Source organism: Embleya sp. NPDC055664 (genome assembly GCF_053618075.1).
In genome coordinates this window covers 348,847-406,517 of the sequence record NZ_JBSHGZ010000006.1, presented here as the reverse complement: position 1 = coordinate 406,517, position 57,671 = coordinate 348,847, and the positions used below count along the sequence as shown (strand labels likewise).

Genomic DNA, 57,671 nt, shown 5'->3' with positions numbered 1-57,671 from the left:
GGAGGAGTTGGAGTACGGCGCGTTGACCCGCGCCGCCGAGGGCTCGCTGCGGTTGCTCGCGGCCGAGCCGGGCGCGGTGCGTCGGGTCGTGCTCGCGGCGGACGTGCCGGATGCGCTGGTGGCCGAGCGGGCGCAGGACGGCCCGGGCGCGGTCCTGGTCGACGCGCGGGTGCCGCGCAAGCGGATCGCGGCGGTGCACATGGACACCGCCGACGCGGAGGAGGCGGTCGCCGCGGCGCTGGCGGGCGGGCTCACCGACGAGCTGATCGAGGTCACCGAGGAGCACGAGCTGCTGTGGTTCGCGACACAGGAGCTGGCCGACCTGCTGTGACGGCCGGCAGGGCACAATCAAGGTCCATGACGAATCGGAATCCGCACCTGGTTTGGGACTGGAACAGCACCCTGTTCCACGACTTGGACGCGATCATCGAGGCCACCAACGCCTCGTTCGCGCTGATCGGACTGCCGCCGATGACGCTGGAGCGCTATCGGGAGCTCTACTGCGTGCCGGTGCCGAAGTTCTACGAGAAGGTCGTCGGCCGGGTCCCGGACGCGGACGAGTGGACCCGTCTCGATCAGGCCTTCCAGGAGGTCTACACCCTGCACAGCGCGCGCTGCGAACTCGCCGTCGGCGCGGACGAGCTGCTGCATGCCTGGCAGCGCGAGGGCGGTACCCAGTCGCTGTTGTCGCTGACCGCGCACGAGGCGTTGATGCCGTTCGTGCGCCGGTTCGGGATCGAGGAGCGGTTCGTCCGGGTGGACGGGCGGGTGGGTCCGCCGGGCGGCGGCAAGGCCGAGCACCTGGTGCGGCACCTGGCCGCGCTGGAGCGGGACCCGGCCGACGTGGTGCTGATCGGCGACGCCGCCGACGACGCGGCGGCGGCGCTGCACGTGGGCGCGCGCGTGGTGCTGTACGCGGGCGGCTCGCACGCGCGGGCCGGTCTGGAGGGGGTCGGGGTGCCCGTGGTGGACTCGCTCGCCGAGGCGGTCGAGCTCGCGCGTGGATACGTGCGCTGACCACCCTCGCGCATCGATTGTCCGGTTCGTGGGCACTGCGCATCCATGGATGCTGTGACCCGGGTGCCCCGGCCGAGCAACGAACCCGTCCACGGCTACGCGCCGGGCAGCCCCGAGCGGGACCGCCTGCGTGAGCGGCTGGCCGAGTTGTCCGCCGTACCCGTGGACCTGCCGCACACCATCGGCGGCGAACACCGGATGGGCGCGGGCAAGCGTGTGCAGTTGGTGCAGCCGCATCGGCGTGCGGGCGAACTGGGCACCCTCGCCAACGCGACCCACGACGACGCGCGGGCCGCGCTGACCGCGGCGAAGGAGGCCGCGCCCGGGTGGCGCGCGCTCGACTTCGACGACCGGGCGGCGATCATCCTCAAGGCGGCCGACCTGCTCGCCGGGCCGTGGCGCGAGACCATCGCCGCCGCGACGATGCTCGGTCAGGGCAAGACGGTGCAGCAGGCGGAGATCGACGCGCCGTGCGAGCTGATCGACTTCTGGCGGTTCAACGTCGACTTCGCCCGGCGGATCCTGGCCGAACAGCCGATCAGTTCCCCCGGGGTGTGGAACCGGCTGGACCACCGGCCGCTGGAAGGCTTCGTGTACGCGGTCACCCCGTTCAACTTCACCGCCATCGCCGGCAACCTGCCGACTGCGCCCGCGCTGATGGGCAACGTGGTGTTGTGGAAGCCCTCGCCCACCCAGGCGCTGGCCGCGCACCACCTGATGCGGCTGTTGGAGGCGGCCGGGCTGCCGCCGGGGGTGATCAACCTGCTGCACGGCGACGGCGTGGCGGTGTCCGACGTGGCGCTGGCCGACCCGGACTTCGCGGGGCTGCACTTCACCGGGTCCACCGCGACCTTCAAGCACCTGTGGCGGGGCATCGCCGACAACCTCGACGCCTACCACGGCTATCCCAGGATCGTCGGCGAGACCTGCGGCAAGGACTTCGTGGTCGCGCATCCCAGTGCCGACCACGACGTGTTGCGCACCGCGCTGGTGCGCGGCGCGTTCGAGTACCAGGGCCAGAAGTGTTCGGCCGCGTCGCGCGCCTACATCCCGCGCTCGATCTGGGAGAGCGAGTTCCGCGACGCGTTCCTGGCCGAGGTGGACGGGTTGTCGATGGGCGACGTGACCGACCTGAGCCACTTCATGGGCGCGGTGATCGACGAGCGCGCGTTCGCCAAGCTCAAGGCGGCGATCGACCGGGCACACGCCGCCGACGGCCTGCGGGTGCTCGCGGGCGGGACCTACGACGACGCGGTGGGTTGGTTCGTGCGGCCCACCGTGGTGCTCGCCGAGGATCCGTGGGACGAGGTGTTCACCACCGAGTACTTCGGGCCGTTCCTGGGCGTGCACGTGTACGAGGACCGCGACTGGGACACGATGCTCCGGCAGATGGAGTCGGCCGCGCCGTACGCGCTCACCGGCTCGGTGATCGCCCGCGATCGGCGCGCGCTGGCGCACGGCACCGACTTCCTGCGCTTCGCGGCGGGCAATTTCTACCTCAACGACAAGCCCACCGGCGCGGTGGTGGGGCAGCAGCCGTTCGGCGGCGCGCGGGCGTCCGGCACCAACGACAAGGCCGGCGCGATGCAGAACCTGATGCGCTGGACCAGCACCCGCACGATCAAGGAGACGTTCGACCCGCCGACCGACTACCGCTATCCGCACATGGGCTGAGTGCGCGTGCCAGGGCTCAGGCCGGTGCCTTGGCGCGCAGGACCTGGACGAACTCGCGCATCCAGGCCGGGTGGTCGACCCAGCCGCGGGCGGAGACCAGGGTGCCGTCGACGACGGCCTCGCCGTCCACCCAGGTGGCGCCCGCCGCCCGTACGTCCGGCGCGATCGCCGGGTAGGCGGCGGTGCGGCGCCCGTTCAGCACCCCCGCGGCGGCGCTGACCAGCGGCCCGTGGCAGATCTGCGCGACCGGCTTCTCGGCCGCGAAGAAGTGCCGCACGATGCGCTGCACCACCGGGTTGTTGCGCAGGTACTCCGGGGCCCGGCCGCCCGGCAGCACCAGGGCCACGTAGTTCTCCGGCCGCACCTCCACGAAGGCGAAGTCGGCCGGCCACGTGTAGCCGGGCTTCTCGGTGAACGTGTCGTAGCCGTCGACGAAGTCGTGCACGACGAAGTTGAGCTTCTTGCGCGAGGGCCCGGCCACGTGCACGTCGTAGCCCTCCTCGCGCAGCCGCTGGTACGGGTAGAGCACCTCGAGCGATTCCGCCGCGTCGCCCGTGATCAACAGCACCTTCTTGGCCATGACGATCGTCTCCCCACCGAGTTCGTCCGCCCGCGTCGTGTCGTTGCTCCCGCACCACGGTGCCCCGAGCGTCCGCCCCGGGGCAATGGGCAATCGCCGGCGCTTCGGAACCGCGTGGCTCAGGGCAAGGGCGGTACGGGGTGTCCGGGCATAACCGAAAATTACTTACAGGGTGATCCGAGATCCCCTCTCGGCGGCCGAGGACCACGCGAGTAGCCTGACGATGCGGCGACGCCGTGCGGGTCGCGGGCCGAGACGACGGAGTCCCGGAACCACCACCGACGCGCCGACGTCGCCTGAAACAGGTACTCGCGACAAAGCGGGTACCGGCAGTACACGGCCGGGCACGCCCGGGGACGGCAATGGTCACGCAACGGCGCGCGACAGGAGCGGCAGCATCATGCAGAGCAAGCTGGACGAGGCGAAGGCGGAGCTTCTCGCCCGAGCGGCGGACGCGGCACGGGCGGCATCGTCACAGCACGGAGGCGGCGGGCCCGAGGGCCCGAACCGGGTGGACCTCGATGTCCTCCTGTCCCGCTACTACCGGCACACCGCACCCGACGACCTGATCGACCGCGACCCGGTCGACGTATACGGTGCGGCGATCTCGCACTGTCGACTCGCGGCGCAGCGCCCCCAGGGCACCGCGCGGGTCCGGGCGTACACGCCCACGGTGGAGGAGAACGGCTGGGCGTCGGGGCACACCGTGGTCGAGGTGGTCACCGACGACATGCCCTTCCTGGTGGACTCGGTCACCAACGAACTCTCCCGCCAGGAACGCAGCATCCACGTGGTGATCCACCCGCAGCTGATCGTCCGGCGCACCATCGCCGGCGAACTGCTGGAGATCGTGGACACCACCGACGCACACGGGGTGCCCGAGGACGCGCTCGTCGAGTCCTGGATGCACATCGAGATCGACCGGGAATCCGACCGCGAGGACCTGCGCGCGGTGGAGAGCGGGTTGCAGCGCATCATCAGCGACGTGCGCGAGGTGGTCGAGGACTGGGCCAAGATGCGCGACACGTCGCTGCGGCTGGCCGACGAACTCGCCAACGACCCGCCGGCGACGCTGCCGGAGGAGGAGATCGGCGAGGCGTGGGAGCTGCTGCGCTGGCTCTCCGAGGATCACTTCACCTTCCTGGGATACCGCGAGTACGACCTGGTCTGCGAGAACGACGAGGACGTGCTGCGCGCGGTGCCCGGCACCGGGCTCGGCATCCTGCGCGCCGACCAGGACCTGTCGGCGTCCTTCAGCCGACTGTCCACCCAGGCCCGGGCCAAGGCCCGGGAGAAACAGCTGCTGATCCTCACCAAGGCCAACTCGCGGGCCACCGTGCACCGCTCGGCCTACCTCGACTACATCGGCGTGAAGAAGTTCGACGCGGCCGGCAACGTGATCGGCGAGCGGCGCTTCCTGGGGCTGTTCAGCTCCGCCGCCTACACCGACAGCGTGCAGCGCATCCCCGTGGTGCGCCGCAAGGTGCACGCTGTCCTGGACAAGGCCGGCTTCCCGCCGGTCAGCCACGACGGCCGGGACCTACTGCAGATCCTGGAGACCTACCCGCGCGACGACCTGTTCCAGATCGCCGTCGACGAACTGCACGACATCGTGATCAGCGTGCTCTACCTCCAGGAGCGGCGCCGGTTGCGGCTGTTCCTGCGCAAGGACGAGTACGGCCGGTTCTACTCGGCCCTGGTCTACCTGCCGCGCGACCGCTACACCACCGAGATCCGGCTCAAGATGCAGGACATCCTGCTCGCCGAGCTGGCCGGCTCCGTCGTCGACTACACCGCGCGCAACACCGAGTCCGTGCTCGCCCGCCTGCACTTCACCGTGCGGGTGCCCACCGGCGCCGAACTCGGCGACCCGGACGTGGACTACATCGAGCGCCTGCTCTCCGAGGCCACCCGCTCCTGGATCGACGACTTCGGCGAGGCCCTCGTCGCCGAATGCGGCGAGGAGAGCGCGTCCGAACTGTCCCGCCGCTACGCGCACGCGTTCAGCGAGGGGTACAAGTCGGACTTCCCGCCGCGGACCGCGGTCGCCGACCTCAAGCGGGTCGAGGAACTGACCCCCGAGGCGGACTTCACGCTCCACCTGTACGAGCCGATAGGAGCACTGCCGGGCGAGCGGCGCTTCAAGATCTACCGCATCGGCGACTACGTCTCGCTGTCCGAGGTGTTGCCGATCCTGCAGCGGATGGGTCTGGAGGTCGTCGACGAGCGGCCCTACGAGCTGCACCGCGCCGACGGCACCGTGGCGTGGGTGTACGACTTCGGCCTGCGTTACGACGCCTCGGCGATGTACGGGCAGCCCGAGGACGTCAAGGAGCTGTTCCAGGACGCGTTCTCGGCGACCTGGACCGGGCGCGCGGAGAACGACGGGTTCAACGCGCTGGTCTTCCGGGCCGGGCTGACCTGGCGCCAGGCGATGGTGCTGCGCGCCTACGCCAAGTACCAGCGGCAGGCCGGGGTCACCTTCGGGCAGGACTACATCGAGGGCGTCCTCGTCTCCAACCCGCACACCACCCGACTCCTGGTGAACCTGTTCGAGGCCCGCTTCTCGCCCGGCCACCAGCAGGCCGGCACCGAGTTGGTGGACGGCATCGTGGAGGCCATCGAGGGCGCGCTCGACCAGGTCGCCAGCCTGGACGAGGACCGCATCCTGCGCTCCTTCCTGGCGATGATCAAGGCCACCCTGCGGACCAACTTCTTCCAGCACCGCGAGGACGGCGAGGCGCACGACTACCTCTCGCTGAAGTTCGACCCGCTCCAGATCCCGGACCTGCCGGCGCCGCGGCCCCGGTTCGAGATCTTCGTCTACTCGCCCCGGGTCGAGGGCGTGCACCTGCGCTTCGGCGCGGTCGCGCGCGGCGGGCTGCGCTGGTCCGACCGGCGCGAGGACTTCCGCACCGAGATCCTGGGCCTGGTCAAGGCGCAGATGGTCAAGAACACGGTGATCGTGCCGGTCGGCGCCAAGGGCGGCTTCGTCTGCAAACAACTGCCCGACCCGAGCGACCGCGAGGCCTGGCTGGCCGAGGGCGTCGCCTGCTACCGCACCTTCATCGGCGCCCTGCTCGACATCACCGACAACCTCGTCGACGGCGAGGTCGTGCCGCCGGCCGACGTGGTGCGCCACGACGGCGACGACACCTACCTGGTGGTGGCCGCCGACAAGGGCACCGCGACGTTCTCCGACATCGCCAATGCGGTGGCCGAGTCGTACGGGTTCTGGCTCGGCGACGCGTTCGCCTCCGGCGGCTCGGCCGGCTACGACCACAAGGGCATGGGCATCACCGCCCGCGGCGCGTGGGAGTCGGTCAAGCGGCACTTCCGCGAGTTGGGCCACGACACCCAGACCGAGGACTTCACCGTCGTCGGCATCGGCGACATGTCCGGCGACGTGTTCGGCAACGGCATGCTGCTGTCCGAGCACATCCGGCTGATCGCCGCGTTCGACCACCGGCACATCTTCCTGGACCCGAACCCGGAGGCGGCGGCCTCCTTCGCCGAGCGCCGCCGGTTGTTCGACCTGCCGCGCAGCTCGTGGGCGGACTACGACACGAGCCTGATCTCGGCCGGCGGCGGCGTGTACCCGCGCACCGCGAAGTCGGTGCCGATCAGCGCGCAGGTGCGCGAGGCCCTCGGGCTGCGCGAGGGGCTTGTGCGGCTCACCCCGGCCGAGTTGATGAAGGCGATCCTGCAGGCCCCCGCGGACCTGTTCTGGAACGGCGGCATCGGCACCTACATCAAGTCGAGCGGCGAGTCGCACGCCGACGTCGGCGACAAGGCCAACGACGCCATCCGGGTCAACGGCGCCGACCTGCGGGTCAAGGTCGTCGGCGAGGGCGGCAACCTGGGCTGCACCCAGCTGGGCCGGGTCGAGTTCGCACTCGCGGGCGGCCGGATCAACACCGACGCGATCGACAACTCGGCGGGCGTGGACACCTCGGACCACGAGGTGAACATCAAGATCCTGCTCAACCAGGTCACCGCCGCCGGCGACATGACCGGCAAGCAGCGCAACGAACTGCTCGCGCAGATGACCGACGAGGTCGGCCACCTGGTCCTGGCCGCCAACTACGGCCAGAACTGGGCGCTGGCCAACGCGGTGGCACAGGCGTCCAGCCTGCTGCACGTGCACATGCGGTACATGCGCCGGATGGTCCGCGACGGGCACCTCGACCGGGAGATCGAGTTCCTGCCGACGGATCGTCAGCTCCGCGAGCGGCAGCAGAACGGGCAGGCGATGACCCAGCCCGAACTGGCCGTGCTCCTGGCCTACACGAAGATCGTGATGGCCCAGGACCTGATCGCCTCCGACCTGCCCGACGACCCGTTCCTGGCCCGGGAGTTGCACCGCTACTTCCCGAGCCCGCTGCGGGCGAGGTTCGTCGAGCAGATGGACCGGCACCCGCTGCGCCGGGACATCATCACCACCGTCGTGGTGAACGAGGTGGTCAACCTCGCGGGCATCACGTTCATGTTCCGCATGCGCGAGGAGACCGGCGCGTCGGCGGAGGAGGTCGCCCGGGCGCACATCACCGCGCGGGAGATCTTCGGCGCGGACCGGATCATGGGCGCCATCGCGGCACTGGACAACAAGGTCCCGGCCGAGATGCAGACCACCCTGCGGCTGCACAGCCGGCGACTGATCGAGCGGGCCACCCGCTGGTTCCTGGGCAGCCGGCGCGAGATCGACATCGCCGCGCAGGTGGAGCTGTTCCGCGACGGCGTGGCCGAGGTGGTCGCACACCTGCCCAAGGTGCTGCGCGGCTCGGACCTGGCCTGGATGGACGGGCTGTACGAGCAGTTCACCGCGGCGGGCGTGCCCACCGAACTGGCCACCGCGGTGGCCGGGATGTCCTCGGCGTACGCGGCCCTGGACATCGTCGAGGTGGCGACCGAATCCGATCGCGGTGTGGTCGACGTCGCCCAGGTGTACTTCGACATCGCCGACCGGCTGCCGATCGCGCACCTGCTCGACCGGATCATCGAACTGCCGCGCAGCGACCGGTGGAAGTCGATGGCGCGGGCCTCGCTGCGCGAGGACCTGTACGCGGCGCAGGCCGGGCTCACCGCCGACGTGCTCGCCTCCGGCGAGCCGCAGGACACCCCGGAGCTGCGGTTCAAGGCGTGGGAGCACAAGAACGCGCCGGTGCTGGTGCGGGCGCGGTCCACGCTGGAGGAGTTGCAGGAGGCGGAGAGCTACGACCTGGCGACGTTGTCGGTCGCCATGCGGGTGATCCGCACGCTGCTGCGTACGGGCGCCAAGAGCTGACCGACGCGAACGACCGCCGGCCCGGAACCCCGAGGGGTTCCGGGCCGGCGGCCTGTGGTGGGTGTGTTCCGCGAGCCTTCTATGGTTCGAGCATGAGCAGTTCGTGTCGGCTGCGCTCGCGCACGGCCCACCAGCACGGCAGATAGACCACCGCCGGCACACCGGCCACCAGGATCGACCACGTCGGGCAGGCCATCAGTATCGCCACCAGCGCGACGAACACGTGGATCAGGCCCACCGCGGCCGCACGTCCCAGCGCGCCGGTGCCGCGCCGCAGCGCGTCGCGCACTCCGACCACGCCGAAACCGCACATCACGGCGATGCCCGCGCACAACACCGACGCGACCAGCAGCAGATCGCCCAGCCCCTCCAGGCTCTTGCGGTCGTCGCGCACCGCGAACGACATCACCGCCAGGGTGCCCGCGCCCACGCTCATCAGCAGTGTCTCGACGGCCAACGCGATCAGCAGCGTGCGGAGAAAACCGATCCGACGACTTCCCCTCATTGTTCCCCCGAAATGACGTTTTGCCCCCCGTTTGATGCGCCCCCGAACCGGTTCCGCAACAGGGGTGGCACCCTACGCCTTCGGACGATGCCACACGGAATCGCGTTCCCGACGGCGGTATCCGTAACGAGTCCGGCACGAAACGCCGAGGCCGCGAGGCGGTTGCCCGGAAGTCACCGGGCCGCCCCGCGGCCGTCGCGCACCGGTCGACTACTTCACGGCGCCCGCCATCACGCCCTGCACGAAGTAGCGCTGGAAGCCGAAGAACACGAGCACCGGGACGATCAGCGACAGGAACGCGCCGGGGGCCAGCACGTCGATGTTGGCGCCGAACGCCCGGGACTGCGACTGCAGGGCCACCGTCAGCGGCGCCGATTCGGTGTCCGCGTAGATCAGCGCGATCAGCATGTCGTTCCACACCCACAGGAACTGGAAGATGCCGAGCGAGGCGATCGCGGGCAGCCCCAGCGGCAGGATGACCCGGAAGAAGATGGTCAGATCCGTACCGCCGTCCATCCGCGCGGCCTCGAGCAGATCGCGCGGAATGCCCGCGAAGTAGTTGCGGAGCAGGAACACCGCGAACGGCAGGCCGAAGGCGACGTGGAAGAGCACCACCCCGGTGATCGTGCCGAAGAGCCCGGTGTCCCCGTACAACTTCGAGATCGGGATCAGCGCCACCTGCACCGGCACCACGAGCAGCCCGACCACGACCAGGAACAGCCAGTCCCGACCGGGGAATTCCAGCCAGGCGAAGGCGTAGGCGGCGAGCGAACCGATCAGGATCACCAGCAGCGTGCTGGGCACGGTGATCCAGATCGTGTTGAGGAACGCCCGGGTCATGTCCTTGTTGTCGAGCAGCTTGTCGTAGTTCGAGAAGGTCAGGTCGCTCGGCTTGCCGAGCACCTTCCACCACCCGGACTTGCTCATCTCCTGCGGATCGCGCAGCGAGGACACCAGCAGGCCGAACGTGGGCATCAGCCAAAACAGCGCGATCAGTGCCAGCAGGACCGCCGCCAGGCCGCCGCCGGTGCGGCCGACGATCCGCGAGGCGAGGCCGCGCTTGATCCCCATCTCCGGTCGTTGCGGCGGGGCGGGCTTCGTCAGGTCGGGGGCCGCGGGCGCGCTCACCGGTTCTCCCTTCGGAAGCGACGGATGTTGAACAACATCGCCGGCAGCACCAGCAGGAACAGCAGGATGCCGATGGCACTGCCCAGGCCCTGGTTGTTGCCGCCGCCGAAGGAGGCGATGTACATCTGCAGGGCCAGGACGTTGGCCTCCTTCTGCGACGAGCCCAGCGAGATGATGTACACCAGGTCGAAGATCTTCAGCACGTTGATCACCAGGGTGACCATCACCACCACGAGCACCGGCGCGAGCAGCGGGATGGTGACCCGGCGGAAGACCTGCCACTCGGTCGCGCCGTCCACCCGGGCCGCCTCCAGCGCGTCCCGGGGGATCGCGGCCAGGCCCGCGGCGATCAGCACCATCGCGAAGCCGGCCCACATCCAGATGTAGGCGCCGATGATCGCGGCGGTGATCAGGTTCGGCCCGAGCCAGTCGTAGCCGGCGAACGACTTGGCGAAGTTGGACGCGGCCAGGCGCAGTTGCACCGGGCCGTCCTTGGCGGCGGACGCGGGCAGGGTGAACGAGCCGTCCTTGCCGGTGGTCGCGCTCGCGACGGTGTGTCCGCCCCGGACCGCCTCCACCTTCACGCCCGGCAGCCCCTTCTCGCCCGGGTCGACCACGCCGGGTTTGCCGGCGTTGCCCTTGCTGAAGTCGACCCAGACCACACCACCCAGGCCGCCGGCGGGCGGCACGCCGGGCCGGGCGTTCTGCGCGTCGCCGGGGATCTTGTTCGCGGGCAGCGCCACCAGCGGCAGCAGCGCGGTGCCGTCGGCCGCGGTGCCGGCCTTGGTCACGAAGCCGCCGCCCTGGGGGGTGAGTACGGCGTCGTTGCGCGGCCGGGCGCCGGGATAGGGCGCGCCCTCGCTGAACACGTCGTGCACGCTGGTCAGCACCGCGTTGGCCACACCCTGGTCCGGGTCGCGGTCGTACACCAGCCGAAAGGTGATGCCGGCGGCCAGCATGGACACCGCCATCGGCATGAACACGATCAGCTTGAACGCGGTGGCGAAGCGCACCCGTTCGGTGAGCACCGCGAAGACCAGGCCGAGCGCGGTGACCGCGGCGGGCACCACCAGGACCCAGATCAGGTTGTTCTTCAGCGCGGTGAACGTGTTGTCGTCGGTGAACAGTTCCTTGTAGTTGTCGATCCCCACGAAGTCCGACCAGCCGTCCGCGCCGAACAGGCTGCGGATCAGCGACCACACGATCGGATAGGCGACCAGGACGGCGAGCATGACGACGGCCGGCAGCAGGAACAGCCAGCCGAGCAGGGTGCCCGAACCGAGCCCGCGCGTCTCGCGCGCGGGCGTCGGCTTTGTCTTCTCGGGCACCGCGACCTGTGCGGGTGCCTTGTCACTCATGGCCGTCGATCACCCGGCCGAGTAGGCCTTGGCGGCGTCCGCCTCCAGCTTGGCCTGCGCCCCCGCGACATCGGAGGGATTGCGCAGGAAGTCCTGGAGGTCGCGCCACTCGCCTTCGCCCTTGGTGCCGCCGAACGCAGCCGGCGCCTGGTCGGAGAGGTCGAAGCGGAAGTCCTCGCCCGCCGCGATCAGGTTCTTCGCGATCCCGCGCGTGGTGTCGTCGCGGTAGGCCGCGAAGTCCAGGTTCTTGTTCGGCGAGAGGTAACCGCCCTGCTGCGCCCACACCTTGGCCGCGTCCGGCGAGGCCAGATACTTCAGCAGCGCCTGGGCGCCGGGGGAGTCCTTCATCGCCACCGCCACGTCGCCGCCGGTGACCACCGGCGCCTTGCCGGTGCCGACCGCGGGGAAGCCGAAGAACTTCGCGTCGGCGCCGATCTTGGCCTTGGTGTCCTTGATGATGTTGGTGCCGATGAAGTCGCCGCCCGCGATCATGCCCGCCTTCGGCGGATCGCCGAACGCCTGCGGTACGGACGCGGGGAACTCGGTCTGGAGCACGCCGCCGGAGCCGCCGGGGAACCAGTCGCTCTTGCCGAAGACCTGGGCCAGCGTCTCCAGCGCGGTCTTCACCGAGGGGTCGGTCCACGGGATCTTGTGCTTGGCCAGTTGGTCGTACTTCTCCGGGCCCGCCTGGCTCAGGTAGATGTTCTCGAACCAGTCGGTGAGCACCCAGCCGTCGGCGCCGCCGATCGCGAACGGCGGTGTGCCCGAGTCGGAGATCAGGCCCGCGTTCTTGAGCAGGTCGTCCCAGGTCTTCGCCTCGGTCGCGCCGGCGTTCTCGTAGACCTTGGCGTTGTACCAGATCAGCGACTTGTTGGCGCCCTTGTAGTACACGCCGTAGAGCTTGTCCTGGTAGGAGCCGAGCTTTTGCCACTGGCCGGAGAAGTTGGCCTGCACGCTCTGCTGGACGTCCGGCGCGAGCGGCTTGATCCAGCCCTTTTGCGCGAACTGCTGGAGTACGCCGGGCTGGGCCAGGAACGCCACGTCCGGCGGCGCGTTGCCCTCGACCCGCTGGCCCAGGAACGTGGAGGCGCTGTCGCCGGTGGGGATGAACTCGGTCTTGGCCCCCGTACGCTTCTCGAAGTCGGCGAGCACCTTCTTGAACGCGGCCTGTTCGTCACCGGTCCACACCGCCGCGACGCTCACCGTGGTGCCGTCGAGCCTGGGTACCGGCGCACCGCCGCCGCTCGGCGTCGAGTCGCTCTTCTTGTCCTTGCCGTCGCCGTCGTCGCTGCAGGCCGCGAGACCCATGGCGAGCATCGAGGCGACCGCCAAGGCGCCCACAAGCCGCTTCACGCATCCTCCGTAATGGACAGACCCGTCTCCGGGTCGAAGAAGTGCAGCCGGTCGGTCGCCACCCGCATCACCACGCCCGCGCCCTCGCGGGCGCTGGTGCGCGGGCCGAAGCGGGCCACGAGTTCGGAGTGCGCCGCGTCCGGATCGGGCACCTGTTCCTCCGCGCCGACGTCGCGCGCCAGCTCCTGGACGTCCTCGGTCACCGCCGGCGGCGCGTCCACGCTCACGTGGACCAGCACCTCGGAACCCATCGCCTCGACCAGGTCGGCCTCGGCCCGCAACACCGCGCCCGGCGCGGGCTCGGCGCCCTCCAGGGCGGCGTCGTGCAGGTCCTCGGGCCGAATGCCGACGATCAGCGACCGCCCGGCGTATCCGGCCAGGGCCGGCCGGGCGGCGAGCACCTCGGCGGGCACGGACAACCGCTGACTGCCCACGCCCACCGCGAAGTCGCCCGCCTTGTCGCGGGTCAACTCGCCGGTGAGCAGGTTCATCGCGGGCGAGCCGATGAAGCCCGCCACGAACAGGTTGACCGGGTGGTCGTACAACTCCTGGGGTGGCGCGACCTGCTGGAGCACCCCCTTCTTCATCACCGCGACCCGATCGCCGAGCGTCATCGCCTCGGTCTGATCGTGCGTCACATACAGCGTGGTGACGCCGAGTTCGCGGGTCAGCCGGGCGATCTGGGCGCGCATCTGCACGCGTAGCTTCGCGTCGAGATTGGACAGCGGTTCGTCCATCAGGAACGCCTGGGGCTCACGCACGATCGCCCGGCCCATCGCCACCCGTTGCCGCTGTCCGCCGGAGAGTTGACGCGGTTTGCGGCCCAGGTGCTCGGCCAGTCCCAGCGTCCGCGCCGCCCGGTCGACCCGCTCGCGGATCTCCGCCTTGGGCAATTTCCGCAATCTGAGCCCGAATCCGATGTTGTCCCGCACGTTCAGATGCGGATACAGGGCGTAGCTCTGGAACACCATCGCCACGTCCCGATCCCGCGAGGGGATCCGGTTGACCACCCGATCCCCGATGCTGACCGTGCCCTCGCTGATCTCCTCCAGGCCGGCCACCATGCGTAACGCGGTGGTCTTGCCACATCCGGACGGACCGACCAATACCAGGAACTCCCCGTCCGCAACGGTCAGATCGAGCGAGGTGACCGCTCTCGTACCGTCGGTGTAAACCTTTCCGACCCCATCCAGAACCACTTCCGCCACGAATTTCCCCCGAGGGTGGACAGATGTCGCCTTCCGATGTCCTGTCGTACGCCTGGTGTGGCGTTCGCCACAAGCCCTGCCCCACGCAACGAGCCTTATTCGTGACTTTCGATCATCAGTGCGTAATGGGGGGACGGATGCCGGTCGCGCTCCGTATGCTGACCGTGCCGCGACTGGCGTACACGTGGAATGACCACGGGGGAGCGGTGGTTCCGCCGACGAGGTGTCGTCCGCCTGGGCACCCGGCTCACATCTCGTTGTGAACCGAGCCGGAGGAATGATGGACCGTCATGTCGAACTCGGCCGTACCGACCCGGAGATCGCCTCGCTCGTGCGGGCCGAGGAGGCCTTGCAGCAGGACACGCTGCGGCTGATCCCGAGTGAGAACTACGTCTCCGCCGCCGTGTTGGAGGCGACCGGGACGGTGCTCACCAACAAGTATTCCGAGGGGTATCCCGGCCGGCGCTACTACGAGGGCCAGCAAAACGTCGACCCGATCGAGAACATCGCGCGCGAGCGGGCGAAGTCGCTGTTCGGCGTGGAGCACGCCAACGTGCAGCCCTACTCGGGCTCGCCGGCCAACCTCGCGGTCTACCTCGCCTTCGCCCGGCCCGGCGACACGGTGCTGGGCATGGCGCTGCCGAGCGGCGGACACCTCACGCACGGCTGGGGCGTGTCCGCGACCGGGACGTGGTTTCGGGGCGTGCGCTACGGGGTGCGCGCGGACACCGGGCGCACCGACCTCGACGAGGTGCGCGACGTGGCCCTGCGGGAGCGGCCGAGGCTGATCTTCTGCGGCGGTACGGCCGTGCCGCGCACGGTGGACTTCGCCGCGTTCGCGGAGATCGCCCGCGAGGTGGACGCGATCCTGGTCGCGGACGTGGCGCACATCGCCGGGCTGATCGCGGCCGGTGTGCACCCCTCGCCGGTCCCGCACGTGGACGTGGTGTCCACCACCACGCACAAGACGCTGCGGGGTCCGCGCGGGGCGATGCTGATGTGTCGCGCCGAGCATGCCAAGGCGATCGACAAGGCGGTCTTCCCGGGCCTGCAAGGGGGGCCGCACAACCACACCACGGCGGCGATCGCGGTCGCGTTGCGCGAGGCGGCGACGGAGGACTTCCGGGCCTATGCGCGGCAGGTGGTGGCGAACGCACGGCGACTGGGGGAGGAACTGGCCGCGCGCGGATTCGAGTTGGTCTCGGGCGGGACGGACACGCACCTGCTCCTGGTGGATCTGACGCGGCGCGGGGTGCCGGGCAAGGTCGCGGCACGGGCGCTGGATCGGGCGGGGATCGTGGTCAACTACAACACGGTGCCCTTCGATACCCGGTCGCCGTTCGATCCGTCGGGGATTCGGTTGGGGACGCCGGCGCTCACGTCGCGTGGCGTGGGGGTGGAGGACATGGCGTTGGTCGCCGGGTGGATCGATCGGGTGGTCGGGGGGTCGGAGGGCGAGGAGTCTCGCGTGCGGGGTGAGGTGCGGGAGTTTTTGGGGCGGTTTCCGGCGCCTGGGTTGGCTGTGTAGTCGGTGGGCTTGGGTTGGGTTACCCGCCCGCTCCACCTGTGGCGTTTTGGTGTTCGGGCTGCGGGTTACCGCGTTCGGGGCGGCGATTCGGCCTGTGGGGGTTGGTGGCTGCCGGGCTTGTGGCTACCGGGCCTTTTGGGTCAGGTGCAAAGGGGCTCTGGGCCATAGGCGCGATTGCAACGGGGTGCCCAGTTGTTCGGCGGCGCGGCGGACCGCGCCGGTGAGCAGGGCCAGGTCGGTGGGGCCGTTGCCGCCGCCGACCGGGGTGGGGCGGCGGGCCAGGCGGTTGCCCATCTCCTGCCACTCCTGGCGCACGACGGTGGGGCGCAGGGTTGCCGTGCGCGGCATTCGGCCGGTCACCCGGCCGCCCTGGAAGGGGATCACCGCGCCGTCGCGGCCGCGCACGAAACCCCGGCCCGGGTAGTCCTCGTCCACGCCCGCCGCGTCCTCGACGTCGATCAGCACGCGGGAGGACTGCGGATCGTCCACGCGCAGGGCGATCCGCAGTTCGGCGCCCGCCGCGGCCTCGATCTCCAGGCTCCGGGCGGGCCGACCCGTGGTCACCAGCAGGTGTACGCCGTGCGCGCCGCCGCGGTGGGCCACGTCGGCCAGGCCCTTGACGCACCCCGGGTACGTCTCGGCCAGCAGGTCTATGTCGTCCACCGCCACCACCAGCCGGGGCAGCGCCCCGCCCGGGCCCGTCCGGTACGCCTCGAACGAGGTGCCGCGCAGCAGCCCCTCGCGGCGGTCCAACTCCTCGCGCACGGCGGCGATCGCGTCGCCCGTGGCCGAGACGTCGGCGTCGGCCGGCGAGCCCACCACATGCGGCAGGTCGGACAGCCCCTCGGGGCCCCGGACCAGCGCGATGGCCAACTCGTCGGGCCGGTTCGCCACCGCGAGCGAACACAACACGGAGGCCAACAACTCGGAGCGGCCCGAGCGGGCGGCCCCGCCGATCACCACGTGCGGGCCCTCGGTGGACAGGTCGACGGTGATCGCCCCGCGCGCGTCCGAACCCAGCACCGCGCGCGGAGAGTGGCCCGCCTCGCGCCAGCCCGCGAGCAGCTTGGCGGGGGTGAGCAGATCCAGGTTGAGCAGGTCGAGCAGGCGGACCGACTCGGGCAGCGGCGAGGTGACCCGGCGGGTGGCCTCGCGCAACGGGGCCAGCGCGCGGGCGAAGCGGTCCGCCCACGCGGAGGACACCGCGTCGGCGACCACGTCGGTCAATCGGCGCGTGCCCGGTCCGATCAGGTCGATGCGGGTGCCCACCTCGCCGGTGACGTGGGCCACCGCCGAGCACTGCGCCGGCAGGTCCTCGGCCCGCTCGTCCAGGCACAGCGCGTGTACGCCGGCCGCGGGGCCCTCGACCAGGAGCCGGACGATCTCCGGCCGGGCGGCCAGTCGGCCGGCGCCGTCGAGCACGACCACGGTGCGTCGGACCGGCACCCGCTCGGCGGTGTCGATGCGATCGAGCAGCTCGCCGGCGCGGGCCAGCACCTGCTCCGGGCCCAGGCCGACCAGGAGCCGGCAGTCCTGGCCCTCGCCCGGCCGCAGATGCGGCAACCAGCGGGCCCAGGACCAGTCGGCGGCGGTGGCGCCGTCGGCGCACAGCACGACCAGTTCGACGTCCTGCGGCCCGTGCAGCCCGGCGAGTTGGGCGACCACCGAGCGGGCCAGACCGAGCAGCCGAAGCCGCGGCCCGGCCAGGCCGAGGACGGTGTCCTCGAGCGAGACGGTGACCGGTACGGAGAACGCGGTCAACCTGCGCTCCGCGCCCTCGCCGGCCGAGGTCGGCGGCTCCACCAGGGTCACCCGCGACGGCAGGTCGCCGACCCCCAGGCGCACGCTCAGCGCCTCCGGGTGGCCGGCCGCGCGCTCCCACAACCGGCCCACCGGACCCGGCTCGCCGGTGGCCAGCGCGTCGAGCAGCAGCGTGGCCGGGTCGGGCGACCGGTCGCGGCGCCAGCGCACCTCGTCGAGCAGCGCCGAGCGGGCCGCCGCCTCGATCGTCTCGCGCTCGGTCCCGCCGGCCCGGCGGCGCAGCGCGAACGGGCGCCGCCGCCCCGGTGCCTCCTCGGGCAGTTCGAAACGGGCCCGGGCGGGCACCGGCAACTGCGCGCGGGCGACCCGGCGGACCTCGATGTGGCCGGTGCCGTCGGCTCGCGCCGGGGCGCCGGAGGCATCGTCGGGCGAGCCGTAGGGCTGGGGCAGGAACGTCTGCAGGGTGGACTCGCCGACCCGCAGCAGCGATCCCGGCGGCAGGTCTACCGGCTCGCGCCCGACCGGCATGCCGTCCACGGTGGTGCCGTTGGTCGAGTCGAGGTCGGCGACCCGGATGCGACCGGGCTCTATCCACAGTTCGGCGTGCAGCCGGGACAGGTCGGGATCGCCCAGCCGCACCTCGGCCTCGGGCGCGCGGCCGATCCGTACCCCGCCCTGGTGCAGCAGGTGCACGCCGCCCGCGTCCGGCCCGCCGACCACCCGCAGTTGCGCGGACCCGGCGGAGGGGGAGGGAGAGCCGAGCGCGTCGACGGTGATCAGGGCGCCGTCCACCAGGGGTGGTCGGCCCACGGGGGTGTCGTCGCGCAGCCGCACGTCGCCCACCCAAAAACGTTGGCCGTCGGTGCCGGAGGCGGTCCGCAGCGCGCCCGCGATCCCCGCGAAGGTCGTTCCGGACGGCGCGGTGACGAGCACGTCGGCGCCCGGTCCGGTCCGCTGCGGTCCGTGCACGGTGAGCCGGATCTGCATGCGCGCCCTCCCTCCTCCGAGCAGAAAACAAGAGGCATCCTCGCACCCACGACCGTCATGTCGCCCACGGCCGGACGGACGAAGGTTCTTGTCCGAATTTCGACCGCAAACGACCGGGTCGCCGGCGAATCGCCCGAACACGGGAGCGGCCCCGACCCCATCGCGCCGACCCCCCGACGTCGACCCCGTGTCGAGTATCCGCCGAGAACCCGATCGGACAAGGTTCGACCCGGCCGGCCGAACCGTACCTGCGGTCGATGCGTCCGTACCTGAGTACCACCTAGGGTGGGAGGCAACCCGGCACCACCGCCCAGGTGGCGGACAGGACAGTGGGGAGCGGCGTGGACCGGCCGGTCGGCAGCAAATATCTGCTCCAGGAGACTCTGGGGCGCGGAGCCAGTGGCACCGTCTGGCGCGCGAGCGTGCGCGACTCCGGCGAGGTGGTCGCGGTCAAGGTGCTGCGCGAGGAGTTGGGTACCGACCCGGACGTGGTCACCCGCTTCCTGCGCGAGCGCTCACTGCTGCTCAACCTGCGCCACCCCAACCTCGTACACGTGCGCGACCTCGTCGTCGAGGGCGAGACGCTCGCCCTGGTGATGGACCTGATCGACGGTCCCGACCTGCGCACCTACCTGCGCGACAACGGCCCGCTCCCGGCCGCCCCCGCGGCGCTGACGATGGCTCAGATCTGCGACGCGTTGAGCGTGACACACGCCGACGGCGTGATACACCGCGACCTGAAACCGGCCAACATCATGCTGGCCCGCAACGGCGACTCGCTCTACCCGATGCTGACCGACTTCGGCATCGCCCGGCTCGCCGACTCGCCCGCGCTCACCCGCACCCACGAACTCGTCGGCACCCCCAGCTACGTGGCCCCGGAGACCGCCGAGGGCCGCCCGCTCACCCCCGCCGTGGACGTCTACGCGGCGGGCGTGGTGCTCTACGAACTGGTCGCCGGACACCCGCCGTTCCGCGACACCAACCCGATCGCGCTGCTGCACCACCACCTGACCGAGATCCCGGCGCGGCCGGCGGGCATGCCCGACGCCTACTGGCTGATCACCGAGCGCTGTCTGGCCAAGCAGCCCGAGGTGCGGCCCGACGCGGCGGGTCTCGGCCGCGCGTTGCGGATGGCCGCCGACGTGGTCTCCGGCGCGCGACCCGACGACGGCTCGATCGCACAGGTGCTGGCCGCGAGCGCGTTCGGCGCCCGAGCCGGTGGCGGTGGGGCCGCCGACGCCACCCGCGCGCTCCCGCAGACCCGGGCCGGCTACCCGAGCGCGCCGACCACCCCGCCGCCGACGCCGCCCGTACCGCCCGCGTCGCCGAACGCGACCCGGGTGATGAGCACGCAGCCGCCCGGCTACCCGCAACCGCAACAACCGCCGCCCACGCGGCAACAACCGGCCCAGCAGGCCCCGCATCACCCGCCGCCCGCCTACGCCGAGCCGATGCAGCACGGCCGGCCCGGCCCGCCCGCGCAGGCCGATCCCGGCCCGCCGCCGCCCCCACCGCCGCCGTCGCGCTACCGCCGCGACGAGGCGGCCGAACATGAGCCCCGGCGCCGACCGCGCGCCGTGCGCGAGCCCGACGAGCCCAGGGAGCGCGAGCCGCGCGACCGCCGCGAACGCGAGCCGCGCCGGCGGCGGTTCCGACTCACCAGCATCCCCGGCGTGGGCTGCGGCGTCGGCTGCCTGCTGCGGCTGGTGATCATCGCCGCGGTCCTGTTCGCCGTCTACTGGTTCAGCCCGCTGCACGACTGGGTGAACTCCGCCATCGACACCTTCGATACCGTTCGAGGCTGGTACGACGACGTCAAGGACTTCGTCACCGGCAACGACGGCGGCGACAAGGGCGACGGCAGCGGCGGTGGCGGCAAGAACTGACGCGAAGTCATCCCCCGGTCGCCCACGTCGAGGACGGCCTCGTACACGCCGTCCTGCCCGACGGTCCCCGCATTCGGGGGTCGGCCGCGTAGGGTGCGGTCGGGGAAGTCCGCTGTGAGCACCACGCTCGCTGGGTCCACGGAGCTGCTTTGGCACGCAAGATCGGTAGCCGATACGTCGCCCTGAAGGTGCTCGGGCGCGGCGCCAGCGGGACCGTCTGGCAGGGCGAGGGCCCCGAGGGACCCGTCGCGATCAAGCTGCTGCGCGAAGACCTCGCGTCCGACCAGGTGTTGGTCGCCCGCTTCGTGCAGGAGCGCACCGCGCTGACCAGCCTCGACCACCCCAACATCGTGGGCGTGCACGACCTGGTCGTCGACGGCACCGACCTCGCCCTGGTGATGGACCTGGTGATCGGCCCCGACCTGCGGGCCCGGCTGGAGCGTGAACGGGTACTCACCCCGCGCCTGGCCGCCGCGATCGTCGCCGACGTCGCCGACGGCCTCTCCGCCGCACACGCGGAAGGGGTGATCCACCGCGACGTCAAGCCCGAGAACATCCTGATCGACACCTCGGGCGGGGTCTCCCGGGCCCGACTCACCGACTTCGGCATCGCCCGCCTGGTCGACGCGCCGCGCCGTACCCGGGCCACCCGGATCATCGGCACGCCCGACTACCTGGCCCCCGAGATCATCGAGGGCCTGCAACCGACGGCCGCGGTGGACGTGTACGCGCTGGCCACCGTCCTGTACGAACTGCTCACCGGCTGGACGCCGTTCGGCGGCGGACACCCCGGCGCGGTGCTGCGCCGCCACGTCACCGAACCGGTGCCCGGCATCCCCGGCCTGCCCGACCCGCTCGCCGCAGTGCTCGCGTCGTGCCTGTCCAAGGCGCCCGCCGCGCGGCTGACCGCCCGCGAGTTCGGCGAGCGGCTGCGCTCGGCCCTGCCCGCGCTGATCGGCCTGCCCGCGTTCGACGTACCCGACCCCAACGGCACCGCGGGCCGCCAGGACACCCCCGTGCCGCGCCCGGCCGGCGTGGTCCCGCTGGTCTCCGGCATCTCCGAGGCCGCCGACGGCAGCCGGGACACGCACACCAACCTGACCCGCCCGGTGTTCGAGGAGGCGGTCCCGGTGCAGTCGCACCGGCGCGGCAAACCGGCGCGCGGCGGCCGGCGCCGGTGGGTCGCGGTGCTCGGCGGCGTGCTGGCCGTGGTCGTGATCGGCGCGGGCGCGATGTGGTTGGGCAGGGACGACGACAACCCGGCCCGCCCCGCCGGACAAAGCGCCGGATCGCCCACCGACACCGCGCCCGGACCGACCCGCGGCTCCGAGGGACCGGCCCCGCAGCGGGCCCCCGGCAGCTATGCGTGGGCCGCGTTCGCACCGCTGCCCGCCGCGCCCGTGCTGCTCCAGGGCGGCCCCGCCGCGGCCCGGGTCGACGCGGACCGCAGCTACCTCGTGCAGCGCGACGGCGACGGCGGACTCTGGTACGTCTCCGGCGACGGCGTGCGCTGGGGCGAATGGCGCAGGCTGCCCACCTTCCGCACCACCGACGACCCGGCGGCGGTGGCCACCGGACCCGGCCGGATGGACGTGTTCGCCGTCGGCGCGAGCGACAAGCTGCTGTATCGCGCCACGTTCGCCGACGGCCGCTTCGGCGAGTGGACCAGGACGGACGCCAAGACCAGGCTCACCGGCGCGCCCGCGGCGGTGGCCACCGGCGACCGGATCGACATCGTGGCCCGCACCGCGAGCGACGGCCTGGCCGCCGGGTCGCTCACCGGCGGCGGCTGGAGCGGCTTCACCACGGTGCCCAGCGCGGGCCGGATCGAGGCGGCGCCGGCGCTGACCGCGAGCGGCCCCGGCACGCTGGACGCCTTCGTGGTGCGCGCGGGCGACCACGCGGTGCTGCACATCACCAGCGTCGACGGCACCTGGCGCGAGCCGGAGCGGGTCAACCTGGCCGCGTCCGCGCGCCCGGCCGCCGCCTGGAGCCAGGCCCGGGGCCTGGTCGTGCTGGCCCGGGACGGCAACGGGCGACTGCTCGGCGCGGTGCCCGGCGAGGGCGGCTGGCGGCCGGTCGACCCGAACACCGCCAGCGCCGACGCCCCCGCCGCGGCGGCCGTCGGCGCCGACCGGGTCGACGTGTACGTCCGTGCCGACAACGGCCGCCTGCAAGGCGCTGCGTCGACCCCCGACACGGGCTGAGTCCCGAGTCGGGCCGCCGTCCACTTAGGATGGGTGCGTGGCTGCCGTTGATCCTTCCGAAGAGCTCAAGTCCGTCGAGTCGACCATGGGGTCGATCGAGGCCGTCCTCGACCTCGACAAGATGCGGGCCGACGTGGCCGCTCTCAACGAGAAGGCGGCGGCGCCGGATCTGTGGGACGACCCCGAGGCCGCGCAGAAGGTGACCAGCCGGCTGTCGTTCCTCCAGGGCGAACTGCGCCGGGTCGAGGACCTGCGCCGCCGGATCGACGACGTGAACGTCCTGTTCGAGCTGGCCGAGGCCGAGGACGACGCGGACACCCGCGCCGAGGCCGAGAGCGAGCTCGCGGCGGTGCACAAGGCGGTCGGCGAACTCGAGGTCCGCACCCTGCTGTCCGGCGAATACGACGCGCGCGAGGCGCTGGTGACCATCCGCTCCGAGGCCGGTGGTGTGGACGCCGCCGACTTCGCCGAGATGTTGCTGCGGATGTACACGCGCTGGGCCGAGCGGCACGGCTACCCGACCGAGGTCTACGACACCTCCTACGCCGAGGAGGCCGGCATCAAGTCGGCCACCTTCGCGGTCAAGGTGCCCTACGCCTACGGCACGCTGTCCGTCGAGCAGGGCACGCACCGCCTGGTGCGCATCTCGCCGTTCGACAACCAGGGCCGCCGACAGACCTCGTTCGCGGGCGTCGAGGTGTTGCCGGTGGTCGAGCAGAGCGACCGGGTCGACATCGACGAGTCCGAACTGCGGGTCGACGTCTACCGTTCCTCCGGTCCCGGCGGCCAGGGCGTCAACACCACCGACTCGGCGGTGCGCATCACGCACATCCCGACCGGCATCGTGGTGTCCTGCCAGAACGAGCGCTCGCAGATCCAGAACCGCGCCTCCGCGATGGCGGTGCTCTCCGCCAAGCTGCTGGAGCGGCAGCGCCAGGAGGAGCAGGCCCGGATGAACGCGCTCAAGGGCGAGGGCTCGTCCTGGGGCAACCAGATGCGCTCCTACGTCCTGCACCCGTACCAGATGGTCAAGGACCTGCGCACCGAATTCGAGGTCGGCAATCCGCAGTCGGTGCTCGACGGCGAGATCGACGGCTTCATCGAGGCGGGTATCCGCTGGCGCAAAACCCAGCAGACCGCCGCCGCGTAGCCGAGACCGGCCGCCGGAAATTCCGGTGAACAAGTCGATATCACGGCCCGGGACGCCCACGATTCGGTGGGGGTTCCGGGCCGTGTGGCGTTGCGCTTTCGCGCCGATTTTCGCGGCGAATCGGAATTAACCCCCGCAACCCTCTCCGAACGCCCTTGACGCGGCATCCGCCCGGTTACCAGTCTGAACAGCGGCATTACCGCGACGCATCCGATCAGGGGAGTCCGAAGCGCATCGACAGATGGCACGGACGCGCGTCGGGTGATGCCCAACGGCGTTTGGGACCCCACCCGCGCCGGCGCGGATACGGGGATCTCATCCAACTGGGGGTTAATTGATGTCAACCAAAATGCGCGTCCGGACGGCTCGGATGGCCGCCGCTGCGCTGTTCGCGGCGGGCGCGTCCTTCGCGGTCGCCGGCGTGGCGAGCGCGACGGACGGCGGTTCGCCGGACGACGGGTGCGAGCAGACGCACACGTGCCCGGGTGGTCCGGGCGGTACCTCGACGGGTACTTCGACCGGCACGTCGACGGGCACCTCCACCGGCACGTCGACCGGTACGTCCACGGGTACCTCGACCGGTACCTCGGCGGGCACGTCCACCGGCACCTCGACCGGCACCTCGACGGGGACCTCCACGGGGACCTCCACCGGTACGTCGACGGGTACCTCGACCGGTACTTCGACGGGAACGTCCGCGGGCACCTCGACGGGTACCTCGACCGGCACGTCCACGGGCACCTCCACCGGCACGTCGGCCGGTACCTCCACGGGTACCTCGACCGGCACGTCGACCGGCACGTCGACCGGTACCTCCACCGGCACCTCGACCGGTACCTCCACCGGTACTTCGGCCGGTACGTCGACGGGTACCTCGACCGGGACCTCGACGGGTACGTCCACCGGCACCTCGACGGGCACCTCGACCGGTACTTCGACAGGCACGTCGGCCGGTACCTCCACGGGTACCTCGACCGGCACCTCGACCGGTACGTCCTCGGGCACCTCGGCCGGTACCTCGACGGGCACGTCGTCGGGCACCTCGGCCGGGACCACCAAGGGCAACTCGGGCGGCTCGGGCAACACCAGCAAGGGCAACTCGGGCGGCAGCACCGGTGGCAACACCTGTGACGCCACGCACGCCTCCGGCGGGCTGGACCTGAACTGCGGCGGCGACGGGAACACCCGGACGAGCAGCGGCAACGACCAGCAGAACGCCCCCGTCCGCGACTTCGGCGGCGGCGACACCGCGCCGGCGCAGCAGGCCGCGAAGAAGGAACTGGCCGAGACCGGTTCCGGCGCCAACATGGCGTTCCTGATCGTCGGCGGTGCCGCGATGGCGGCCGGTGGCTTCACCTTCACCGTGCTCCCCGCGCGGCTTCGGCGCCGCCAGCAGGCCCCCGCGGCCTGAGTCGAAGACTTGTGCCCCGGCGCGGCGGTGCCGGGGCACTGAATCCGCCGTCCCGGCGTTCCGAGCCGGGCGCACCGCGGTCATCGCGAGTGCGTCTGTGAAACGGTCGGCCCGGAACCGGGGGCGGTGGGCGGCACCCGCGGTACGCGGTCGGGCCCTGTGCCCGGCCCGAGAACGGGGCGCCCGCTCGGATCGGTCCGCGCCGGACAGCTGCCGGCAAGGGCGGGTTCGGGTTCCGGAAGCCGCGGAGCGCCGCTGCACAGCGCGAAGGCCCTGGGGGCACCCAGGGCCTTCGTCGTGTCCGGTCTCGGCTGTTGCCGGGGTCTCTCCCGGCCGCCGGCGCGCTCGGGGCGGCTCAGCCGCCCACGCGGGCCAGCAGCAGCGCACACGCCAGGACGAGCAGGGCGAGTGCCGCCACCATCGCGGGGTTGATCCCGCCGGAGCCCCTGAGGCGTTCGCGACTGGCTCGACACGTCGGGCAACGACCCTCCGTGACCAGTCCGGCGCAGTTCGCACACACCAGGCGGTCCAAGGTCATCTCGACTCCTCCGCCTCGATTGCTCCGCTATCACGCATCGATACACATAACGCTCACGACGCGGCGGGAAGTTCCCGTCACCCTCCACTGTGCCGCTTACACTCACGGAATGGCCATGCCCGACGACCACTCCGTTCGAGCCTGGGCGCCCGGCTCCCGACGGTGTGGTCCCTTGGCCTCCTCTGTGCCCCCAGCTGCATGCCCTGCCCCCTACACTGGCGCACCGTGATGCAACCGTGATCCGATTCGACAACGTCAGCAAGACCTACCCGAAGCAGCCGCGCCCCGCGTTGCACGACGTCTCCCTCGAAGTGGAGAAGGGTGAGTTCGTCTTCCTCGTCGGGTCCTCGGGCTCGGGTAAGTCCACCTTCCTGCGGCTGGTCCTCAAGGAGGAACGGCCGTCCCTGGGCAACATCTTCGTGGCGGGCAAGGACCTCGGCCGACTGTCCAACTGGAAGGTGCCCGCGCTGCGCCGCCAGGTGGGCACGGTCTTCCAGGACTTCCGCCTGCTGCCGAACAAGACGGTGTACCAGAACGTCGCGTTCGCGCTCGAGGTGATCGGCAAGCCTCGGGGCACGATCCGCAAGGTGGTACCGGAGGTTCTGGACCTGGTGGGGCTGGGCGGCAAGGAGGAGCGCATGCCCGGCGAGCTGTCCGGTGGTGAGCAGCAGCGGGTGGCGATCGCCCGGGCCTTCGTGAACCGGCCGATGATCCTGATCGCCGACGAACCCACCGGCAACCTCGACCCGCAGAACAGCGTCGGCATCATGAAGCTGCTCGACCGGATCAACCGGACGGGCACCACGATCCTGATGGCCACGCACGACCAGGCGATCGTGGACCAGATGCGCAAGCGCGTCATCGAGCTGGAGCAGGGCCGACTCGTCCGCGACCAGTCTCGCGGCGTGTACGGCTACCAGCACTGATCCACCGGACCACCCCGGCGCGGCAGTCCGGCCGCGCCCCTAGCGACTAGGACATCATGCGCGCCCAGTTCGTCCTCTCGGAGATCGGAGTCGGTCTCCGCCGGAACCTGACCATGACGATCGCGGTGATCGTCAGTGTCGCGCTGTCCCTCACGCTGGCCGGAGCGGGTCTGCTGCTGCGGGTTCAGGTGAACGAGATGAAGGACTTCTGGTACGACCGGGTCGAGGTCTCGATCTTCCTGTGCGGCAAGAGCGACCACGGGCCCGGTTGCGAGGGCGGCGAGGTCTCGAACGAGCAGCGCGAGGGGTTCCGCGCGGAACTCAGCCGGATGCCGCTCGTGGAGAAGACCTACTACGAGACCAAGCAGGAAGCGTTCCAGCACTTCAAGGAGCAGAACAAGGAATCGCCGATCTCCGGCAGCGTGACCGCCGATCAGCTGCCGGAGTCCTTCCGGGTCAAATTGAAGGACCCGACCAAGTACCAGGTGGTGGCGAGCGCGTTCCAGGGGCGTCCGGGCGTGCAGTCCGTCCAGGACCAGCGCAAGATCCTGGAGCCGTTCTTCAAACTGCTGAAGAACGCGCAATGGGCGGCGCTCGGGGTGATGGTCTTCATGCTCCTGGTGGCGATCCTGCTGATCGTCAACACCGCCCGGGTGTCCGCGTTCAGCCGCCGTCGGGAAACCGGGATCATGCGCCTGGTCGGCGCGTCGAACCTGTACATCCAATTGCCGTTCATCATGGAATCCGCGATCGCCGGGTTGCTGGGCGGTCTGATGGCGACCGGGTTGTTGAGCGCCGGGTTCTACTTCGGCGTGAAACAGGGGCTCGGTCAGCAGTTCAGCGCGTTCGATCTGATCGGCTGGGGTCCGGTGTTGATGACCCTGCCGTGGCTGATCGTGTTCGGCGCGGTGATGTCGGCGATCGCGTCGTTCTTCACCCTGCTGAAATACCTCAAGGTCTGAGCACCGGGCGAACACCGGGTACCCGGAGCGGCCCGAGAGCCCCGCAGCGCCACGGCGCGGCGGGGCTCTCGAACGTCTGTATGCGTCCGGATGGGTTTCGTGTGAGTTCGTATTACTTCCATACCGGTGTGTTCAGTGGCGATTCGTGTGCATTCCGCGTTTCTTGTGATCATGCGCAGAATTCGGACCAGGCGACTCGGATTGTCGGTGCTCGTGGTGATCACGGCCGCCGCGGTGGGTTTCGTGCCCGCGTACGCGGACGGCGACGACGACGGTGACGTGCGGGCCCGGAAGCAGCGCGCCGATGTGGCGGCCCGGGACATGCGGGCCGACCTGGACGCGTCGCTGGCCCGGCTGACCGCGGCGGAGAAGGCGTACGCCGAGGCCGAGGCGGCCGCGCCGGGGGCCCGGGCCGCGGCCGACGCAGCGCGGGCGAAGGTGGCCGAGGCGCAGGCCCGTACCGCCGATCTGAGCCACGCCGTGGAGCTGGCGGAGGCCGCGGTGACCACCGCGGAGGCCGAGTTGCGCGACGTGGCCGCCGCGACCCAGGCGGTGCGCGACGACGTGGCGCAGCTGGTGGGGCGGGCGTACCGCGGCGGGCAGATGGCGCAGTTGTCGATGATCCTGCGCGCGCAGACCCCCGCGGAGCTGCTGAGCAGCCTCGAGAGCTATCGGCGCATGGTGCAGGCGGACCACGAGACCATCGCGCGCCTGGAGCGCACCCGGGACGCGGTGGACGCCCGCCGGGGAGAGCTGGAGCGGCGCCGCGAGGAGGCCCGGCGCAGGCACGCCGAGGCCGGGCGGAACCTGGCCGAGGTGGTCGCGCTGGAGAAGACCGCGACCGAGGCGGCGGCGAGGGTGACCGCGCTCGGCGCGCAGCGTGAGCGCGCGCTGGCCACCGCGCGCGAGGAGAAGGCGGCCGACCAGCAGCGCTACGAGGCGATCCGCACCGAGCAGAAGCGGCTGACGGAGCTGGTCAACCGCAGCAACGCGCCCGCCCGGGGCGCCGGGCCGCAGACGTCCTCCTCGGTCACGGGCGGCGCGCTGTCCTACCCGGTCCGCGGTGCGATCAGCTCGGGCTTCGGGATGCGCTACCACCCGATCCTGGAGTACACGAAGCTGCACACCGGCACCGACTTCGCGGTCCCCGAGGGCACCGCGGTGGCCGCCGCCCGCGAGGGCACGGTGGTGCAGACCGGCTACAACGCGGCGTACGGCTACCGTGTGGTGCTCTCCCACGGGCGGGTCGGCGGCGTCGCGCTGACCACGACGTACAACCACCTGTCCCGGATCACCGTGCGCGAGGGGCAGCGGGTGGCCCGGGGCGACCAGGTCGGCCGCTCCGGCGACACGGGCTGGTCCACCGGCGCGCACCTGCACTTCGAGGTGCTGGTGGACGGCGACTTCGTCGACCCGGCACTGTGGTTGTGACGGCCGGGCCGGCTCCGGGGTAATGGGCTTGCGGCCATGCGCGAGAATGCAGGGATCATGGCGAAAGAGATCGGGCGCAAACTCATCGCCCAGAACAAGAAGGCGCGGCACGACTACCTGATCGAGGACACCCTCGAAGTCGGGCTCGTGCTGACCGGCACCGAGGTCAAGTCGTTGCGGGCCGGCAAGGCGTCCCTGGTGGACGGCTTCGCGAGCATCGACGGCGGCGAGGTGTGGCTGCACAACGTGCACATCTCGGAATACTCCCAGGGCACGTGGACCAATCACACGGCGCGACGCAAGCGGAAGCTGCTGCTGCACCGGCACGAGATCGACAAGCTGGTCCAGTCGACCCAGGAGACGGGTCACACGCTGGTGCCGCTGAGCCTGTACTTCAAGGACGGCCGGGCGAAGCTCGAACTGGCGCTGGCCAAGGGCAAGAAGAACTACGACAAACGACAGACCCTGCGCGAACAGCAGGACAAGCGGGAGACGGAGCGCGTGATGTCGAAGTACGTGCGCGGCCGTCGGCAGTGAACCGGCGGCGAGGGTGACCGGCGGGGAATGAAGTGGACCGGTCCGACGTTGGACCGTACGATGTGCCTGGTTCGGCTCGAGCATGTGTGGCGAGTCGGGCCGTTCGAGCAGGACACCCTCGGGTGGTTGCTTGAAAATTCAATAGGGGGTGATCGGTTTCGACTGCGGCTGTCGAAGTAGAGGAAGCGAGCCGAGGAAGCGACAATGATCTCGTTAACCATATGTCGCAAACAAATAATCGCCGATACCAAGCGCGATTCCTTCGCCCTCGCTGCCTAAGCGAGTATCCGAAGGTGTCAGACCGGGTGCGTCCCCGCCCCGGACCCTGGCATAATCTAGGGGACTTCACCGCCCGACCCGGTTACGGGGTCGTTCGGGACAAAAAACAGTAACTGGGCCCGTCGGTGTCTTGTCCACGTGAACACCGGGGCCGAGAAAATCGTTGTGGACTGCGCTCGGAGAAGCTCTGGTTCCGCACCGTAGGACGCGGGTTCAATTCCCGCCACCTCCACCCCTGTTGACGAGAAGACCCGGTGTGTCCGCACACCGGGTCTTCTCGCGTGTTCACATGTCGTCGCGCGCGGACGCCTGCCTCGGTCGCCGTGAGCGCGGGTACTGCGGGCGTCGTGAGACTGTGAGCGGTACGAAAGCCATGCACAGCGCGGCGTTCACAACTACCCTGTGCCATGTCGGCAGGGGTTCGATCGAGTCGGATGAGGCTCGTTCAGACGTAAGGACGGCAGTTGACCGGGATTCCCGCGCGCATCGGTCCGTACGTGATCGCGGACCGATTGGGTTCCGGGGGGATGGGTGAGGTATTCCTTGGCCACTCACCCGCGGGTGACCCGGTGGCCGTGAAGGTGATTCGCTCCGATCAACTCGACCCCAAGACTCGGGCCCGCTTCGAGAAGGAAGCTCAGGTCGCCCGCACGGTGGTCAACACCAACCGCGTCGCACGCTTCCTGGATGCCGATCCGTTCGCCGACCGTCCATGGTTGGCGATGGAGTTCGTCTCCGGTCACACGCTCGACGCACATATCGCCGAGTCGGGAACCCTGCCCGTGCTGCTGGTCGCGAGCCTGGGCGCGCTGCTGGCCGAGGGCCTCGGGGCGGTACACGGCGCGGGCCTGTTCCACCGCGATCTCAAGCCGCAGAACCTGATCCTCGGCGCGCATGGCCCGGTGGTGATCGACTTCGGCCTCGCCGCGTTCGCCGATCGGCGCTCTTCGCTGTCACAGAGCGGCACGATCATCGGCACGGTGCGGTGCATGCCGCCCGAACAGGCATCCGGCCACCCGAAGGTCACCGCCGCCGCCGACGTGTACGCCTTCGGAACGGTTCTCCTGTACGCGGCGACCGCGCACTATCCATATGAGGGAGTCGGCTGGGCGGCGGTGGTGGCGCAGGTGGTCAATCCGGATCAGCAGCCCGATCTCGCGGGAGTGCCCGACGCGCTGCGTCCGTTGATCAAACGCATGCTGGCGCACAAGGCCGCCGATCGGCCCACGTTGGACGAGGTGACCACGTTCTGCACACGGCTGATCGCCGAGTGCGGTTCGACGCCGGCAGCGGCACGCCAGGCGTTGGTGGCGCGAACCGCGGGCCTTGTCGGTGCGGCCACGATCGAGGTGCCTGCCCCCGGCGCGACGAAGGTGTACACCGAGGACGCCGTCATCGTGCCGGTTGTGTCGGTGCCCAGTGCCTTGGACCACCCTGCGGTGAAGGTCGAGGCGCGGTCGGCGGAGGAGATACCTCCACAGCCGCCGCGGGTCGCCGCACGACCGCACGGCCGATGGCGGCCGGATGGCGCCCCGAAGGCCGTCGCGGACAGGCTGCGCGAGGCCTACCGGCCGCGCGCCGGGCTCTGACCGAATCGGATTTCTTCCCGGCAGTGCTCCGGCCGCGATAATCGGAGTGACCAGCCCTTCGACATCCGGTCGACCAGCCCTTCGACATCCCTGTGCAGTGACGTGAAGTGGAGCGACGCGTGAGCGTGGACGTGACGGCAAAGGATCACCCGGTGGACGAGACCGAGGGATTCGCGCCAGGCGCTCAGGTGATCGTCCGCGACGAGCGCTGGCTCATCCGTACGGCCACCATGACACGGGACGGGTGGATGCTGAAGGTCACCGGGGTGTCCGACTTCGTCCGGGACACCGAGGCCGTCTTCTACTCCGGTCTCGACGTGATCCAGCCGCTGGATCCGAAGGCCACCCGGCTGATCCCGGACGACTCACCGAACCATCGTCGGGCCCGCCTGTACCTCGAAGCCGTGGTGCGCAAGTCGTTCCTGCCGCAGACCGAGCACGGGCTCGCCTTCGACGATCACTTCCTGATGGATCGGCAGGTTCACCAGTTGCGGCCGGCGATGCTGGCGCTGTCGATGGAGAACCCGCAACCCCGGCTGCTGATCGCGGACGTGGTCGGCCTCGGCAAGACCTTGGAAATCGGCATTCTGTTGGCCGAGTTGATTCGCCGAGGGCGCGGTGAGCGAATCCTCGTGGTCACTCCGCAGCACGTGCTCGAACAGTTTCAACGCGAGTTGTGGACCCGCTTCGGGATCCCGTTGGTCAGGCTCGACTCCACTGGGATCCAGCGCGTCCAACAGGAGATTCCGTCGGGTCGCAATCCGTTCGCCTATTTCAAGCGCGTCATCGTTTCGGTCGACACCCTCAAGAACGAGAACCTGTACCGGCACCACCTGGAGAACACCACGTGGGACGCGGTCGTCATCGACGAATCGCACAACCTGATCACCCGAGGCTCGCAACGCAACGAGTTGGCCAAGACCCTCGCGCCGCGCACGGACGCGTTGATCCTGGCGTCGGCGACTCCGCACAACGGTGACGCGAAGTCGTTCGCCGAGCTGATAAGGCTGCTGGACCCGGCGGCCATCGCCGACACCGGCCGGTACGACATCAAGGACCTCGACCACCTCTATATCCGCCGGACCAAGACCACGCCGGAGGTGCGCGACTCGCTCAAGGGTGCCTGGGCGGACCGCGGCCCCTCGATCCCGGTCCACGCGGCGGCGGGCGCCAAGGAGGAGGCGGTCTTCGCGGAGCTGATCGCCCGATGGATGCCGGTCGACGGCTCGCCCACTGCGGCCCCGAAGAACAATCAGCTGTTCCCGTACACGCTGCTGAAGTCGTTCCTGTCCTCGCATGTGGCGCTCAAGGCGACCGTCGACACCCGGTTGAAGACCATCAAGGATCGCCAGGACGCCGCCACGGTGACCGAACGCGCCGCGCTGGAACACCTGGGCGGCCTCGCGGAAGACATCCGCGACGACGACTCCGCCAAGTTTCGCGCTCTCGTCGCGGAGCTACGAGCCCTCGGGGTCGGCCCCGGTTCGGACACCCGGGTCGTGGTCTTCTCCGAACGCATCCCGACACTGCGCTGGTTGTCGACGGCGGTGCCGCAGGCGCTCGGTTTCGCCGAAGCGGCGGAGAGCCCGGACAAGGTCAGGCCCTGGTTGGCCTTCGGCGGTGCCGTCCAAGTCATGCACGGTGAGACCAGCAGCGACCAGGAACAGATGGCCATTGTTGAGAAGTTCGGGCTGCGGGACGACCCGGTGCGGCTGCTGTTCACCGGGGACGTCGCGTCGGAGGGCGTCAACCTGCATCAACAGTGCCACCTGCTCATCCACTACGACCTGCCGTGGTCGCTCATTCGCATCGAGCAGCGCAACGGCCGCATCGACCGGTACGGCCAAAGACACAGCCCGAAGTTTCGCGCGCTCGTGCTCACGAGCGAGTTGCCCTGGAAGCCGAACCGTTCGCTGGACGACCGGCTCGTGGGCGAGCGCCTGCTGGCCCGAGAGGCCGAGGCACACAAGATCGAGGGAAGCGCGGACGCGGTCACCGGGCTGTATCGCGCGGACGAGGAGGAGCGGCGGCTGATCAAGGACCTCATCGCGGGCAAGACCGTCGAACAGTCCCTGACCGACTCCCGACAGTCCGCCGCCGGGTTCCTCGGCGACCTGCTGGCCCAAGTGGGTGCGGCCCCGCAACACGCGCAGATTCCGCGCGCCGCGATCCCCACCCTGTTCGACAGCACGCAGGACTACTTCGACCAGGCGCTGCGCGAGGTGTTCACGAACGCGGCCGACGATCTGCAACTCCGTCGTGAGGACAACGGCACGATCGCGTTCGAACCGCCCCGCGATCTCGCCTACCGGTTCAAGTCGCTGCCTGCCTCCTATCTGAGCGAGCAGAACATCCTCGGGGCCAAGGACCGGCCGGGCCGGTTGCGGGTCACCTTCTCGAAGGAACTTGCGCAGTCCCGACTGGCGGCGGCCCGCGACCGATCCGACACGCTGTGGCCGAACGTGTCCTACCTCACCGACATCCATCCCGTCATGGAATGGATCATGGACAAGGTGCTCGTGCGGATCGGTCAGCACGAGGCGCCCGTGCTCGCCGCGAAGGTCGACGAGCCGGTCTTCCTGGTTCAGGGCATGTACTCCAACACGCTCGGCCGCCCGCTCGTGGTCGAGTGGATGGCGGTGACCGGCAGCGGGCCCGGTGATCTGCGCGTCGAGCCGATGGTCGAGGCGCTGGCTCGCGGTGGAGTGGGCGCCGGAATGCCGGGTCGGTCACTACCGAACGATCTGCCAGGCTTGCAGGCGATGGTCCCGGCCGCGATCGACACCGCCGCGGCATGGCTGGAGCGGCGCAGCGGCGACTACGACGCCGCGATTGCCGAGACGCTCGCACCGTACAAGAAGCGGCTCGTGTGGCGGCAGGACGAGCTGTACGCGATCAAGGGCGCGCAGGAGAAGCGGACCCAAGGCAGTGCGCTCGCCAGGCGGCGGGAGCTTGTGAAGTCGCTGACGACGAAGGGTCGGCCGATGCTGCGGCTGCTCGCGGTCCTGGAGGGCAACCAGTCATGAGTATGTTCGACTCCATCGGCAACCGCGGCGAGTACTTCTCCGCGCACTACTTCGCCGAGCGCCTCGGGGCGGATCTGAAGAAGGGTCTGTTCGACGCCTGGACCCGGCGTGAGGGCGATGAGCACGATCAGCGCTTGACGGCACGTCAGATGCTCAGGTCGTTGCGTGGTGTCTACCTGACCGACGAGGTGCGGGGTTTCCTGGCCGCACGTGCGGCGGTGGCGACGGGTGATGGGAACGACGGCGAGTCGCCGGAGCGTGCCTTCACCTACGGGGACCCGGGGTGGGTCAAGCAGCTTGCCGGGTGGCACGGGGCAGTCCTGCGGGCGCTGGGTTTCGAGGCCCCCGAGGAACCGGTCGAGGTCGCGGTGCACCGGGCCGGGCGTACGCACGCGGTGCGCGTGGCGTACAGCGGGCAGGGCGTGCTCGCGGTCGATTGTGGGTGGGCGCACGAGCTCGATTCGGCGCTGGACGAGAGCGGCGCGGGCCGGCTGCTGCATCCGGTGCCGGTGACGGCGGCCGAGCGGTACGAGACGGGCAGCGCGCTGGCGTCGTGGTTGTTCCATAGCAACCTCGGCAGCGTGGAGGGCGAGCCGCCGCGGTTCATTGTGCTGCTGATCGGCGGCGTGATCGTGCTGGCCGACCGCAACTCCTGGGGAGAGGGCCGCTACCTCGCGGCCAACCTGGACGCCGCGTTCCATCGCAACGATCGCTCGCAGGGCGGCGAACTCGCGCTGATCTCGGCGTTGTTCAGCCGGGACATGTTGACGCCTGGGGAGAACGGCGAAGGCCCGGCGATCGACGCGTTGCTGAAGGCTTCGGCGGAGAACGCGGTCGGCGTCTCCAGCGAGTTGCGGCACGGCCTGCAACGCTCGGTCGAGGTCATCGCCAACGAGGTGCTGAGCCGCATGAAGGCGGCCGATGTCTCGACGGCGCTGGTGGAGAAGCCCGGCAAGCCGATCGCCAGGCAGCTCAAGGAGGAGTCGCTGCGGTACCTGTACCGCATCCTGTTCCTGCTTTATGCCGAGGCCCGCCCGGAGTTGGGCATCCTGCCGGCGGATGACGACACGTACGAGGCCGGCTACTCGATGGCCCGACTGCGTGAACTCGTGGCCAGAGACGCGGAGTTGACCGAGCAGCGCACGCGGGACGGGTTCCACCTGTACGAGTCGCTGGACATGCTGTTCACCAAGGTCAACTTCGGCCACCGTGAACGCGGCAAGGAAGAGGGCGACGACCTTCCGGGGGATGACGAGGAGACTCGGAAAGCCAAGGCGGCCCGTCGCAGCGAGGAGCGAGGGCTGCGCTTCGAGCCGTTGCGATCGACCCTGTTCGAGCCTTCTTCGATCACGTTGATCGGGCGCGAGGTCGCGACGCACGACGACCGGGTGGTGGACCTGCGGCTGCGCAACGAGACGCTGCACGAGGTGCTGCGGCTGCTGACGATGAAGAAGGGCAAGCGGGGCGAACGGGGCGGGTTCATCTCGTACCGGAATCTGGGCATCAACCAACTCGGCGCCGTGTACGAGGGTTTGATGTCGTACACCGGCTTCATCGCCGAGGAGGAGCTGTACGAGGTCGCGAAGAAGGGCGATCCGAAGGACGGCTCGTGGATGGTGCCGCAGTCGAGGATCGACCAGTACGCGGATGAGGTCTTCGTCCAGTACGGCGACGAGGACAACCGCAAGGGGCTGCGCGGGCGCAAGCGCTATGCGAAGGGCTGCTTCGTCTATCGGCTGGCGGGCCGGGACCGACAGACGTCGGCTTCGTATTACACGCCGGAGTCGTTGACGAAGGTGACGGTCGAGCTGACTCTGCAACACCGGTTGGACCAGGAGAAGGACGAGGCGGGTGAGGTCGTCAAGACTCCCGCGTCGGATCTGCTCAAGTACAAGATCTGCGAGCCGGCTCTGGGGTCGGGGGCTTTCCTGAACGAGGCGATCAATCAGGTCGCCGCCGAGTATTTGAAGCGGCGTCAGGAGGAGTTGGGCGTCTCGGTCCCGACCTCGAAGGCGCTGGAGGAGCTTCAGAAGGTCAAGGCGTACATCGCGTTGCACAACGCCTACGGCGTGGACCTGAACGCCACGGGGGTCGAGCTGGCCGAGGTGTCGCTGTGGCTGAACACGATGCACCCGGGGATGCGGGCACCGTGGTTCGGGCTGCACCTGCGGCGTGGGAATTCGCTGATCGGCGGGCGGCGGGCGGTCTATTCGGGCGCGGATGTGGCGTCGAAGGCCAAGGCCTGGCTGAAGGCGAAGGGGACGCTGCCGCCGACGGAGCTGCCGTTTTTGAAGGACGGTGAGCGGCAGGGGTTGCCCGAGGGCGCGGTGCACCAGTTCTTGTTGCCCGCCGTGGGGTGGGCCGCGGTCGCGGGGGAGAAGGAAGCGAAGGCGCTTGCGCCGGAGCAGGCCGAGCAGTTGGCGAAGTGGAAGAAGGGCATCCTCAAGGCGCCGACGACGACTGGTGGGCAGAAGTCGCAGCTCGCGCGGTTGCAGGCGGTTGCCCGGCGGGCGGAGTTCTTGTGGGACTTGGTCCTGAAGCGGATGGAGATCTCGGAGCGGGAGATCGCTCGGAAGGTCGACGTGTGGGGGGCGGATCCGGATTCGCCGGAGTTCTCGTTCATGCGGCGGCCGGAGCACCCGGTGGCGAAGGAGAAGGTCTACCAGGACCTCTTCGAGGCCAAGGGGACGCCGTATTGGCGGCTGAAGACGCTGATGGACACGTGGTGCGCGCTGTGGTTCTGGCCGTTGGACAAGGCTGGGCTGCTGGATGGCACGGCCGGGGTTTATGAGCGAGTCGAAGGTTTGGGCCTGCTGGACCTGCCGCAGTTCGGTCCGATCGCGCCGGTTGGTGAGGCGTTGCCGCTCTTCGAGCCGCGCTTCTCGGAGCAGACCGCGCTGTTTGTTGCGGACAACGAGCAGACGACGATATTCAGCGAGCCTGCGGAGGACGAGGACTTCGTCGACCTGGTCGCGGTTGGGAAGGCGCCGCCGAAGAACCCAAAGAAGCCCAAGCCGCTCAAGCCGGTTCGTCGGCCCACCATCCCGCTCAAGGACTTCGCCGACTGGCTGGACTTCGCCGAGGCGTTGTTGGGAAGCAGCGACGTGCAGGCGGGCACGCTGATCGAGACTTTCGATTCCCTGGCCGACTTGGAGCAATACGAGGACGATCTCCCAGGCTACATGGCGATGGATCCGGACCACGATTTGCCAGACCGATTCCCGTGGCTCGCGACTGTCGAAAACATCGCGCAGGCGCAGGGATTCTTCCATTGGGAGCTGAACTTTGGGCTAATCTTCACGCGGGACGGCGGCTTCGATTTGCAGGTCGGTAATCCGCCTTGGGTAAGGCCTACTTGGGATGAATCGTCCGTACTGGCCGAATTCGATCCATGGTTTACATTGTCGGAAGATGCGGAAGTTGAACAATGGCGTGAAAAGAAAAAGAAGATCCTCGAGAATGCTGAATATAAGGAACGTTATGCATTTGAGCTTTCACAAAGTATCGGCTTGACATCTTTTATCGGAAACTTGAGCACATACGTGCTCCTGGCGGGGACTCAGCCGGACCTGTACCGGGCATTCATGGTTCGAGTCTGGGCAAATTTGGCGGGCCGTAAAGGAAGGGCGGGCCTGATTCACCCAGATACCCATTTTGGGGGAGTTAGAGAGGGGAATCTCAGGAGGCATTGCTACAGACGGCTCCGCGTGCATGCTCATTTCTCGAACCTAGGAGCAATTTTTCCAGAGATTCGCGTGACGCGCCAATTTGGAATCAATATTTACGGTGATGAACGTGAAGTTTCTTTCATTCACGCGAGCTGGCTCTTTAGTGCTATAGCGCTAACTGCCTCCTTCCAGGATGACTCATCCCAACAGAGTCCTGGGATGCGCTATCAGGGCCGATGGGATGCGCGCGCTCATAGAGAGCGGCTAATCCATGTGAACGACCGGCTTCTGAGCGAATGGCGCAAGCTATTTGGTGATCCAGAATGGACTTCGGATGAGACTCCGCTTCTATATCCGATCTCAAGTCGAGAGCAGGCGGCACTCGGTCGATTCGCAGAATCATATCGCTTGCAAGCTCTCCATCCGCAGATTACATCAGGTCTTCACGAGAAAGGAGCTAAAGAATCCGGGATCATTCGACGCGGTGTTTCGACTCCGAGCAATTGGTCTGACGTAATTCTCCGAGGCCCTCATTTCTCGAACGCTACACCGTTCTCCAAGCAGGCCCCCGACATGGGGCGGTCTGGAGAGTTTGTCGATCTAACAACGCTCCCTCCGGATGGTGTTCCCGCAACGGACTATCAGCGAGCATGTTCTAGGGAAGTATTTAGCAGAGTCCAAGACAATTGGAACGGTCGACCGAATACGGAATACTTTCGCCTCGCGTGGCGCTCTATGATTCCGTTTGACACGGAGCGTTCACTATTTGCCGCCATTATTCCTCCCGGCCCTTCGCATGTTCACGCCATCTATTCAATGGCTCTGCGTGACAACCGCGCCACCGTTCTTGCTGCCGGCTTTTGGGCATCATTGCCTTTGGACTACCTTCTTCGTATCACCGGGCGTTCCGCTCTTCAGGTGGCCGAGGCAATGAAGATGCCTGCCCCAGTACCTGATCATCCGTTGGCAAATGCCCTCCTGATCAGGACTCTACGCCTAAACTGCCTTACGCAAGCTTACGCCCCGCTCTGGAATGAACTGTTTGAAGCAACTTGGCCTAATGAAGAAGGCTGGGCGGTTGAGTGGCCGTTCGCCAAACGTGCGCCCCTATGCGCGGGCCTCGTAGAAGTTTGGGATCCTAGTTCGCCGCTGCGTAGTGAGTTTGAGCGCCGAGCCGTCATGGTCGAAATCGATGCCTTGATTGCCGTTTGGTTGGGAATCACGGCAGATCAAATCTCGGCAATCTATCAAGGTCGATATCCAGTCCTATTTGGCTACGAATCAGAAACGTATTTTGATTCGGCTGGCAGGAAAATCGCAAAAAGTCATGACGCTTTTGGATATAGGCAGACCAAGCAGCACTATGAGCAGCTCTTGAAGCATCTGGATGCGCCTCGATCCGCTTCGCCCCCCGAGGGATACGGCGGCCCCTTCTATAGGGCTGACCGTGAGCGGGAGATGCGAGAGGCGCATTCGGCTTTTCAGGCTCGTTTGGATTTGGCTGTGGCTGCTGGAAAGTGGGGTCCGATCAAGCAGGAAGTACCAGCCGCTGATTCGGTTGTGTGAGGAGGATCAGATGTGCCTCACGGCTTCTTTCAATGCGAACCAAGCTGCCGGAGTCACGGCGATTTGCCCATAGTCACACCTCTTGCTATCGCGAATAGCTATTGCTCCCTTGAGTGACGCAACTTCTATACAGTCGGTGTCATGTCCTGAATATGTAGATTTATGCCAATCTATGATGATCATGCATCATCCAATCTTTGTGCAATGAACTCGCGGGTCTCGCTTGGCGTCGTTGCGGTTGTTCTCAGGTGATCGAGGTACCGACGGTATCGTTTGACGTCCCGGTCAGTGTCTCTGGAAGCGATCCCTCCCTGGTACTCGATGAACACCATATTCGGGTCCCGCAGGTCAGGGAAGGTCAAGATGGTGAAGGCGCCGACGAGCACGCCCCGCATGGACGTGTGTCGAATCAGGCGCAGCTCGACGTTGTCCGATTGGATCATGTCGAGCAAGTGCCTCAGCTGCTCCTTCATGATCTCGCGTCCACCGAACTCGTTGTGCAATACGGATTCCGTGATCACCGCTGACACTCGAACATCGGCGCGCGAGACGACCATCTCTTGGCGCTTCATCCTGATCTCGGTGAGTGCATCGGCAGTGTCTGGATCTGGGACGAAGGGCCCGCAGGTGATCACGGCCCGCGCGTAGCTCTCGGATTGGAGTAGCCCAGGGACCAGGCTGGAGTGGGCGGTGGAGATCCCGACGGCATGCGCCTCAAGGGAGATGAATTCTTCGTAGGCCGATGTGATCAGGTCTGTGTATTCGTTCCACCATCGGCGACCACGGGTGTCCTGGCCGATCCAATCTTCCATGCGAGCCAATGATTCCTTATCGATGCCGTACATAGATGAGAGTAGATGCAGATCATCCCGTGAGATCGGCATCTTCGCAGTTTCAATACGACTGAGTTTGGATTTGTTCCAATCGAGCGAATCGCTCACGACGTCCAGGCTCAGGCCCTGTTGCTGTCGCAGCCTTCGCAATTCATTGCCGATTCGCCGACGTGCGTACGTAGGGGTTGCAGACATGCGCTGTCTCCTGGGTGATGCGGACACGCCATGCATCCTTGTGGAACCACGAAGGAATATCAGCCCAGGTCATCTGTATTCACTCGATCGAGTGGAACGTTCCAGGACTGGTTCCATGGAACGTTCCGTTTCGCGCATGATGTGGATCGCGGCCCTGCTGGATGGCCGGACCACCGCTGCGCGCAGCGACATGTGCCACCTGCCCACCAACCCCTGGGAGAGGACATGTCCGCAGCACCAACCCCCTTCGACCCCCTGACCCGGCCAACCGCTGGCCAGGGCTACCGGCCCGTGATCGCCGTGGAATGCGCGGCCTCGGGCATCTACGCCAAGTCCGTGCGCGACCTCACGAGGGACGCGGCCGGACAGGCCGGAGCCTGTGAGCACGCCGCCGACACCGTGCGGCTGCTCACCGGTGAACTGTTCGCCAACTGCGTTCGGCACGCGCCGGATACCAATGTGCGCGTTGCCCTCTTCCGCGACATCGCGACCAACAAGCTGGTGGTGGCCGTGGACGACACCGGCCGATCGGTGGTGGTCGTCCCTGACCACGCCGACCTCCCGCCGGACGACGCGGAGAGCGGATACGGTCTGCCGCTTCTTCGCGCGCTCGCCGCCGACTGTGGAGCGATCCCCTTCGGTATCGGCAAGCGCGTCTGGTTCCTGCTCGACCTCAACTGAACAACGAACAAACCTCAGTTCAAGCAAACACACGGCGCCCCGAGGGAGCGTGCCGCGCGTTCACCGTCACCCACGGAAGGACACGGCCGCCGCCCGTCCCGATCCCGCAGTGCCGACCGGCCGGGAGGCCATCACACATCCGCAGTGGGTCCGGCCGGACCCGAGGTCGCCGCCGGCGGCGACCCGGCCGTATCCATCGCACGCACAGTCCCCTCCGTCGAAGCCGAGTTCCCCGCACGGCCCGTGTCGCGCGAGCCCGAGCCCCTACATCGGGACCCGCCCGGCATCGAGATTCGCGGTGTACAACAGACGACACCGAACCCGACCCCCACAGGACCGGCAACCCGCCGCTGCCATGGCTCCGGCCCGCGAGCAGCGCGCGGCCCGGACTGTTTCCCGGTGATCAGTGAAGCGCGTTGGAGGATACGCCGGTCCGCCGACGCTCCCGGGAGGGAGCGGCGAGGAATTCGGTCCACTGGTTCGGCCCGAATCGCAGGATCGGGCCGCGCGCGAGTTTGGAGTCGCGTACTCCCACGCCCGCAGACGTAGGGGTGATCGCAACGCAATCGGCGTTCCAGTTCCCCGAGTAGGTCGACGTGCGCCAAGCCATGGCGTTGCCCATGTGCCATCCCTCCGAGCGTCGGTTCGGCCGTGGTCGCGCCTTTGAAAACGACGGTACGCCGCGCGGGACCGGCATGGTAGAGCGACCGGACGACGAGCGGAACTCCGATGGCCCCGGGACATCACCGGTCAGACCGGACGAGACATACCCCGGGCATCCGGCGCCCCTGATCGCGAGAGCCACGCATGACCGGTCCGATTCCGGAGTCGAATGGTTTCGCCGGGTCCGGTCTCGATCCCATCCCGCCGGGTCGTCTCATGGGGCACGTATGTCTGCACAACGGTCGATTCGAGGACGCCGCGAGGGTCTTCCAAGAGGCGTACGACCACGCGCATCGTCTCGGCGCGCCCTTGTGGGCGGCGCGCGCCGCACGGCATCTGGCGCTGGCGTGCGTGTGGTACGACCCCGATCGGGCCGCCCGTGCGTTGCCGCACGCCCGGCAACTCAACCAATCACTGGAGGAACACGTCGGTCTCGCGCAGTGCGACATGGCGGAGGGACTCTCGCGCGCGTTCCTCGGCGATCCGACGGCCGCAGCGGTGCTGGTGGCCCGTGCTCGCGCGGGATTCGAGGCAGCCGGGGCGACCTACGAACTACTGCCGGTCGAGCCCGTCGAGATCCTGGTCGGCATCGCGACCGGTCGGGATGTCCAGGCGTGCGAGGGGGCCAGACGCTTGGTTGACGCGGTCCACCGAGGGCAGCCGCTCGGGCCGCCGTCCTGGGCGGCGGTGGCGTCCTTGTGGGCGAACCTCCCGGAAGCGGCTGATTTTGATCGGGTCGGCTGGTTGGACGCTGCCGACGCCAAGGTCCGATGGCGTGGGGTTCTCGACCGAGCGACCGGTACAGGATGAGCGCGATGCGACCCGAAAGACCCTCGGCACGTGACCGATGCGGGACGCTCGACATCGGGGACCGACGCGGTCATATCTCGACGTCCGCGGTTCCGGGTGAGGAGATCGATCTCGCTCGCGCTGCGGCGACGCACAGCGCGCACTATGACAGTCGGCCCGTCGAGCCGGGGACTGTTCCGACCACCGGGGTCGTGGTGGGCCGCCATACCTTGGCCAAGGCGCAGCACCGGGAACACGAGCGCCTGAGCAGTGTGCTGTGGTTCGAGACGCTGCGGACGGATCTCGGTCTGCCCGCGCCCGAACTGCTCGACGCCGGACAGGTCCGCACCTCATCGGGACCGCGTTGGTGGATCGTCATGCGGCGCGTCCGTGGCGAAGAGGTGGGGGAGCCGAACCCGAGTCGGCTTCGCGCCCTCGGCACCGTCCTGCGCTCCTGGCATGAACAAGCGAGCCACCACGGTCTCCGCCTGGACGACCCGGGTGGACTGGGCGTGCTGTTGGGCTCGTTCCGCACGCGACACCCGGATGCCTACGCCGAGGCGTCCGCGTTGCTCGCCGACGCATGCATGGGCCGGTCCATGAGCGCGGTACACGGTGACGTCGCCGTGGGTCACAACACGTTGTACGACGGTGACAAGCTCGTCGCGCTTCTCGACCCGGGGGCGGTGCACGTCGCGCCGGCGATGCTGGACCTCGCCTGGTGTCTGGCAGTCGATCTCCCCCGGGGAGCGCACATGAGCCCCTTGCTGGAGGGATACGGGCACGATGGTGTCGACCGCGAGGCATTGGACGCCTTGTTGCCGCATCTGTATCTGCGCCGGCTCGTCGATGTCCGAGCCGGCCGACGCCGAGACGAAGCGGCATGGCTCGCCGAGCGGCTCCAAGCCGACGCACCACACCTGTTGCGGTTGCTCGGCGGTGATGAATCCCAGCAGCGGTAGCCGGGAGCGTGATTTCTCCCGAACTCGGCCGTCCTCGCGGCCGGCCCGATCGAAGATGGTTGCGCCGGAGACACGCGACCCACTTCCCCTGGTCACCGTCATCCGCGGCGGACCCGTCAGCGCGGGTCAAGCCGCCCACGGCCCGGTCGAACCGCTTCGGGCCTACGGCAGCACCGACCCGCCGCCGCCCACTCCCTCGGGTGGCTGCGATCCCGGCTTCCGGTCCCCTGTGATACCGGCCTCGTGGTTGGATCGGCCGAGGAGAGTTCTGCTGCGCAACGCGGGGCGGCCAGGCGTACGCCACCCCGAGGCGACGCCGGACTCGGTAGAGGACATGGCGTACGAGAACATGGGAGCGGCACGCGATGGAAGCGCATCCGAAGACGTTACGTCAGTTGTTCGGCCCGGACGTGCGCCTGGTCGTGCCGGTTTTCCAGCGGCCTTACGTATGGGCGGCGGACAGGAACTGGCGTCCGCTGTGGGAGGACGTCGAGGCGTTGCTGCACCGCAAACTCGGCGGCGTCGACGTCCACCCCCACTTCCTCGGCGCGGTCGTGCTGGATCAGGTATCGACGTCCACCAGCTCGGTGCCGGCCCGCTTGGTCATCGACGGGCAGCAGCGCCTGACGACCCTTCAGATCCTGCTGGCCGCCGTCCGCGACGTTGCCGGCGAACTGGGTGTCGACGGCAAATTCAGCCGGGCGTTGACCAAACTCACGGTCAACGAAGACGAACTGAGCGACGATCCGTATGCGGTCTACAAGGTGTGGCCCACCAACACCGACCGAGATGCCTTCCAGGCCGTCATGAACGGCCGCGCGCGAGGCAAGGTCGACGCAACCCTGGCCACGGTCGCGAGCGGCCCCGTGATCGGGCAGGCGTACCGCTTCTTTCACGATCGGACCACGGAATGGGCGGCCTCCCTGGGTGAGAATCGCTTGGAGGCGGGCTTCGCGGCGCTGGTACACGTGCTAAGGGAGAGTTTCGAGGTCGTTGTCATCGACCTCACGCCGGAGGACAACGCCCAGGTCATCTTCGAGGCTTTGAACGATCGCGGTACTCCGCTGCAAGCCTCCGATCTGGTGAAGAACTTGATCTTCCAACGCGCCGAAGAACAGTGCCTCCCCGTGGAAAAACTTCACGAGGAAACCTGGGCTCGGCTGGAAACACCCGACTGGCGTCGGGAAGTGCGCCAAGGTCGACTCATGCGGCCCCGGCTGGACGCCTTTCTCAACCAGTACCTCACGTGCGAGCTCGCCGACGAGGTGCCGGGTCCGGAGCTGTTCCTCACCTTCCGTACGTATGTCGAAGAGTCCGGAATCCCCCTCGACTCCCTGATGCGACACGTGGTGTCGCGAGCCGGCGTTTACGACCGGCTCACCGCCGACACCCATCCGGCCTCTGCCGAAGGCCGATTCCTGACCAACATCGGCAGCCTGGACGTCAACACCGTCATTCCCCTGCTTCTGTGGCTGGTGACCCGCTTCGACGAGGGGCAGCGCGCGGGGGCCGTGGCCGCCTTGGATTCCTTCCTCGTGCGACGCACCGTTTGTCGGCAGACGACGAAGAACTACAATCGACTTTTCCTGGATCTGCTCAAGGAACTCAAGGCAAAGGACGACCCGACGGTTGTCGAGGACTTCCTCCTGCGGCAGGACTCGGATTCCGGATTCTGGCCTCGGGACGAGGATGTCGTGCATGTCTTTCGTACCCAACCGCTGTACAAGCAGGTCACCCGGGCGCGTCTGCGGCTGATTCTCGCCGGGCTGGAAGACGCGCTGTACGGCGGTAAGACCGAACGGACCGTGTTCAACGGGAAGTTGACCATCGAGCACCTGCTTCCGCAGGCGTGGAAGGACAGCTGGCCTCTCGTCGTGAATGACGAAGAGAGCCGTGAGTACCGGGAATCCCTTCTCCATACCGTGGGCAATCTGACTCTGCTGACGGACAAGCTCAACCTTTCCGTCTCGAACGGTCCTTGGGTTCACAAGCGTCACGAGATTCTGAAGCACAGTGCGTTGTGCCTCAATCGAACGCTGCCCGAGCAGTGGGACGAAGCCGCCATCGTCGTCCGAGCGGAGTACCTGGCCGAGGTGTTCTGTGGCCACTGGCCGCGGGCCGCCGGCGGGGTTGCTCCGACGTTCGCCATGACTCCCGCGCCGGCGCGCCCGTCGCAGACCACCGGGAGTGCCCTCTCGACAGCGGGGCAGGGCGGATCGCGCCGCGACGTCGGTCTGCATATTCAGGAAGCCTTCGACGCTCTACCGGTCGGGGCCACCCTCACGGTCGCGGAGATCGCCGCTTTCCGCAGCAGCCAATATGACGGCGGCGAGATCAGCAAGGGCGCTGTCACCAACAGGCTGCGAGGTCAAGACCTTCCCGGCATACGCACGCTCCGCGACAACAATCCGTTGTCTGCTCGTAAGGTTCGCTGAACGGCATAGGGTCCTTCGGCGGGACAGGGCAAGGCCGTCGTGCGTGGCCGTGAAACGAACCTTTCGGGCAACGGACAACCCGTTGTCGTGGTCCGGGCCGACACAGAGCCGTAAAACCTGTGATCGCGGCCGGGGATCGCGGAAGACTGGGCTGCGGCAGTGACAACAACGGGCTGCCACCGGACCTGTGGGTCCGGTGGCGCTCCACCACCGAGAGGCGATATCGCGACGTGCGGCCCACCCTCGAAGCGCCCGCGCTCAAGGCGAGCCTCCTTCAGTACCTGTCCACGACGTACGCGCTCACCGACGAGGGTGCTCGGCAGGCGCTCGAAGCGTTCCTCGGCGACGACACGACGGGCATGTTCCGCGGGCCCTTCATGCGCATCCGCACGCCGTTCACCCAAGCACCCGACACCTGGCGGGCGAGTCTGGAGTGGGCACCCGAGAACTTCGCGCCCTACGCCCACCAGGCGGTGGCGTTCGAGCGCCTGACCTCCTTCAAGCACACCCCGCAGCCCACGCTCGTAACCACCGGAACCGGGTCCGGTAAGACCGAATCGTTCCTGCTCCCGGTCCTCGACCACTGTCGACGTGCCAAGGCGGCCGGCGGACACGGGATCAAGGCCGTCCTGCTCTATCCGATGAACGCGCTCGCCACCGACCAGGCGAACCGGCTCGACGAGCGCTATCTCGTGCCGGGGTCCGCGCTGGACGCCGTGACCGCCGGACTGTACATCGGAGATACTCCCGGGAAGGCCTACCGCCGGGTGGCGACCAAGCGCGAGGACATGCGCCGGGTGCCGCCGGACATCCTGATCACCAACTACAAGATGCTGGACCTGTTGCTCCAGCGCGGCGACGACGCCCCACTGTGGCTCGGGGCCGACGTGCGCTACGTGGTGGTGGACGAGTTCCACACCTACGACGGCGCTCAGGGCACCGATGTCGCGATGCTGCTTCGTCGGATGGCCGCCGCACTCGGAGTCTCCGAGCCGGGCCGGCCGCTCGGCCCGATCTGCCCCGTCGCGACCTCGGCCACGCTGGCCTCGGGCGGCGACGGCGACGCGACCCGGGACCTGCTCGCGGTCGCCACGGAAATCTTCGGTACCGAGTTCACCGCCGACGCCGTCGTGGGTGAGAACCGACTCACGGTCGAGGAGTTCATCCCCGGCGAAAACCTGGACGCCACCCTGCCGTTGCCCGCCCCCGCGCAGCTTGCCGGGCTGCCCGATCCGGCCCGGGACGAGCAGTCGTTGGCGAAGCTGGTCGGTGAGGTCACCGGGGACCCGAGTCTGGCCACTCGCCCGCACGCGCTCGGGGCGGTGCTCAAGCGGCACATGCTGACCAGCGCGGTGATGTCCTCGCTCAGCGACGGGATCAAGACGCCCGCCGAGGTGCTGGACATCCTGTGGCGGGCCGGCGCGTACTCGTGGGGACAGGCGATCACCCACCAGCCCCGCCAAGCCGCCGACGCGCTCGCGCGCTTCATCGCGTTGCTGTCCATCGCGCGCGACCCGGACTCCACGCCCGAGGAGCCGCGGCCGTTCGTACACATCGAGGTGCATCAGTGGGCGCGCTCGGTTTCCCGGATCCGGCGCGGGATCCTGCCGTGGCCCAAGGCCGAGTTTCGGTGGGACTCCGATCCGGCGCACCCGGGAACGACGAGCGCCGCGCCGGTGACGACCGCGACCGCCGGGCAGCAAGCCAACGTGTTCCTGCCCGCCATCTACTGCCGGGACTGCGGGCGCTCCGGCTGGGCGGTCTTCTCACCCGAGAGCGATGACCAGGACATCGAGTTCGACGCGTCGAAGATCTGGCGAGCCTCGACCGGCTTGGACAAGCTCCGGGTCCGCAACCTGATCGCGGCCACCGATGGCGAGGCGGCACTGGGGGCGGGGCAGGGGCCGCTGCGCAACGCGGTCGGCAAGGCCCAGGGCGGCAGTGTGCTCATGGTGCTCGACGGCATGCGCGGCAAGCTGCGCTTTCCGGTCGCCGGCGACTACGACCCGCAGACCGGGCAGCCCGTACTCACCGCGCACGATTGCGCGTTCGTGCTGGTCAATCTCTCCGACACGGCCAACACGGCGGCCAAGGAGGACTGGTGCCCGGCATGTGGGGAGCGCAACGCGATCCGCTACCTCGGTACCGGCTCGGCGGCGCTTGCCGCCGCGTCCATCACCCAATTGTTCACGGGCCGCGAGTTGGACAAGAAGCTCGGTGAGCGCAAGACCTTGATGTTCAACGACTCGGTGCAGGACGCCGCGCACCGGGCGGGCTTCGTGGCGAACCGTTCGTACACGTTCTCGCTGCGCGCACTGCTCGCCGATCACCTCGAAGAGGGGCGGCCGACCCCTCTGAACGACTTGATCGCGGACGTGGTCTCGGCGACCGTCGACCCCGAAACGTTGGTGGCGGTTGTGCCACCCGACCTGCACGACATCCCGGGCGTCAAACGCCTGCTGTCCCGGGAAGGGGGTCGGATCGGCAAGAGCAGCCGCGAAGCGACGTGGGATTTGATCGGCGAGCGGCTCGCGTTCGCGACGCTGATGGAGTTTGGGCTGCGCGCTCGGCGTGGTCGTACCCTGGAGCTGACCCGTACCGCCGCCGCCCATGTGCACATCGCCGACCCGGTCGGTGCGGTCGGCCTCGTCCGTGCCGTGCATCACGACCTGCCCGGGGTGGAGCCGGTCGACCCCGGCGACGCGCGCTACCTGGGGTTTTTGCGCATTCTGCTGGAGCGGTTGCGCTCTCGCGGGGGAATCAAGCACCACTGGTTGGAGAACTACCTCGCCGACGCGGGTACCAGTCGCTATTCCATCTGGGGCAAGCGCCCGCCCGGGATGCAGGCGTTTCCGCACGGCGTCTCGGCGCCGACCTTCCTGCTCGACCGGTCCAAGGATCGCAGCGAGTTCGACAACGCGGTCGGCCGCCTGTCCTGGTACGAACGCTGGGCACAGCGCTGTCTGGACCTGACGCGTGAACAGGCCGCCCAGTTCTGGGCCGGGCTACTGCCCGCCCTGGCAGAGGGCCGCTTGCTGTCCGTGCGTACCGCGAAGGACAACGCGACCCGCATCCACGGCCTCTATCCCGGGGACATCAGCGCGCGCCTACTCTCGGACGACGACGTCAACATCGCCTATGTGCGCTGCGCGGTGTGTTTTTGGGAGCAGACCGTACATCCGAGTCTGCTCGACCAGTGGCACGGACAAAGATGCCCGTCCTATCGCTGCGAAACGGGTCGGCTCGTGGCCGGTGACCGGGTGGACGAACTCGACGTGCACCAGCGCGACCGGGACTATCGGGACGACTATTACCGCCTTCTGTATCGCGAAGCCGGCACCTATCAGGTCGTCACCGCGGAACACACCGGCATGCTGGACCGGCCGGAGCGCGAACGCGTCGAGGCCGCTTTCCGGGACGGAACCGGATTCAACGACCCGAACGTGCTGTCCTGCACGCCCACCCTCGAACTGGGCATCGACATCGGAGACTTGTCCGCCGTCGTGCTCGCGTCGCTGCCGCGGACACCGGCGAACTACGCGCAGCGGGTCGGCCGGGCGGGTCGGCGGACCGGGAACGCGTTCCTGCTGACCATCCCGGCCCGATCCCGGCGGGATCTGTACTTCCTCGACCAGACCAAGGAGATGATCGCCGGCCGGATCGTGCCGCCCGGCAGCCACCTGTCCGCGATCGAACTGCTGCGCAGGCAATACTTCGCACACCTGCTCGACCTGGCCGCGAGTGGACGGCTGGCGCTGGGGGATCGGGTGCTGCGGCCGATGCCGAACAAGGCACCCGTGTTCTTCGGTCCGTCCGCCTACCTGCGTGACCTGATCGAGGTCGTCATGGCACGGGGGGCGGAGTTGGTCGAGGGATTCCTCGCGCTCTTTCCCACCGGCGTCGACGAGCAGGCCGCGATGGCCCTGCGCGCGTATGCCACCGCCGGCCTGCGCAGCGCGCTGGAGGAGGCCGAGCGAGAGTGGTACGCAAGGCTCGACGTGTTGCGCGACCGGTTGAAGGCGATCGACGCGGCGAGCGCCGACCTGCTCGACTCCGATCCCGACCAGGCCCGGCAGAAGGCCGAGTTGGCCGGTGAACGACGTGCCACCGGCAGGCGGATGAAGGACATCGGCGACACCGACGCGCCGGGTGCGCTCGCCGAACTCGGCCTCCTGCCCAACTACGCGCTGATCGACGCACGCACCGCGCTGGACGCGACGCTGTACTGGGAAGCCGGCACGGACGAGGCCGGCAAGACTGTCTTCGATGGGGAACTGCGCGAGTACGAGCGTTCCCGGCGCTTCGCCATCTCCGAGTTCGCCCCTGGGAACACGTTCTATGTGCGCGGCTACCGGCACGAGATCTCCGGTGTGGAGATCGGCACGACCGAGCGACCCGGTTGGCAGATGTGGCGGATCTGCCCCGGGTGCGGTTACGTGCGCACCGACCACGCCGTCACCGACCGCTCGTCGTGCCCGCGGTGCGATACCTCCCGGATCGCCGACGACGGATCGTGCCTCTTCCGGGTGGTCCAGCCGGCCAGGGTGACCTCGCGGGACAAGCGCGAAGACGCGGTGATCCGAGACGATCGAGATGAGCGCGAACGGCGGTTCTACGAGGTGCAGACGGCGGTGGACATCCCCGTCGACAGCATCGAGGCGGCGTGGCGGCACACCCGGCAGGTCTTCGGGATCGACTTCAGCCGTCGCGCGACCATTCGTACCGTCAACCTGGGGCCGGCCCGCTTCGACATTCCCGCCTCCGACGATTTCGCCGGGCACACCGTGCGGCTCAACCCATTCCACGCGTGCACGGGGTGCGGCGCGGCGACCGCGGACGGCAAGCCGGTCTTCGACCACGACGCCGACGCGCTGACCTCATCGGTCGGTCGGGATCCTCGGCTCAAGCATCATCGGCCGTGGTGTCCGCTGCGTCGCGGTCGCACGGGTGAGGCCGAGCAGATTCCCATCCTGCTCGCTCACGAGTTGGAGACGGAGGCCATCCGGGTGCTGTTGCCGGCGGCGACCGTCCTGGTGGACGAGAAGGTGCACTCGTTCCGTGCCGCCCTGCGGCTGGGCGTGGATCGCCACTTCGGTGGTGATCCGGCACATCTGGACACCACGATCGCCTACATGCCGGACCAGGCGACCGATGAGCGACGCTCCTTCCTGGTCCTGTTCGACACGCTGTCCGGCGGCACCGGGTATCTCCACCGACTCACCGACCCGACCGCGTTTCGCGCGACGCTCGAAGACGCGCGGACGGCGCTCCTGGACTGCCCGTGTGTGGGCGAGGGGCGGCCCGCGTGCCACCGCTGCCTGCTGCGCTATACCTCGGAACGCTTCCAGGACGTGGTCTCCCGCAGCGACGCGCTCGACCTGATCGACAGTCTCCTCTTCGAGCCGGACGGCACCGAGGGGTGGCAGGTCGAGGAGATCACCGATACCGGCCGGATCGGACTGGACCGGCAGGTCGCCTCCGACTTGGAAGCGCGCTTCCTGGTGGCACTGCGCGAGTGGACCCGACGCAGTGACGACGCCGTGCTCGACGAGGAGGGGCGACACAGCGGCCATCTGCGGATCAACACCGGACAGGGCGTGGTCCATTGGCGCTTGCAGGCTCAGGAGCGACTCGAAGGCACCATCACCGACTTCACCTTCGTCCGCGTCGACGGTCCGGCGCAGAGCGTCAAGGTCTACCTCGACGGTCATCGCTACCACGCGACCCGCGAACACAACGCGCTCGCGGGTGACGCTGCCAAACGCACCCGACTGCGCGCCGAGAATCACGCGGTGTTCCAGATCACCTGGGACGACCTGGATCTGTTCGAGGGCCGCAAGGGCAGCCGCGCCGTGCCGGTGTGGCCGGCGTACGCCAACGGTGCCCAGGAGCAGGCGAAGAATGCCTACGAGCAGTACGGCGGCGACCGTTCCCGGCTCGCCGAGGTGGTGTTCGCGAATCCCATCGTGACCTTGCTCGCCTATTTGCGGAGTCCCGATCCAGCGGAGTGGGCGCGGCGTGCTCGTGCGTTGGTCACCGGACTGCTGGCCGCCCACGGCGTGACCCGGGTCGTCGCGACCGACAATCGGGTCGAATTGGTGGCGGCGCTGCGGAGGACGTTGCTCGGGCAGCGGGTCGACGGCTCGGGCCAGGGCGCGGGTCCGGTCATGGTCTTCTCCGGGCGGGACGACCATGGGCTTCCGTTGGTGATCGCCTTGGACGCGCACGACCAACAAGACCTCCGCTGGACGGCGCTCGCGATACTGGACGACGACCCGGAGGCGCTCGGCACACCCGCGCATCGGGCCGCCTGGCGGTCGTGGCTGAGCTGGTGCAATCTGATCCAATTCCTGTCCCGCGCCGGTGGCGATGGTGTGCAACTGACGGCCGGGCAGATCGCCGACTATCCCGTCGAGACCCTCGCGGTGTGCGGCGGCGCCGGTGAACTCGACAGTCTGATCGGAGCGGTCCCGCCGGTCGCGGTCTCGCCGGTGGAGCGCGGCTTGGCCGACGTGCTCGCCCGAGACGCTCGCTGGGATACCGAGGTCCTGCCGTACCTGGACGAAGAGGAACCGGGCCTTCTCGCACTTGCGGAAGAGATGGCGGCCCGGGGCCTGCCCGCGCCGATCGCCGGGCACGAACTCGACGAGAACGGCTGGCAGGCCGAGTTGGCCTGGCCGGACCGGCGCATCGCGGTGCTGCTGTGCGCGCGCCACGCGGACGACGACGAGGCACACCGCCGTAACGCGGCCTTCGTGCAGGCTCGATGGTCGGTGCGCACGGCCCCGGAATGGGCCGACCATCTCGATTCACTCGTCGCCCAGCTCGGCGACTCGTCCGACGACGCGAAAGGCGCTTCTCGATGACCGCCCGGCTGAGCCTGTACCAAAAGGCCGAACAGGAGTTGTACCGCCTCGAACGGTCGGTCAAGGCCGACTTCTACAACTTCAGCCACGAGTTCCGGGAGAATCCGCGCCAACCCGGGCTGCATCTGCAAAAGCTCAAGGGCGGATCCGGCGTCTATTCCGCGCGCGTCAACCTCTCGTACCGTGCCCTGCTCACCCGCGCCGGAGTCTCGGCGAGTGGCGAGGAGAGTTGGCTCGTGATTGCGGTGCGTCACCGTAAAGACGTGTACGAACAGCTGTCCGTGGCGGTCAACCGGGTCAACGGAGAACTCGAATTCGTCGATTTGTCCGTAGTCGGCCAAAGCGCGCTCCATCGCGCGGGGATCGCGCTCACCAAGGCCGAAGACGCGGACACGCCGGCGCCCGTGCCCACGCCGCCTTCCACTGCGGGGCCGCCCTTGCTGGAGGCGTACACGCCGAACGAACTGCGTGAACTCGGCGTGGCCGAGTCGCTGATCCCGCTCGCCCTCACGGTTACCGACAGCGCCGAACTCGACCTGTTGGTGGCCGCCGTCCCGCTGTTGTCGAAGGATGTCCTGTACGGACTGGCGGCCGGTCTCGACATCGATCAGGTCCGGAGCGAGATCACCGAGAAGTACGCGACGGAATCCCCGGTGGACACCGAGGACTTCGCCGCAGCTCTCGCCCGCACCACGGTCACCACCGTGGACGCGGCCCTACAGGCCGTACTCGACGAGGGAGACTTCCGGGCCTGGAAGGTATTCCTCCACCCGACTCAGCGCCGCCTGGTGCACCGCGACTACTCCGGTCCTGCCCGGGTCAGTGGAGGTCCGGGGACCGGCAAAACGATCGTGGCTCTGCATCGCGTCAAGTATCTCGCCGACCGGCTTCCGGAGGACTCCGGCAAGGCCATCCTGCTCACCACCTTCACCAAGAATTTGGCCACCGACCTTCGAGCCCGACTGGCGTCACTCATCGACCCGACCCGACTCGCACTCGTCGATATCGTGCACGTCGACCAACTCGCGACGCGGGTGGTGGGAGAGAACGCCACGCCGGGACGCAGCCGCAACCGAGTCGACGACAAGGTGGCTGCCCGCGAACTGCGCGACATGCTGTTCGAACTCGACGAGAGGTCGTGGGAGCCCGACTTCCTCATCGACGAGTGGGTTCAGGTGATCTTGGGCCAATCCCTGTCGAGCAGAGCGCAGTACTTCAAGGCCAGACGCTCGGGACGGGGCCGTCCGCTGACTCGTCCCGAGCGAGCGGTGGTCTGGAACCTGGTCGAGCAGTTTTCCGCCCGACTGGACAAATTGGGAATAGAGACTTGGGCCCAAGCCGCCGACCGGGCGGCCCGCACGGAAATCGATCGGGCCGCGCGCATCGCCACGCGACGTGCGGACGGGGCGACCGCCGGCGGGGAGCCGATCCGGGCAGAAGGGGACTCCGGGGCAAGATACAGGGATTATCGATACAAACACATCGTGGTCGACGAAGCCCAGGATCTACGCCCAGCACACTGGAAGATGTTGCGAGCGATGGTCGAACCCGGTGTCAATGACATGTTCATCGCCGGCGACACGCATCAGCGGATCTACGACAACCAGGTCGCGCTCGGGGCCCTCGGCGTGAACATCAGGGGCCGTGCCTCGCGCCTGACGCTCAGCTACCGCACGACGAAGGAGATCCTGGCCTCCGCGCTCACCATGATGTCGGGGGAGACGTTCGACGACCTCGATGATGGCAACGACACGCTCGCCGGATACCGGTCGGTGCTGCACGGTCCGCCTCCCGCATGGTCCGCCTTCGCCACCTGGCGAGACGAACTCGACGGGCTCGCGGTCACGATCGAGACATGGTGGAACGAGTTGGCGACCGACGAGCATGGTACTTCGCGAGACCCGCGTGGTCTGATCGCGGTGTGTGTCGCAGAACGAGACAAGGTTGACGAGGTGATGCACCACCTCACCGCCAAGACCGGCATCACCTGCGCCGAACTGACGAAGGAAGGTCCCAGGGGCGACGGGAAGGTACACGTGGGCACCATGCACCGTTTCAAGGGGCTGGAGTATCAGAAACTCGCCGTCGTGGCCGCCGCGGACGGCATTGTCCCCAGGGCCTCGATCGAGCGATTTCGTACACAGGACCCGGCGCGGTATGGCCGGGAGCGACGCAAGGCCCGCTCGTTGTTGTTCGTTGCCGCGACCCGAGCGCGGGATTCGCTTTCCGTCTCGTGGCATGGGGCGCGCAGCCCGTTCCTGCCCAGACCCTGACCGGTCGGTCCGATCCGCACGAAGGCGGCGGCCCCCTGTGGGCCGCCGCCTTCTTCGTCGAGGACACCGACCCGCCAATGCTCGCCTCTCGGCAAGTGGTCCCTCGTAGGGACTAATGGTTGGGCCCGGGGGCTTGGATCGAGCCGGTGTCGTCCACCAGCGTAACCGACCCTCCCGCCGGCGCCGGGAGATCGGCGAAGGACGAGGATCACAGTTTGCGTGGTCGGGGGGTCCGGGTAAGGCGGGCTCCCGGTCGCCCCGGCCGGCACGCCGATGTCCACGAAGTGAGACCATCGGGGGCGATGCGACCTCGGCGGAGACGGGCGTCGCAGCGATCGGAGGAGAAAGAGTTCATGCCCGCAGCGCCCAGCGCCTCGTACTCGATCACGGCTCGACTGGAGGTCCCCGCAGGGGGTCCGTCGGTCAGTCGGCTCACCAACACGGTGGAATCCGCCGGGGGGTCGATCACCGCGCTCGACGTCACCGCGTCCGGCCACGAGCGCCTGCGGATCGACGTCACGATCGCCGCGACCTCGACCGATCACGCCGACCGGCTCGTGGAGGCGATCCGCGAGATCGAGGGCGTCACCCTCGGCAAGGTCTCGGACCGCACCTTCCTGATGCACCTCGGCGGCAAGATCGAGATGCAGTCCAAGCACCCGATCCGCAACCGCGACGACCTCTCGATGGTTTACACCCCGGGCGTGGCGCGGGTGTGCCTGGCCATCGCGGAGAACCCCGACGACGCGCGCCGGCTGACCATCAAGCGCAACACCGTCGCGGTGGTCACCGACGGCTCCGCGGTGCTCGGCCTGGGCAACATCGGCCCCAAGGCCGCGCTGCCGGTCATGGAGGGCAAGGCGGCCCTGTTCAAGCGCTTCGCGGGGATCGACGCGTGGCCGATCTGCCTGGACACCCAGGACCCGGACGAGATCGTCCGGGCCGTGCAGGTGATGGCGCCGGGCTTCGCCGGGATCAACCTGGAGGACATCTCCGCGCCGCGCTGCTTCGAGATCGAGCGTCGGCTGCGCGAGACGCTGGACATCCCGGTCTTCCACGACGACCAGCACGGCACCGCGATCGTGGTGCTCGCGGCGCTCACCAACGCGCTGCGGGTGGTCGGCAAGAAGATCCAGGACGTGCGCATCGTCATGTCGGGCGCGGGCGCGGCCGGCACCGCCATCCTCAAGTTGCTCCTCTCCGCGGGCGCGGGCCACGTGGTGGTCGCGGACGTGCGCGGCGTGGTGCACACCGGGCGCGAGGACCTGGGTACGGACCTGCGCTGGATCGCCGAGCACACCAACGAGCAGGGCCTGACCGGCACGCTCAAGGAGGCCGTGGTCGGCGCGGACGTCTTCGTGGGCGTGTCGGCGCCGAACGTACTCGACGGCTCCGACATCGCCGCGATGGCCGCCGACTCGATCGTGTTCGCGCTGGCCAACCCCGATCCCGAGGTGGACCCGGCGGCGGCCCTGGAGCACGCCGCGGTGGTCGCCACCGGGCGCAGCGACTTCCCCAACCAGATCAACAACGTGCTGGTCTTCCCGGGCGTCTTCCGCGGTCTGGTGGACGCGCAGAGCCGGCACATCAGCGACGACATGCTGCTCGCGGCCGCGCGGGCGCTGGCGTCGGTGGTCTCCGACGACGAAGTGAACCCGAACTACATCATCCCGAGCGTTTTCCACCCGGAGGTCTCCTCGGTGGTCGCCGCGGCGGTGCGGGACGCGGTGTTGGCGGAGCGTCAGAACCCTGCGGGATGATCGTCGTACTGTCGGTCCGTATCCCGGTTGCGGGGCCCCCCGAACGGCCCCGTAATCTGCCGGAACCGCGAAATCACGGGGCTTTCCCAGTGATTTGGCGTGTCCTTGATTAGCTTCCGGGCATGGATGAGTGCAGGATTCGTCCCCGGGGCAAGAACAGCGAGTTGGACTGAACCACGTTTGCGACCACGTTCCGTGGTCGTCGGCGGAGGTCAGCAAGACACGGGAGTGACACATGAACCGCAGTGAGCTGGTGGCCGCCCTCGCGGAGCGCGCCGACGTGACCCGCAAGGACGCGGACGCCGTACTGAGCGCGCTCGCCGACGTGGTCGGCGAGATCGTCGCCAAGGGCGACGAGAAGGTCTCGATCCCGGGCTTCCTCACCTTCGAGCGCACCCACCGTGCCGCCCGCACCGCGCGGAACCCGCAGACCGGCGACCCGATCGACATCCCCGCCGGCTACGGCGTCAAGGTTTCGGCGGGCTCGAAGCTCAAGGCCGCGGCCTCGGGCAAGTAAGTCCGTAGCAGCCCCGGTGGAAACCGGAAGGGGGGGGGGGCGCGCGCGGGGGGGGCGGCCGCCCGCCCGCGGGGGGGCCAGCCGGGCGGGCGCGCGCGCCCCCCGCCCCCGCAGGCCCCCGCCGCGGGGGGGGAG

General features: G+C 68.7%; 35 protein-coding genes, 1 other RNA gene and 1 riboswitch (1 of these 37 running past the window's edge). Of the genes, 24 read left to right on the top strand and 12 right to left on the bottom strand.

Features of this window, described 5'->3' with window-relative positions; translation table 11 throughout:
- The 3 genes in view from ACWGR4_RS14220 to pruA are tightly spaced (at most 45 nt apart) and all read left to right on the top strand, a layout consistent with a single transcriptional unit that may run on beyond the window.
- A protein-coding gene (locus ACWGR4_RS14220) for a DUF6912 family protein (protein ID WP_380002688.1) crosses the window boundary here: on the top strand, positions 1 to 331 show its 3' portion. 131 nt of this gene lie to the left of the window's left edge; 331 of the gene's 462 nt are visible here — the last part of the coding sequence; its start codon lies beyond the left edge, outside the window; its stop codon occupies positions 329 to 331.
- A 26-nt stretch (positions 332 to 357) separates the two neighbouring features.
- Complete coding sequence (locus ACWGR4_RS14215; protein ID WP_380002689.1) at positions 358 to 1,017, top strand: HAD family hydrolase; 660 nt, start codon at positions 358 to 360, stop codon at positions 1,015 to 1,017.
- A gap of 45 nt (positions 1,018 to 1,062) precedes the next feature.
- The gene (pruA, locus tag ACWGR4_RS14210; protein ID WP_452130002.1) at positions 1,063 to 2,691 is read left to right on the top strand and encodes an L-glutamate gamma-semialdehyde dehydrogenase; all 1,629 of its coding nucleotides are present in this window, start codon (positions 1,063 to 1,065) and stop codon (positions 2,689 to 2,691) included.
- A gap of 16 nt (positions 2,692 to 2,707) precedes the next feature.
- Here the strand turns inward: pruA and ACWGR4_RS14205 are convergent, their stop codons facing one another.
- On the bottom strand, positions 2,708 to 3,271 hold the full coding sequence (locus tag ACWGR4_RS14205; protein ID WP_126643598.1) for a DJ-1/PfpI family protein: 564 nt from the start codon (positions 3,269 to 3,271) through the stop codon (positions 2,708 to 2,710).
- Between the two features lie 400 nt (positions 3,272 to 3,671).
- Here ACWGR4_RS14205 and ACWGR4_RS14200 point away from each other — a divergent pair, with 400 nt between their 5' ends.
- Positions 3,672 to 8,555 carry an NAD-glutamate dehydrogenase gene (locus tag ACWGR4_RS14200; protein ID WP_452130001.1) on the top strand — a complete coding sequence of 1,628 codons (4,884 nt, stop codon included), beginning with the start codon at positions 3,672 to 3,674 and terminating at the stop codon, positions 8,553 to 8,555.
- Positions 8,556 to 8,634: 79 nt separating this feature from the next.
- On the opposite strand, the gene ACWGR4_RS14195 is transcribed toward ACWGR4_RS14200, so the two are convergent.
- From ACWGR4_RS14195 to ACWGR4_RS14175, 5 genes are all read right to left on the bottom strand, one after another.
- Positions 8,635 to 9,060, bottom strand: a complete 426-nt coding sequence (locus ACWGR4_RS14195; RefSeq protein WP_380002693.1) for a hypothetical protein — start codon at positions 9,058 to 9,060, stop codon at positions 8,635 to 8,637.
- Positions 9,061 to 9,270: 210 nt separating this feature from the next.
- Positions 9,271 to 10,131 (bottom strand): carbohydrate ABC transporter permease, encoded by an 861-nt coding sequence (locus ACWGR4_RS14190; protein WP_380003143.1) that lies wholly within the window; start codon positions 10,129 to 10,131, stop codon positions 9,271 to 9,273.
- A 53-nt stretch (positions 10,132 to 10,184) separates the two neighbouring features.
- A complete protein-coding gene (locus tag ACWGR4_RS14185; RefSeq protein ID WP_380002694.1) occupies positions 10,185 to 11,546 on the bottom strand; it encodes an ABC transporter permease in 1,362 nt (453 codons plus the stop codon).
- Positions 11,547 to 11,555: 9 nt separating this feature from the next.
- On the bottom strand, positions 11,556 to 12,899 hold the full coding sequence (locus ACWGR4_RS14180) for an ABC transporter substrate-binding protein (RefSeq protein ID WP_380002695.1): 1,344 nt from the start codon (positions 12,897 to 12,899) through the stop codon (positions 11,556 to 11,558).
- Complete coding sequence (locus ACWGR4_RS14175; protein WP_380002696.1) at positions 12,896 to 14,107, bottom strand: ABC transporter ATP-binding protein; 1,212 nt, start codon at positions 14,105 to 14,107, stop codon at positions 12,896 to 12,898. Before ACWGR4_RS14175 ends, ACWGR4_RS14180 begins: the two co-directional genes overlap by 4 nt.
- A 159-nt stretch (positions 14,108 to 14,266) precedes the next feature.
- A riboswitch (ZMP/ZTP riboswitch) is annotated at positions 14,267 to 14,354 on the top strand.
- A 30-nt stretch (positions 14,355 to 14,384) separates the two neighbouring features.
- On the opposite strand from ACWGR4_RS14175, the gene ACWGR4_RS14170 reads away from it, so the two are divergent.
- Complete coding sequence (locus tag ACWGR4_RS14170) at positions 14,385 to 15,635, top strand: serine hydroxymethyltransferase (protein WP_380002697.1); 1,251 nt, start codon at positions 14,385 to 14,387, stop codon at positions 15,633 to 15,635.
- Between the two features lie 123 nt (positions 15,636 to 15,758).
- Here ACWGR4_RS14170 and ACWGR4_RS14165 read toward each other — a convergent pair whose 3' ends face one another.
- Positions 15,759 to 18,383, bottom strand: coding sequence for an FHA domain-containing protein (locus tag ACWGR4_RS14165; RefSeq protein ID WP_452130000.1), 2,625 nt, complete (start codon positions 18,381 to 18,383; stop codon positions 15,759 to 15,761).
- A gap of 314 nt (positions 18,384 to 18,697) precedes the next feature.
- Here ACWGR4_RS14165 and ACWGR4_RS14160 point away from each other — a divergent pair, with 314 nt between their 5' ends.
- The 3 genes from ACWGR4_RS14160 (at position 18,698) to prfB (ending at position 23,629) form a co-directional block, all read left to right on the top strand.
- On the top strand, positions 18,698 to 20,272 hold the full coding sequence (locus ACWGR4_RS14160) for a serine/threonine-protein kinase (protein WP_380002699.1): 1,575 nt from the start codon (positions 18,698 to 18,700) through the stop codon (positions 20,270 to 20,272).
- A 149-nt stretch (positions 20,273 to 20,421) separates the two neighbouring features.
- Complete coding sequence (locus tag ACWGR4_RS14155; RefSeq protein ID WP_452129999.1) at positions 20,422 to 22,479, top strand: protein kinase domain-containing protein; 2,058 nt, start codon at positions 20,422 to 20,424, stop codon at positions 22,477 to 22,479.
- 37 nt (positions 22,480 to 22,516) lie between these two features.
- Positions 22,517 to 23,629 (top strand): peptide chain release factor 2, encoded by a 1,113-nt coding sequence (gene prfB / locus ACWGR4_RS14150; RefSeq protein ID WP_126643607.1) that lies wholly within the window; start codon positions 22,517 to 22,519, stop codon positions 23,627 to 23,629.
- 330 nt (positions 23,630 to 23,959) lie between these two features.
- On the opposite strand, the gene ACWGR4_RS14145 is transcribed toward prfB, so the two are convergent.
- Both ACWGR4_RS14145 and ACWGR4_RS14140 read right to left on the bottom strand, forming a co-directional pair.
- Positions 23,960 to 24,937, bottom strand: coding sequence for a hypothetical protein (locus ACWGR4_RS14145; protein ID WP_452129998.1), 978 nt, complete (start codon positions 24,935 to 24,937; stop codon positions 23,960 to 23,962).
- A 458-nt stretch (positions 24,938 to 25,395) separates the two neighbouring features.
- A complete protein-coding gene (locus ACWGR4_RS14140; RefSeq protein WP_380002701.1) occupies positions 25,396 to 25,578 on the bottom strand; it encodes a hypothetical protein in 183 nt (60 codons plus the stop codon).
- Between the two features lie 236 nt (positions 25,579 to 25,814).
- On the opposite strand from ACWGR4_RS14140, the gene ftsE reads away from it, so the two are divergent.
- The 8 genes from ftsE (at position 25,815) to ACWGR4_RS14100 (ending at position 39,562) form a co-directional block, all read left to right on the top strand.
- Complete coding sequence (gene ftsE, locus ACWGR4_RS14135) at positions 25,815 to 26,504, top strand: cell division ATP-binding protein FtsE (protein WP_078977036.1); 690 nt, start codon at positions 25,815 to 25,817, stop codon at positions 26,502 to 26,504.
- A 56-nt stretch (positions 26,505 to 26,560) separates the two neighbouring features.
- A complete protein-coding gene (ftsX, locus tag ACWGR4_RS14130) occupies positions 26,561 to 27,466 on the top strand; it encodes a permease-like cell division protein FtsX (RefSeq protein WP_078977037.1) in 906 nt (301 codons plus the stop codon).
- Between the two features lie 171 nt (positions 27,467 to 27,637).
- Positions 27,638 to 28,897 (top strand): M23 family metallopeptidase, encoded by a 1,260-nt coding sequence (locus tag ACWGR4_RS14125; RefSeq protein WP_452129997.1) that lies wholly within the window; start codon positions 27,638 to 27,640, stop codon positions 28,895 to 28,897.
- Between the two features lie 57 nt (positions 28,898 to 28,954).
- Positions 28,955 to 29,434 (top strand): SsrA-binding protein SmpB, encoded by a 480-nt coding sequence (smpB, locus tag ACWGR4_RS14120; RefSeq protein WP_126643611.1) that lies wholly within the window; start codon positions 28,955 to 28,957, stop codon positions 29,432 to 29,434.
- Between the two features lie 144 nt (positions 29,435 to 29,578).
- Positions 29,579 to 29,948, top strand: a transfer-messenger RNA (tmRNA) gene (gene ssrA / locus ACWGR4_RS14115).
- A gap of 262 nt (positions 29,949 to 30,210) precedes the next feature.
- A complete protein-coding gene (locus tag ACWGR4_RS14110; protein WP_452130005.1) occupies positions 30,211 to 31,302 on the top strand; it encodes a serine/threonine-protein kinase in 1,092 nt (363 codons plus the stop codon).
- A gap of 119 nt (positions 31,303 to 31,421) precedes the next feature.
- Positions 31,422 to 34,328: an SNF2-related protein gene (locus ACWGR4_RS14105; protein WP_452129996.1), complete on the top strand. Its 2,907-nt coding sequence runs from the start codon at positions 31,422 to 31,424 to the stop codon at positions 34,326 to 34,328.
- The gene (locus ACWGR4_RS14100; RefSeq protein ID WP_452129995.1) at positions 34,325 to 39,562 is read left to right on the top strand and encodes a hypothetical protein; all 5,238 of its coding nucleotides are present in this window, start codon (positions 34,325 to 34,327) and stop codon (positions 39,560 to 39,562) included. Before ACWGR4_RS14105 ends, ACWGR4_RS14100 begins: the two co-directional genes overlap by 4 nt.
- A 6-nt stretch (positions 39,563 to 39,568) precedes the next feature.
- Here ACWGR4_RS14100 and ACWGR4_RS14095 read toward each other — a convergent pair whose 3' ends face one another.
- Together ACWGR4_RS14095 and ACWGR4_RS14090 are read right to left on the bottom strand one after the other, a co-directional pair.
- Positions 39,569 to 39,745 (bottom strand): DUF397 domain-containing protein, encoded by a 177-nt coding sequence (locus tag ACWGR4_RS14095; RefSeq protein ID WP_452129994.1) that lies wholly within the window; start codon positions 39,743 to 39,745, stop codon positions 39,569 to 39,571.
- A complete protein-coding gene (locus ACWGR4_RS14090) occupies positions 39,742 to 40,590 on the bottom strand; it encodes a helix-turn-helix domain-containing protein (RefSeq protein ID WP_452129993.1) in 849 nt (282 codons plus the stop codon). Before ACWGR4_RS14090 ends, ACWGR4_RS14095 begins: the two co-directional genes overlap by 4 nt.
- 225 nt (positions 40,591 to 40,815) lie before the next feature.
- Here ACWGR4_RS14090 and ACWGR4_RS14085 point away from each other — a divergent pair, with 225 nt between their 5' ends.
- Positions 40,816 to 41,271 (top strand): ATP-binding protein, encoded by a 456-nt coding sequence (locus ACWGR4_RS14085; protein WP_452129992.1) that lies wholly within the window; start codon positions 40,816 to 40,818, stop codon positions 41,269 to 41,271.
- 403 nt (positions 41,272 to 41,674) lie between these two features.
- Here ACWGR4_RS14085 and ACWGR4_RS14080 read toward each other — a convergent pair whose 3' ends face one another.
- On the bottom strand, positions 41,675 to 41,881 hold the full coding sequence (locus ACWGR4_RS14080) for a DUF397 domain-containing protein (protein WP_452130004.1): 207 nt from the start codon (positions 41,879 to 41,881) through the stop codon (positions 41,675 to 41,677).
- 269 nt (positions 41,882 to 42,150) lie between these two features.
- Here ACWGR4_RS14080 and ACWGR4_RS14075 point away from each other — a divergent pair, with 269 nt between their 5' ends.
- The 7 genes from ACWGR4_RS14075 to ACWGR4_RS14045 all read left to right on the top strand — a co-directional run bounded on the left by ACWGR4_RS14075 (position 42,151) and on the right by ACWGR4_RS14045 (position 57,536).
- Positions 42,151 to 42,744 carry a hypothetical protein gene (locus ACWGR4_RS14075; protein ID WP_452129991.1) on the top strand — a complete coding sequence of 198 codons (594 nt, stop codon included), beginning with the start codon at positions 42,151 to 42,153 and terminating at the stop codon, positions 42,742 to 42,744.
- A gap of 191 nt (positions 42,745 to 42,935) precedes the next feature.
- The gene (locus tag ACWGR4_RS14070; protein WP_452129990.1) at positions 42,936 to 43,685 is read left to right on the top strand and encodes a phosphotransferase; all 750 of its coding nucleotides are present in this window, start codon (positions 42,936 to 42,938) and stop codon (positions 43,683 to 43,685) included.
- 365 nt (positions 43,686 to 44,050) lie between these two features.
- A complete protein-coding gene (locus ACWGR4_RS14065; RefSeq protein ID WP_452129989.1) occupies positions 44,051 to 46,120 on the top strand; it encodes a DUF262 domain-containing protein in 2,070 nt (689 codons plus the stop codon).
- A gap of 230 nt (positions 46,121 to 46,350) precedes the next feature.
- Positions 46,351 to 52,986: a DEAD/DEAH box helicase gene (locus ACWGR4_RS14060; RefSeq protein WP_452129988.1), complete on the top strand. Its 6,636-nt coding sequence runs from the start codon at positions 46,351 to 46,353 to the stop codon at positions 52,984 to 52,986.
- The gene (locus ACWGR4_RS14055; RefSeq protein ID WP_452129987.1) at positions 52,983 to 55,259 is read left to right on the top strand and encodes a UvrD-helicase domain-containing protein; all 2,277 of its coding nucleotides are present in this window, start codon (positions 52,983 to 52,985) and stop codon (positions 55,257 to 55,259) included. Before ACWGR4_RS14060 ends, ACWGR4_RS14055 begins: the two co-directional genes overlap by 4 nt.
- Positions 55,260 to 55,612: 353 nt before the next feature.
- The gene (locus tag ACWGR4_RS14050; RefSeq protein WP_078977039.1) at positions 55,613 to 57,019 is read left to right on the top strand and encodes an NAD-dependent malic enzyme; all 1,407 of its coding nucleotides are present in this window, start codon (positions 55,613 to 55,615) and stop codon (positions 57,017 to 57,019) included.
- 235 nt (positions 57,020 to 57,254) lie between these two features.
- Positions 57,255 to 57,536: an HU family DNA-binding protein gene (locus ACWGR4_RS14045; RefSeq protein ID WP_020553331.1), complete on the top strand. Its 282-nt coding sequence runs from the start codon at positions 57,255 to 57,257 to the stop codon at positions 57,534 to 57,536.
- Positions 57,537 to 57,671: the final 135 nt, after the last annotated feature.

Bases quoted from the DNA above. Each gene is read 5' to 3' on its own strand.
- ACWGR4_RS14215 (WP_380002689.1), top strand. From the start codon at position 358: ATGACGAATCGGAATCCGCACCTGGTTTGGGACTGGAACAGCACCCTG.
- pruA (WP_452130002.1), top strand. From the start codon at position 1,063: ATGGATGCTGTGACCCGGGTGCCCCGGCCGAGCAACGAACCCGTCCAC.
- ACWGR4_RS14205 (WP_126643598.1), bottom strand. From the start codon at position 3,271: ATGGCCAAGAAGGTGCTGTTGATCACGGGCGACGCGGCGGAATCGCTC.
- ACWGR4_RS14200 (WP_452130001.1), top strand. From the start codon at position 3,672: ATGCAGAGCAAGCTGGACGAGGCGAAGGCGGAGCTTCTCGCCCGAGCG.
- ACWGR4_RS14195 (WP_380002693.1), bottom strand. From the start codon at position 9,060: ATGAGGGGAAGTCGTCGGATCGGTTTTCTCCGCACGCTGCTGATCGCG.
- ACWGR4_RS14190 (WP_380003143.1), bottom strand. From the start codon at position 10,131: ATGGGGATCAAGCGCGGCCTCGCCTCGCGGATCGTCGGCCGCACCGGC.
- ACWGR4_RS14185 (WP_380002694.1), bottom strand. From the start codon at position 11,546: ATGAGTGACAAGGCACCCGCACAGGTCGCGGTGCCCGAGAAGACAAAG.
- ACWGR4_RS14170 (WP_380002697.1), top strand. From the start codon at position 14,385: ATGATGGACCGTCATGTCGAACTCGGCCGTACCGACCCGGAGATCGCC.
- ACWGR4_RS14165 (WP_452130000.1), bottom strand. From the start codon at position 18,383: ATGCAGATCCGGCTCACCGTGCACGGACCGCAGCGGACCGGACCGGGC.
- ACWGR4_RS14145 (WP_452129998.1), bottom strand. From the start codon at position 24,937: ATGTTGGCGCCGGAACCGGTCTCGGCCAGTTCCTTCTTCGCGGCCTGC.
- ACWGR4_RS14140 (WP_380002701.1), bottom strand. From the start codon at position 25,578: ATGACCTTGGACCGCCTGGTGTGTGCGAACTGCGCCGGACTGGTCACG.
- ftsX (WP_078977037.1), top strand. From the start codon at position 26,561: ATGCGCGCCCAGTTCGTCCTCTCGGAGATCGGAGTCGGTCTCCGCCGG.
- ACWGR4_RS14125 (WP_452129997.1), top strand. From the start codon at position 27,638: ATGCGCAGAATTCGGACCAGGCGACTCGGATTGTCGGTGCTCGTGGTG.
- smpB (WP_126643611.1), top strand. From the start codon at position 28,955: ATGGCGAAAGAGATCGGGCGCAAACTCATCGCCCAGAACAAGAAGGCG.
- ACWGR4_RS14100 (WP_452129995.1), top strand. From the start codon at position 34,325: ATGAGTATGTTCGACTCCATCGGCAACCGCGGCGAGTACTTCTCCGCG.
- ACWGR4_RS14095 (WP_452129994.1), bottom strand. From the start codon at position 39,745: ATGATCATCATAGATTGGCATAAATCTACATATTCAGGACATGACACC.
- ACWGR4_RS14090 (WP_452129993.1), bottom strand. From the start codon at position 40,590: ATGTCTGCAACCCCTACGTACGCACGTCGGCGAATCGGCAATGAATTG.
- ACWGR4_RS14085 (WP_452129992.1), top strand. From the start codon at position 40,816: ATGTCCGCAGCACCAACCCCCTTCGACCCCCTGACCCGGCCAACCGCT.
- ACWGR4_RS14080 (WP_452130004.1), bottom strand. From the start codon at position 41,881: ATGGCTTGGCGCACGTCGACCTACTCGGGGAACTGGAACGCCGATTGC.
- ACWGR4_RS14075 (WP_452129991.1), top strand. From the start codon at position 42,151: ATGGGGCACGTATGTCTGCACAACGGTCGATTCGAGGACGCCGCGAGG.
- ACWGR4_RS14065 (WP_452129989.1), top strand. From the start codon at position 44,051: ATGGAAGCGCATCCGAAGACGTTACGTCAGTTGTTCGGCCCGGACGTG.
- ACWGR4_RS14055 (WP_452129987.1), top strand. From the start codon at position 52,983: ATGACCGCCCGGCTGAGCCTGTACCAAAAGGCCGAACAGGAGTTGTAC.
- ACWGR4_RS14050 (WP_078977039.1), top strand. From the start codon at position 55,613: ATGCCCGCAGCGCCCAGCGCCTCGTACTCGATCACGGCTCGACTGGAG.
- ACWGR4_RS14045 (WP_020553331.1), top strand. From the start codon at position 57,255: ATGAACCGCAGTGAGCTGGTGGCCGCCCTCGCGGAGCGCGCCGACGTG.